The sequence below is a fragment of the Burkholderia sp. Bp9016 genome (genome assembly GCF_003857765.1).
Lineage (GTDB): Bacteria > Pseudomonadota > Gammaproteobacteria > Burkholderiales > Burkholderiaceae > Burkholderia.
Genome location: NZ_QTPY01000015.1, coordinates 112,025 through 166,445, shown reverse-complemented (window position 1 = coordinate 166,445; position 54,421 = coordinate 112,025). Strand labels below are relative to the sequence as shown.

Genomic DNA, 54,421 nt, shown 5'->3' with positions numbered 1-54,421 from the left:
GCAAGATGCTCTATGAAATGGACGGCGTAACCGAAGAACTGGCACGCGAAGCGTTCCGTCTGGCTGCAGCCAAGCTGCCGCTGAAGACGGCATTCATCGTGCGCCAGCTCGGCGCCTAAGGAGAAAACATGAAGGCTTCCGAACTTCTCCAGAAAGACCAGGCCGCGCTCAACAAGGAGCTGGCGGACCTGCTGAAGGCGCAATTCGGCCTGCGCATGCAACTCGCGACCCAGCAGCTCACGAACACGAGCCAGCTGAAGAAGGTTCGTCGCGACATCGCACGTGTGCGGACCGTCATGACTCAGAAGGCGAACCAGAAATGAACGATAGCGTGAAAACCTCGCTGAAGCGGACGCTGGTCGGTCGGGTCGTCAGCAACAAGATGGACAAGACCGTCACCGTGCTGATCGAGCACCGCGTCAAGCATCCGATCTACGGCAAGTATGTCGTGCGCTCGAAGAAGTACCACGCGCATGATGAAGCGAACACCTACAACGAGGGTGACCTCGTTGAAATCCAGGAAACTCGTCCGCTGTCGAAGACGAAGGCCTGGACGGTGTCGCGCCTCGTCGAAGCAGCTCGCGTCATCTAAGCGGGCAGCGCAGTAGGCAGTAACAGGCACTTCGCCACGAAGTGCTTGAATCGCAAAGTTTTTGCTTGCGTGACCAGGGTTATTTGTTATAATCCTGGTCTTCCCTCTTTATGGGAGCCCCGTCGCGGGCGAAGTTGGTGGGGGAAGCGGACTGGCGCCAGCCTGTCCGAAAGATTCACCGAATTGCGATGGCGGGTTTCGTTTGCCGTCGCTGCTGTTCCAACCCAAGCAGCCGATTGGCTGACGGGACCAAGACTGACCGAATGCATCATGGTGGTGCATCCGGATTAAGTTGGGAAAGACAAACCATGATCCAGACCGAATCTCGGCTCGAAGTAGCCGACAACACGGGTGCGCGTGAAGTCATGTGCATCAAGGTGCTCGGCGGCTCGAAGCGTCGTTATGCCGGCATTGGCGACATCATCAAGGTGACCGTCAAAGAAGCAACGCCGCGCGGGCGCGTGAAGAAAGGCGAAATTTACAACGCCGTGGTGGTCCGCACCGCCAAGGGCGTTCGCCGTCAAGACGGCTCGCTGATCAAGTTCGACGGCAACGCCGCTGTGCTTTTGAATAACAAGCTCGAGCCGATCGGCACCCGTATCTTCGGGCCGGTGACGCGTGAGCTGCGTAGCGAACGATTCATGAAGATCGTTTCGCTGGCGCCGGAAGTGCTGTAAGGAGTCGCGATGAACAAGATTCGCAAGGGTGACGAAGTTATCGTCGTCACCGGCAAAGACAAGGGCAAGCGCGGCGTCGTGCTGGCTGTCGGTGCAGAACATGTGACGGTTGAAGGTATCAACCTCGTCAAGAAGCATGTGAAGCCGAACCCGATGAAGGGTACGACGGGCGGCGTGGAAGCGAAGACGATGCCCCTGCATATTTCGAACGTCGCACTGGTCGACGCGAATGGCAAGGCGTCGCGTGTTGGCATCAAGGTCGAGGAAGGCAAGAAGGTTCGCTTCCTGAAGACGACCGGTGCCGTACTGAGCGCCTGACGCAGCGGAGTAAAAAATGGCTCGTTTTCAAGAGTTTTACAAAGAAAAGGTTGTGCCCGGCCTGATCGAGAAGTTCGGTTACAAGTCGGTCATGGAAGTGCCGCGCATCACCAAGATCACGCTGAACATGGGTCTTGGCGAAGCGATCGCTGACAAGAAGATCATCGAGAACGCCGTTGGCGATCTCACGAAGATCGCTGGTCAGAAGCCGGTCGTCACGAAGGCGCGCAAGGCAATCGCAGGCTTCAAGATCCGCCAGGGTTACCCGATCGGTGCGATGGTGACGCTGCGTGGTCAAGCGATGTACGAATTCCTCGACCGTTTCGTGACCGTTGCCCTGCCCCGCGTGCGTGACTTCCGCGGCGTGTCGGGTCGTGCCTTCGATGGCCGCGGCAACTACAACATCGGTGTGAAAGAGCAGATCATTTTCCCCGAAATCGACTACGACAAGATCGACGCACTGCGTGGGCTGAACATCAGCATCACGACGACTGCGAAGACCGACGACGAAGCAAAGGCTCTGCTCGCCAGCTTCAAGTTCCCGTTCAGAAACTGAGGTTACCGTGGCTAAACTGGCACTGATCGAACGTGAAAAGAAGCGCGCCCGCCTGGTCGCGAAGTTCGCAGCAAAGCGCGAAGCGCTGAAGGCGATCGTCGAAGACCAAAGCAAGTCGGAAGAAGAGCGCTACGAAGCACGCCTGGAGCTGCAGCAACTGCCCCGCAACGCAAACCCGACCCGCCAGCGTAACCGCTGCGCGATCACGGGCCGTCCGCGTGGCACGTTCCGTAAATTCGGCCTCGCGCGTAACAAGATTCGTGAAATCGCATTCCGTGGCGAGATTCCTGGCCTGACCAAGGCGAGCTGGTAATAGGAGAAACGTAAATGAGCATGAGTGATCCTATCGCCGATATGCTGACTCGCATCCGCAACGCGCAGATGGTCGAGAAGGTATCGGTCGCGATGCCCTCGTCGAAGGTCAAGGTTGCAATCGCGCAAGTCCTGAAGGACGAAGGTTATATCGACGATTTCGCCGTCAAGGCGGAAGGTGCGAAGTCCGAACTGAATATCGCGCTGAAGTACTACGCAGGTCGCCCGGTCATCGAACGCCTCGAGCGCGTTTCGAAGCCTGGTCTGCGCGTGTACCGCGGCCGTAACGACATTCCGCAGGTCATGAACGGCCTGGGTGTGGCAATCGTGTCGACGCCGAAGGGCGTGATGACCGACCGCAAGGCGCGCGCTACCGGCGTCGGCGGCGAAGTCATCTGCTACGTTGCTTAAAGCCGAGGAGAGAGAAACATGTCTCGAGTAGGTAAAAGCCCGATCGCGCTGCAAGGCGCGGAAGTCAAGCTGGCCGACGGTGCAATCACCGTCAAAGGCCCGCTGGGCACCATCACGCAAGCGATCAATCCGCTCGTGAACGTGGCGAACAACGACGGCACGCTGAATCTGTCGCCGGTCGACGAAAGCCGCGAAGCAAATGCACTGTCGGGTACGATGCGCGCGATCATCGCGAATGCCGTGCACGGCGTGACCAAGGGTTTCGAGCGCAAGCTGACGCTGGTTGGCGTCGGTTATCGTGCGCAAGCGCAAGGCGACAAGCTGAACCTGTCGCTGGGTTTCTCGCACCCGGTGGTGCACCAGATGCCGGAAGGCGTCAAGGCTGAAACCCCGACGCAAACCGAAATCGTGATCAAGGGGATCAACAAGCAACAAGTCGGTCAAGTAGCTGCGGAAGTTCGCGGTTACCGTCCGCCGGAGCCCTACAAGGGCAAGGGCGTGCGCTATTCCGACGAGGTTGTGATCCTCAAAGAAACGAAGAAGAAGTAAGGGTGCGCAATCATGGATAAGACTCAATCTCGCCTGCGCCGCGCTCGCCAGACGCGTATCAAGATCGCTGAGCTGCAGGTCGCGCGTCTCGCCGTGCATCGCACGAACACGCACATCTACGCTCAAGTGTTCTCGCCCTGCGGCACCAAGGTGCTCGCAAGCGCGTCGACGCTCGAAGCAGAAGTGCGCGCTGAACTGGCCGACAAGTCGGGCAAGGGCGGCAACGTTAATGCCGCGACGCTGATCGGCAAGCGTATTGCCGAGAAGGCAAAGGCTGCCGGCATCGAATCCGTCGCCTTCGACCGCTCGGGCTTCCGCTACCATGGCCGCGTCAAGGCGCTGGCTGAGGCAGCTCGCGAAGCTGGGCTCAAGTTCTAAGGAAGGAATTCGTCATGGCAAAGATGCAAGCGAAAGTTCAGGCTGACGAGCGCGACGACGGCCTTCGCGAAAAGATGATTTCGGTCAACCGCGTGACCAAGGTCGTGAAGGGTGGCCGTATTCTCGGCTTCGCCGCACTGACCGTGGTTGGCGACGGCGATGGCCGCATCGGTATGGGCAAGGGCAAGGCGAAGGAAGTGCCGGTCGCTGTCCAGAAGGCAATGGAACAAGCTCGCCGCAACATGTTCAAGGTGCCGCTCAAGAACGGCACGCTGCAGCACGAAGTGCACGGCAAGCATGGCGCATCCGCTGTCCTCCTCGCTCCGGCGAAGGCAGGTACGGGCGTGATCGCCGGCGGCCCGATGCGCGCAGTGTTCGACGTGATGGGCGTTCAGAACGTCGTGGCCAAGAGCCACGGTTCGACGAACCCGTACAACCTCGTTCGCGCCACGCTGGACGGTCTGCGCAAGCAGTCGACCCCGGCAGACATCGCGGCGAAGCGCGGCAAGTCCGTCGAAGATATTTTGGGCTAAGCCCGGGTGGTCACCATGTCTGAAAAAACTGTCAAGGTTCAGCTCGTGAAGAGCCTGATCGGGACCCGCGAATCGCACCGTGCGACCGTGCGTGGCCTCGGCCTGCGCCGACTCAACTCGGTTAGCGAGCTGCAGGATACGCCGGCGGTCCGCGGCATGATCAACAAGGTCTCGTACCTCGTTAAGGTCATCGCGTAAGCGGCCCTACGGATCAAGGAGTTGATATGGAATTGAATAACCTGAAGCCGGCCGCTGGTGCCAAGCACGCCAAGCGTCGCGTCGGCCGCGGCATCGGTTCGGGCCTCGGCAAGACGGCTGGCCGTGGTCACAAGGGTCAGAAATCGCGTTCGGGCGGCTTCCACAAAGTCGGTTTCGAAGGCGGTCAGATGCCGCTGCAACGTCGTCTGCCGAAGCGCGGCTTCACGTCGCTGACGAAGGAATTCGTCGGTGAAGTGCGCCTCTCCGACCTCGAGAAGCTGCCGGTCGATGAAGTCGATCTGCTCGCACTGAAGCAAGCCGGCCTGGTCGGCGAGCTGACGAAGAGCGCAAAGATCATCGCGACGGGCGAACTGAAGCGCAAGATCGTCGTGAAGGGTCTGGGTGCCACCAAGGGTGCGCGCGCTGCGATCGAAGCGGCTGGCGGTTCGTTCGCCGAGTGACACGCGTAGCGCGTCGTTACTTGCATTCATCGGAGAAGGTACTTGGCTAACAGCCCGAGTCTTGCAAAACCCGGTCGAAGCACGGCGAAATTCGGCGATCTGCGCCGGCGAGCGATGTTCCTGCTCCTGGCGCTGATCGTCTATCGCATCGGCGCGCACATCCCCGTGCCGGGCATCGATCCGGATCAACTGGCGAAGCTGTTCCAGAGCCAGGCGGGCGGCATCCTGGGCATGTTCAACATGTTTTCGGGTGGCGCGCTTTCCCGCTTCACGATCTTTGCGCTGGGGATCATGCCGTACATCTCGGCGTCGATCATCATGCAGCTGTTGGCGATCGTCTCGCCGCAGCTCGAGGCGCTGAAGAAGGAAGGGCAGGCAGGGCAACGGAAGATCACGCAGTACACGCGGTATTTCACCGTGGTGCTCGCGACCTTCCAGGCGTTCGGTATCGCGGCTGCGCTGGAAAACCAGCCGGGCCTCGTCATCGACCCCGGCATGCTGTTCCGTCTGACGACGGTCGTGACGCTGGTGACCGGTACGATGTTCCTGATGTGGCTGGGTGAGCAGATCACCGAGCGTGGTCTGGGCAACGGTATCTCGATCATCATCTTCGGCGGGATCGCAGCAGGGTTCCCGAATGCCGTGGGTGGGTTGCTCGAACTGGTGAAAACGGGTTCGATGGGGCCGTTCTCGGCGATCATCATCGTCGTTCTGATTGCCGCGGTGACTTACCTGGTCGTGTTCATCGAACGCGGTCAGCGCAAGATCCTCGTGAACTACGCGAAGCGTCAGGTTGGCAACAAGATCTACGGTGGGCAGTCGTCGCACTTGCCGCTGAAGCTGAACATGTCGGGCGTGATTCCGCCGATCTTTGCGTCGTCGATCATCCTGTTTCCGGCCACGATTCTTGGCTGGTTCAGCACGGGTCAACCGACGGGAGGCTGGCTCTCCAACACGTTGCATGACGTCGCGGAGGCACTGAAGCCGGGTCAGCCGGTCTATGTGCTGCTGTACACGCTGGCAATCGTGTTTTTCTGCTTCTTCTACACCGCGCTGGTGTTCAACAGCAGGGAAACCGCAGACAACTTGAAGAAGAGCGGCGCGTTTGTTCCGGGCATCCGTCCGGGCGACCAGACCGCACGATATATCGACCGCATCCTCACGCGTCTGACGCTGGCCGGTGCGATCTACATCGTCTTCGTGTGTCTGCTGCCGGAATTCCTGGTGCTGCGCTGGAACGTGCCGTTTTATTTTGGTGGAACGTCGCTGCTGATCATTGTCGTCGTCACGATGGACTTCATGGCGCAGGTGCAGTCGTACGTTATGTCGCAACAGTATGAGTCGCTGCTCAAGAAGGCAAACTTCAAGGGCGGCAACATCCCAATGCGTTAATTCAGGACTATGGCCAAAGACGATGTAATCCAGATGCAGGGTGAGGTGATCGAAAACCTCCCGAATGCGACCTTCCGTGTGAAGCTGGAAAACGGCCATGTCGTGTTGGGGCATATCTCCGGGAAGATGCGGATGCACTACATCCGCATCCTGCCGGGCGACAAGGTGACGGTTGAATTGACGCCTTACGATCTGTCTCGTGCGCGGATCGTGTTCCGGGCGAAGTGATTTGAAAAAAGGGTATTATCATGAAAGTGATGGCATCGGTTAAGCGCATTTGCCGCAATTGCAAGATCATCAAGCGCAAAGGCGTCGTTCGCGTGATCTGCAGCTCGGATCCGCGCCACAAGCAGCGCCAAGGCTGACCGCGCGTTTGTTTGCGCTTTTTGTTTGAGGAAAAACAATGGCTCGTATCGCAGGGGTTAACATCCCGAATCACCAGCATACCGAGATCGGCCTGACGGCAATCTTCGGTATCGGCCGCACGCGCTCGCGCAGCATCTGCGTGGCGTCTGGCGTGGAATTCTCGAAGAAGGTCAAGGACCTGACCGACGCAGACCTCGAAAAGCTGCGTGAAGAAGTGGGCAAGTTCATCGTCGAAGGCGATCTGCGCCGTGAAGTGACGATGAACATCAAGCGCCTGATGGACCTCGGTTGCTACCGCGGCGTTCGTCATCGCAAGGGCCTGCCGATGCGCGGTCAGCGTACGCGTACGAACGCACGTACCCGCAAGGGTCCGCGTCGTGCAGCGCAAGCGCTGAAGAAGTAAGCGGAACTGACAGTTACAGGAAAACGTAATGGCTAAGGCTTCGAACACCGCGGCGCAACGCGTTCGCAAGAAGGTTAAGAAGAACGTCGCTGAAGGGGTGGTTCACGTTCACGCGTCGTTCAACAACACGATCATCACGATCACCGATCGCCAGGGCAATGCACTGGCATGGGCGACGTCGGGCGGCCAGGGCTTCAAGGGCTCGCGCAAGTCGACGCCGTTCGCTGCTCAGGTTGCTGCTGAGTCGGCCGGTCGCGTCGCGATGGAATACGGCGTGAAGAATCTGGAAGTGCGGATCAAGGGCCCGGGCCCGGGTCGTGAGTCGGCAGTGCGTGCACTGCATGGCCTCGGCATCAAGATCACCGCGATTTCGGACGTCACCCCGATTCCGCACAACGGCTGCCGCCCGCCGAAGCGCCGTCGTATCTAAGAATGCTGCTGGCACGTTCGTGCTGGCACATTTGCCTGTCGCCGCGTAGCGTCGACGGGCGTTGCTTTTTTGATTGACTAAGCCCACCGTTCGCCCCAAAGGGCGCGAACTAGCGCGGATTTTGCTCCGCGTGACTGATTGATAAAGGAATGCAAAGTGGCACGTTATATCGGCCCTAAGGCCAAGCTGTCCCGTCGTGAAGGCACCGACCTGTTCCTGAAGAGCGCGCGTCGCTCGCTCGCCGACAAGTGCAAGCTCGACAGCAAGCCGGGCCAGCATGGCCGTACCTCGGGCGCACGTACGTCCGACTATGGTACGCAGCTGCGCGAAAAGCAGAAGGTCAAGCGTATTTACGGCGTCCTGGAGCGTCAGTTCCGCCGTTACTTCGCCGAAGCCGACCGCCGCAAGGGCAACACGGGTGAAAACCTGCTGCAACTGCTCGAGTCGCGTCTCGACAACGTTGTGTATCGCATGGGCTTCGGCTCGACTCGCGCTGAAGCGCGTCAGCTGGTGAGCCACAAGTCGATCACCGTGAACGGCGTCGTCGCGAACGTGCCGTCGCAGCAAGTGAAGGCTGGTGACGTCGTCGCGATCCGCGAAAAGGCGAAGAAGCAGGCGCGTATCGTCGAAGCGCTGTCGCTGGCCGAGCAAGGCGGCATGCCGAGCTGGGTTGCAGTCGATGCGAAGAAGTTCGAAGGCACGTTCAAGCAAATGCCGGAACGCGCTGACATCGCAGGCGACATCAACGAAAGCCTGATCGTCGAATTGTATTCGCGTTAATCCGATTGACGGCCGAGGTACCCCGATTGCGTTGCGCAAGGAGGGGCCTCGGCTGTTTATTTTCTGGTTGTTACCGGTCAGCCTTATCGGTGTAACGAGCCGAGGGTATTGAAAAGGAAAGCCCATGCAAACCAGTTTGCTGAAACCCAAGATCATCGCCGTGGAATCGCTGGGCGAGAACCACGCGAGGGTGGTCATGGAACCGTTCGAACGCGGTTACGGCCACACCTTGGGCAACGCGCTTCGCCGCGTGCTGCTGTCGTCGATGGTTGGCTACGCGCCGACCGAAGTGACGATCGCAGGCGTGGTGCACGAGTACTCGACGCTTGATGGCGTGCAAGAGGACGTCGTCAACCTGCTGCTGAACCTGAAGGGTGTGGTGTTCAAGCTGCACAACCGTGACGAAGTGACGGTGACCCTGCGCAAGGAAGGCGAAGGCGTCGTCACGGCCGGCGATATCGAGCTGGCTCACGATTGCGAAGTCATCAACCCGAATCACGTGATCGCACACCTGTCGAAGGGCGGCAAGCTCGACGTTCAGATCAAGATCGAAAAGGGTCGCGGCTATGTGCCCGGCAACGTCCGTCGCTATGGCGAAGACACGGCCAAGATCATCGGCCGCATCGTCCTCGACGCATCGTTCTCGCCGGTCCGCCGCGTGAGCTATGCCGTTGAAAGCGCACGCGTCGAGCAGCGTACCGACCTCGACAAGCTCGTGATGAACATCGAGACGAGCGGCGTGATCACCCCGGAAGAGGCGATCCGTCAATCGGCGCGCATCCTGGTCGACCAACTGTCCGTGTTCGCGGCACTGGAAGGCACGGAAACGGCTGCCGAAGCGCCGTCGCGCGCACCGCAGATCGATCCGATCCTGCTGCGTCCGGTGGACGATCTCGAGCTGACGGTTCGTTCGGCGAACTGCCTGAAGGCCGAGAACATCTACTACATCGGCGACCTCATCCAGCGCACGGAAAACGAGCTGCTGAAGACGCCGAACCTCGGTCGCAAGTCGCTGAACGAGATCAAGGAAGTGCTCGCTTCGCGCGGTCTCACGCTGGGCATGAAGCTCGAAAACTGGCCGCCGGCTGGTCTCGACAAGTAAGCCCGCTTGTAGCCTGGCTATAGCTGTAGTTGGCAAAGATGCGGATTTTCCTTTAAAATCCGCATCTTGCTTTTTTCTCTACCGGCCCGTGCACCCATAGAGGTGCGATAGAAGAGCTGGATCAAAACTTTGAATCAAGGAAACTGAAATGCGCCATCGTCATGGTCTGCGGAAACTGAACCGCACGAGCAGCCACCGTCTGGCTATGCTCCGTAACATGTCCAACTCGCTGATCGAGCACGAAGTCATCAAGACGACGCTGCCGAAGGCGAAGGAACTCCGTAAAGTCGTCGAGCCGCTGATCACGCTCGGCAAGAAGCCGTCGCTGGCAAACCGTCGCCTGGCGTTCAACCGCCTGCGCGATCGTGACTCGGTGGCGAAGCTGTTCGACGTGCTCGGTCCGCGTTTCGCGAACCGTCCGGGCGGCTACCTGCGCGTGCTGAAGTTCGGCTTCCGCGTCGGCGACAACGCACCGATGGCACTGGTCGAGCTGCTCGATCGTCCGGAAGTCGACGAAACGGAAAACGTGCAAGAAGCTGAGTAAGCTTCCGGTACGCAGCAGTATCTGAAAGGGGCCGAGCGATTGCTTGGCCCTTTTTGTTTTTGACGCGTGCCTGCGATCGATTGCCGCAGGCCGGTGCCGGCAGTGTTGCGCGGGCTGAGCTACGATACGGGACTGCCGATGCGGGCCCCGGACGGAAGGTCCGCGTCCCGCAGGCCGGTCAACCAGCCTGGAGGGTGCGTATGGTGGTGGTGTTGATGCTGACGACGGTGCCCGATGCGGCGACGGCTGCAGCGCTTGCCGGCGGGGCACTCGACGCACGGCTGGCCGCGTGCGTGTCCGAGCTCGGCACGATCAGGTCGCGCTATCACTGGCAGGGCAAGGTCGAAACGGCCGACGAGATCCAGTTGCTGTTCAAGACGAGCCCGGTGCGCTCGCTCGAACTGGAGCGGTTTATTCTCGCGCATCATCCATACGAGACTCCCGAAATCGTCTCGTGGCAAGCGACGGCTTCGGCCGGGTACGGTCAGTGGGTGACCAGCGAAACTCAACGTCTATTTCATGTTTAACGGTATGGCACTTTCCGCGCGGGTGCGCGCGCTGCGGTTCCTTGCAGTCCTGTTGTCGCTGGTGTTCGTGCTGGGCGGCCTGTCGGTCGCGCGTGCGGCCGACGATTTCCTCGATCCGTCGGTCGCGTTCAAGTTCAGCGCGAGCGAATCGCCGGGGCAGGTGGACGTCAGCTTCAAGGTAGCCAAAGGCTATTACCTGTACCGCGAGCGATTCGCGTTCGCGGTGAAGAGCGGGCAGGCGACGCTCGGCGAGCCGCAATTCCCGGCCGGTCACGTGAAGTTCGACCAGACGTTCCAGAAGGAAGTCGAGACTTATCGTGACGAGGTCGTGATTCACGTGCCCGTCAAGCAGGCGGCAGGGCCGTTCAAGCTCGCGGTGACATCCCAGGGCTGCGCCGACGAGGGTATCTGCTATCCGCCTGCCGAGCACATCGTGAAAGTCGATGGAGCCGCGCTGGGCGCGGCAGCGTCGGCTGATGGTGCAACGGCTTCGGGCAACTGGTTCGACAAGGTGACGAGCGCCGATTTCGCACAGTCGCTGCTCGAGGGGCACGGCTTCTTCACGATCGTCGCGCTGTATTTCGTCGCGGGCGTCGTGCTGAGCCTGCTGCCGTGTTCGTACCCGATGATACCGATCGTGTCCGCGATCATCATCGGGCAGGGCACGCGCGCGACGCACACGCGTGGCTTTGCGCTGTCGCTGACCTACGTGGTCGGCATGGCGCTCGTCTATACCGTGCTCGGCATTGCCGCGGCGCTGGTCGGCCAGAGCCTTGGCGCATGGTTGCAGAACCCGTGGGTGCTCGGCGCGTTCGGCCTCTTGCTCACCGCGTTTGCCGTGTCGCTGATTTCAGGCAAGGACATCGCGTTGCCCGCGCGTTGGCAGAATGGCGCGGCAGAGGCATCGAGCGCGCGCCGGGGCGGCCATTTTGCCGCGGTCGCTGCGATGGGTGCGTTGTCGGCGCTGGTCGTTGGTGCTTGCATGACGGCACCGCTGTTTGCGGTGCTCGCCTTCATCGCGCATACCGGCAACGCGCTGCTCGGCGGTGCCGCGCTTTTCGCGATGGGGCTGGGGCTCGGCGTGCCGCTGCTCATCGTCGGCATCGGCGCCGGGACGGTGCTGCCGCGCGCCGGTGCATGGATGGACGGCGTGAAGGTGTTTTTCGGCATCGTCCTGCTCGCAGCTGCGCTGTGGATCGTGTGGCCGGTGCTGGCGGGCGGCCTGAAGATGGTGCTCTCGGCATTGTGGCTGCTTGTCGCTGCCGCGGCGCTCGGCCTGTTCACGCCGAATCTGGGGGCGGCCTCGATCTGGCGCCGTCTCGGCCGCGGACTCGGCGCAGCACTCGCGATCTGGGCGGCGACGTTGCTCGTCGGTCTCGCTGCCGGCTCGAACGATCCCGTGAAGCCGCTGGCCGTGCTCGCGTCGCGCACCGTCGCATCGGGCGACGCGTCGGCGGCCGGTGCTGCCTCCGGACAGGTTGGCCCGGCATTCGCATCGGTGCGCTCCAGCGCGGAGCTCGACACGCTGCTGAAGGCGTCAGACCGGCCCGTTATGCTCGATTTTTATGCCGACTGGTGCGTGAGCTGCAAGGAGATGGAGCATCTGACGTTCACCGACGCACGCGTGCAGGCGCGCCTCGGACAACTGCACCTGGTGCGCGCCGATGTCACGGCGAACAATCCGGACGACCAGGCGCTGCTCAAGCGCTTCAACCTGTTCGGGCCGCCGGGGATCATCTTCTTCGATCGCAGCGGCAACGAAATCGGTCGCGTGGTCGGCTATCAGGCTGCCGAAACATTCCTGCGCAGCCTCGATCGGGCTGCGGTTCCGACGGTGTGACGCGCGCTCGCCGGCACGCACCGGCGGCCTCTGTCCCCTCGATTGATCGACACGAATAAAAAACGGCGGAACACAGAAGTGTTCCGCCGTTTTCTTTGCGCTGGTACGACGTGCGGCTTAGCGCTGTGATTTCAGCAGGCGCGCGGCGTCGAGCGCGAAGTACGTGAGCACGCCGTCGGCTCCCGCGCGCTTGAATGCGAGCAACGATTCGAGCACGACCTTGTCGTGGTCGAGCCAGCCGTTCATCGCGGCGGCCTTCAGCATCGCGTATTCACCGCTCACCTGATACACGTACGTCGGGAAGCGGAACTCGTCCTTCACGCGGCGCACGATATCGAGATACGGCATGCCGGGCTTGACCATCACCATGTCGGCGCCTTCGTCGATGTCGAGGCGCACTTCGCGCAGCGCTTCGTCGCTGTTCGCCGGATCCATCTGGTAGGTCATCTTGTTGCCCTTGCCCAGATTTGATGCCGAACCGACTGCATCGCGAAACGGACCGTAGAACGCCGACGCGAACTTGGCCGAATAGGCCATGATGCGCGTATGGATATGGCCGTCGCTTTCCAGCATTTCGCGCACCGCGCCGATCCGGCCGTCCATCATGTCCGACGGCGCGACGATGTCGACGCCGGCCTCGGCCTGCGCACGCGCCTGGTCGACCAGGATCTCGATCGTCTCGTCGTTGATCACATAGCCGTTTTCGTCGAGCACGCCGTCTTGGCCGTGGCTCGTGTACGGGTCGAGCGCAACGTCGGTCAGCACGCCCAGCTCGGGGAAGCGCTTTTTCAGCTCGCGCACCGCGCGCGGGATCAGGCCTTCCGGATTGGCTGCCTCGCGGCCGTCAGGCGTCTTCAGCGACGGCTCGATGGCTGGGAACAGCGACAGCACGGGCACGCCGAGTTCGACGCACTGCTCGGCGACATGCATCAGCAGATCGACCGACACGCGCTCGACGCCGGGCATCGACGGCACGGGCTGCCGTTCGTTGGTGCCTTCGACGACGAACACCGGGTAGATCAGGTCGTCGGTGGTCAGGCGGTTTTCGCGCATCAGGCGCCGGGAGAAGTCGTCGCGGCGCATCCGGCGCGGACGATGAAGCGGATGGAAGCTCATGGCGATTTGGCAGAAATCAGGGCAAGAAAGACCTTACGGAACCCTTAGGTCATTTTCGAGACCGTTGGTATATGATAGCGATCGAGCGGCACGCGTCGCGCGCTGCTCCCCGCTTCTCCTCCCTGAGCGGGTGCCTGTCGTTATTCGATTAGGCTGTTTGACCCGCCGTTCAACGGCGGGTTTTTTTATGAGCCGGCCGAATTCGCAGGCGCCGTCAGGTGCGCACGCCGAATCCGGCCGCGCGTTGTCCGATCATTTTGCTACAGGCTCGCTTTTTTCGTCGGCGACGGACGGCCGCACCCAGCTTTCGATCAGTTCGTGCGCCTCGTCGAGCCCGACGCGCTTCATCGCCGAGAACAGCTGGACGGTCAGCTTCCCCTTCACGCCCTGGTCGCGATACGCGTCGAGCCCCTTTTGCGTGGTTCGCAACGCGTTGATGCTCTCTTGCCGCGTCAATTTGTCGCACTTCGTTAGCAGCGTGTGGATCGGCTTGCCGGTCGGCGTGAACCACTCGATCATTCGGCGATCGAGATCGGTCAGCGGACGACGCGAATCCATCATCAGGATCAGGCCGCAAAGTTGCGACCGGGTCGCGAGATAGGACGACAGCAGCATTTCCCAGTGGGCCTTCGCGGCCCCCGGTACTTCCGCGTAGCCGTAGCCGGGCAGGTCGACGAGGTTCGCGACGGGTTCGTCGGCCGGCCCGACGGAGAAGTAGTTGATGTGCTGTGTACGGCCGGGCGTCTTCGACGCGAACGCGAGCCGCTTCTGGTTGCACAGCACGTTGATCGCCGTCGATTTGCCGGCATTCGAGCGGCCGGCGAATGCGATTTCCGGTTGTACCGTCGGCGGCAGGTCGCGCAGATGGTTGACGGTCGTGTAGAAGCGGGCTTGATGGAGCAAAAAGGCCATGGGGGGAACCGGTGGGACGGGCGGCACGAGCCGCTTGGTGGAGGCGGGGTAGCCCCGATAGGCGCGGGAGCTTTCAGCGCGATATTGTACAATACGCCGGTTTTGCCGAAGGGTTGCGGGCGCCTGCCTCGCGCTTTTATGCAGCTTCTGCGGTAGACTGGTCGACGTCGTTTTTTGCAGAACCTCTAATTCCCACAAGACGAAACAGGGTGTGCGAATGAATCGACTGTGCAAGTCTCTGATGGTGCTTCAGGTTGCAGCAGGGTTCGTAGGTTTCGTGGTGGAGGCAAAAGCGGCGGATGCGGCAAAGCCGGATCTGGACCGCGGCAAGGCGATTGCCGGACAGGTCTGTGCGTCGTGTCATGGCGCCGACGGCAATAGCGCGTCGGGCAGTTTTCCGAAGCTCGCCGGTCAGCATCCCGAATATCTGGTCAAGCAGTTGAACGACTTCAAGACCCAGCCGGGCGCGAAGGGGCCGGCGCGGACCAACGCAGTGATGGTCGGGTTCGCGAGCGCATTGAGCGCGGCCGACATGCGCAATGTTGCCGCGTATTACGGGTCGCAGACGATGAAGGTCGGGGCCGCGCGCGATGCGGCGACCGTGCCGATCGGCCAGAAGATATACCGCGGCGGCATCGCGGAAAAGGGTGTGCCCGCCTGCGCGAGCTGTCACGGGCCGACGGGGCAGGGGATTCCGGTCCAGTACCCGCGGCTGTCGGGGCAATGGGCGGATTACACCGTTGCCCAGTTGACCGCGTTCCAGCAGGGTGCCGGCGCGCGCAACAACAACGAGGCGATGCATCAGATCGCGTCGCGTCTGTCGGATACCGAGATCAAGGCCGTCGCGGATTACATCGCCGGCCTGCATTGAACGGACAGTCGCGAATGGAATGACCGGGCGTCCGAAGGGCGGCCGGAGTCAGAACAAGAAAAGGGTGGGGCGCCGCGCTTGCGGCCGCCTTGCCCTTTTTTGTTGTCAGTCGGAGTTTGAATGAGCGTTACCACGTCGGGGTTGCAGTCGAAGTCGGGTCAGAGTGCGTCCAGGCGCGCGGTCGAGCTGCTGAGCTCGATGCGCTTCGCGATTGCGCTGCTGGTGGTGCTGTCGATTGCCAGCATCATCGGCACGGTCCTGACCCAGGACGACCCGTATCCGAACTACGTGAACCAGTTCGGGCCATTCTGGGCGGACATCTTCCGCTCGCTCGGCCTGTACAACGTGTACAGCGCGTGGTGGTTCATGCTGATCCTGATCTTCCTCGTCGCGTCGATCTCGCTGTGCGTGATCCGCAACGCGCCGAAGATGCTCGCCGATGCGAAGAGCTGGAAGGACAAGGTCCGTGAAGGCAGCCTGCGCGCGTTCCATCACAAGGCCGAATACACGGCGTCGGGCACGCGTGCGACCGTGGCCGCCACGCTCGCCGCGTTCGTCACCAAGGCCGGTTACAAGCACGTCGTGCGCGAAACCGACGGCGCGACGCTGATCTCCGCGAAGCGCGGTGCGCTGACGAAATGGGGCTATATCTCCGCGCACCTCGCAATCATCGTGATCTGTATCGGCGGCCTGCTCGACAGCAACCTGCCGATCAAATTCCAGATGTGGATGTTCGGCAAGAGCCCCGTCAACACCAGCGCGACGATCAGCGATATCCCGGCCGACCATCGCCTGTCCGCGTCGAACCCGACGTTCCGCGGCTACGCTTGGGTGCCGGAAGGGCAGTTCGTGTCGACGGCGATCCTGAACCAGCCGAACGGGTCGCTGATCCAGGACCTGCCGTTCTCGATCCAGCTCAACAAGTTCATCGTCGACTACTACACGACCGGCATGCCGAAGCTCTTCGCGAGCGACATCGTCGTGATCGATCGCGAGACGGGCAAGAAGATCCCGGCGCGTGTCGAGGTCAACAAGCCGTTCACCTACAAGGGCGTGTCGATCTACCAGTCGAGCTTCCAGGACGGCGGCTCGCAGATGCAGATGACGGCCTACCCGATGACGGGCGATAACGCGAAGACGTTCGCGGTGAAGGGCACGATCGGCAGTTCGACCCCGCTGCAGATGTCGGGCAGCGACGGCGACACGATCGAGTTCTCCGACTTCCGAGCGATCAACGTCGAGAACATGGCCGACGCGAGCGGCAAGCCGGACGTGCGCGGCGTCGCGAAGACGGAGACGCTGAAGGAAGTGTTCGACGATCGGCTCGGCTCGGGCGCGAAGACGTCGAAACCGATGCAGCTCCACAACATTGGCCCGTCGGTGCAGTACAAGATTCGCGGCAAGGACGGCCAGGCGCGCGAGTTCAACAACTACATGCTGCCGGTCGACATGGGCGGCGCGCGCGTGTTCCTCGCCGGTGTGCGCGCGAGCCCGAACGATCCGTTCCGTTACATGCGCATTCCGGCCGACAGCGAGGATTCGATCGGCGAGTGGATGCGTCTGCGCGCCGCGCTCGAGGATCCGGCCGTGCGCGCCGAAGCCGCCGCGCGTTTCGCGCAGCGTTCGCTGCCGGGTACCGATGCATCGCTGCGGACCCGCCTGCAGGACAGTGCATCGAAGGTGCTGACCCTTTTTGCTGCAAGCGACGACAGCGTCGGCCGCGGCGCCGACGGCCAGCCGATCGGCGGCTTCCAGGCGGTCGCCACGTTTATCGACCGTTCGGTGCCGAAGGCCGAGCAGGAAAAGGCCGCGAGCCTGCTGTTGCGCATGCTCGAGGGCTCGATGTGGGAAGTCTGGCAGATCGCCCGCGAGCGTGCCGGCGAGCCGCCGGCGCAACAGGGCAACGACACGGTACGCTTCGTGCAGAACGCGATCAATGCGCTATCCGACAGCTTTTTGTATGGATCGCCGGTCTATTTACAGCTTGATTCATTCAAGCAGGTGCAAGCTTCGGTATTTCAGTTGACGCGCGCACCGGGCAAGAATCTGGTGTATCTTGGCAGCCTGCTGTTGGTCGCCGGCATCTTCTCGATGTTCTACGTGCGCGAGCGGCGCCTCTGGTTCTGGCTCAAGGATGGCGGCTCCGGCGTCGATGTGGTGATGGCGATGTCGACGGCCCGCAAGACCTTCGATTTCGAGAAAGAATTCGTGCAGACGCGCGACGCGGCCGGCGCCGCCTTGCGCGCCGCACCCCGCGATGCCGCGCCCGCCGGTGCGACCGCGACTGCCCGTCCGCCCGCCGGCGACGGTTCCGATTCCGAGAATTCCACCCGGTAACATCATGGATCTCACTCAAGTTTCCTCTTCCCGTTCAGGGCCCGCCCAGGCCTCGATTTCGGCACCGTTGTTCGACGACCGCCCGTTCCTCGCCCGCCTGTCGCTGGTCGACTGGCTGTTCGCTCTGGCACTCGTGGTGGGCGCGGGCTATGCGTTCGTGCACTACAACGAGCACATGAATTACTACGACAAGGCGGTGATGATCGGCACCGTGCCGGCGCTTGTCGTGCTCGGCTGGCGCTGGAAGCCCGCGCGGCTGCTGATGGCGTCGATCGCCGTGCTGTCGTTGCTGTCGATCCAGATCTATCAGGGCGACCTCACGCGTGCCGATTCGGCGTTCTTCCTCAAGTATTTCCTGTCGAGCCAGTCCGCGATCCTGTGGATGAGCGCGTTGTTCGTGCTCGCGACGATCTTCTACTGGATCGGCTTGCTCGCGCGTTCGGAGTCGGGCTCGGCGATCGGTCAGAAGCTCACGTGGTTCGCGGTGCTGATGGGCTTTACCGGGCTGATGGTGCGCTGGTACGAGTCCTACCTTATCGGTGCCGACGTCGGGCACATCCCGGTGTCGAACCTGTATGAAGTGTTCGTGTTGTTCAGCCTGATTACCGCACTGCTGTATCTGTACTACGAAGGCCACTACGGCACGCGTGCGCTGGGCGCGTTCGTGCTGCTGGTCATCAGCGCCGCCGTCGGCTTCCTGATGTGGTACTCGGTCGCGCGCGATGCGCAGCAGATCCAGCCGCTCGTGCCGGCGCTGCAGAGCTGGTGGATGAAGATCCACGTGCCGGCGAACTTCATCGGTTACGGCAGCTTCGCGCTGTCGGCGATGGTGTCGGTCGCGTACCTGATGAAGGAGCGTGGCGTGCTCGCCGATCGTCTGCCGACGCTCGAGGTGCTCGACGACGTGATGTACAAGTCGATCGCGGTCGGTTTCGCGTTCTTCACGATCGCGACGATTCTCGGCGCGCTGTGGGCTGCTGAAGCATGGGGCGGCTACTGGAGCTGGGACCCGAAGGAAACCTGGGCGCTGATCGTGTGGCTCAATTACGCGGCATGGCTGCACATGCGTCTGATGAAGGGCCTGCGTGGCACGGTCGCCGCGTGGTGGGCGCTCACGGGCCTGCTCGTGACGACGTTCGCGTTCCTCGGCGTCAACATGTTCCTGTCCGGGCTGCACAGCTACGGCAAGCTGTAAGATTTCCGACGCTGGTCCGACAAAAGACCGCCGGTGCACTGCGTGCCCGGCGGTTTTTCTTTTGTAACGGGCGGGCGGCCCACGCGTCGAACGGCGCATGATGGGTCGGGTCGAACGCTCATGAAGCATGCGCGCCGCGCATGCACGAGGAGCCGCACGATGTGGATCAAACACCCTTTGCGCACCCTGCTGACCGGCAGCGATATCGCGCAAAGCGACATTACGCCGCGCACGATATTCGAGAACCGGCGGCGCGTCCTGCAGGCCGCCGGCGTGGCGGCCGCGGGGGGACTGCTCGGCGGCAGCGGTGCGGCGTTCGCTGCCTATGCGTCACCCGACGCCCGGGCGACGAAGCTCGCGGCGAAAACCAACACGAAGTTCGTCGCGGCCGACAAGGTGACGCCGTTCAAGGACATCACGTCCTACAACAACTTCTATGAATTCGGCACCGACAAGGGCGACCCGGCGCAGAACGCGGGCACGCTCAGGTCGCGTCCGTGGCGCGTGAGCGTCGAAGGCGAGGTGCTGCACCCGAAGGTGTTCGATCTCGACGAACTGCTGAAGCTCGCGCCGCTCGAGGAGCGCGTGTACCGGCTGCGCTGCGTCGAGGGCTGGTCGATGGTGATTCCGTGGATCGGCGTGCCGCTGTCCGAGCTGATCAAGCGCGTGCAGCCGACCGGCAACGCGAAATACGTGCAGTTCGTCACGCTGGCCGATCCGTCGCAGATGCCGGGCCTGTCGACGCCGGTGCTCGACTGGCCGTACTCGGAAGGGCTGCGGATGGACGAGGCGATGAATCCGCTGACGCTGCTGACGATGGGCGTCTATGGCCAGGTGTTGCCGAACCAGAACGGCGCGCCGGTGCGGATCGTCGTGCCTTGGAAGTACGGCTTCAAGAGCGCGAAGTCGCTCGTGAAGATCCGCTTCGTCGACAAGCAGCCGAAGACGAGCTGGAACACGTATGCGCCGAACGAATACGGCTTTTATTCGAACGTGAACCCGAACGTCGATCACCCGCGCTGGAGCCAGGCGACCGAGCGGCGGATCGGAGAGGACGGCTTCTTCACGCCGAAGCGCAAGACGCTGATGTTCAATGGCTACGGAGACCTCGTCGCGTCGATGTATCAGGGCATGGACCTGAAGAAGAACTTCTGAGCGCGATGGCGACAAACGACATGCCTCCTTCGACGCTGACGCCGGCGCGCGCAACCGGCACGAGCGCGGCCGCAGCAGGCACTTCCCGGGCGGGCGCAGCGGGTCCGGCGCGCACGGCTGCGCCGCGCTGGCTCGCGCCGGCCAAGGTGCTGCTATTCGCGGCCGGCCTTTATCCGCTCGCGCGTCTCGTGCTGTTCGGGCTGACCGACCGGCTCGGCGCGAACCCGATCGAATTCATCACGCGCTCGACCGGCCTGTGGACGCTGGTCATGCTGTGCGTCACGCTCGCCGTCACGCCGCTTCGCCGCGTGACGGGCGTTCCCGCGTTGCTGCGTTTTCGCCGGATGATCGGCCTGTTCGCGTTTTTCTACGCGGCGATGCATTTCACGACGTATCTGTGGTTCGACAAATGGTTCGACGTCGTCGCGATCCTGAAGGACGTCGGCAAGCGCCCGTTCATCACGGTCGGCTTTGTGGCGTTCGTACTGCTGATTCCGCTCGCGGCGACGTCACCGCGCGCGATGGTGCGCCGGCTCGGCCGACACTGGGCGACGCTGCATCGCGCGATCTATGCGATCGCGCTGTTCGGCGTGCTGCACTTCTGGTGGATGAGGGCTGGCAAGCACGATCTCGCGCAGCCGAAGCTCTACGCGACGATCGTCGCGGCGCTGCTCGGCTGGCGGTTGCTCGTGTGGGGATGGCGGCGCATCCGCGTATGACGAGGCTGGCCTGAAAAAAACGAAAGGCGATGACCGGGAAGTCATCGCCTTCGCGTCGCCAAACCGCGTGAGCGGCGGCGCGGGATTATTGCGTGGCGGCCGGGCCGGATGCCGGCGCAGCGGTTTTCGATGCGCTGTTCGACAGTTCGGGCGACAGCGTGAGCGGCGTGCCCGAAGAGTCGGGAATACTGTCGGACGACGCGTTTTCATCGGTCGGGGTGACATCCGACGGCGGCGTGTCCTGCTGCTGGATGGGCTTTGCCGGCAACGGGGGCACGGTGGGCAGATAGAGCGCGCCGCTTTGACCGCAGCCGGCAAGAATCGCCAAAGCCGCTACAATCGCGCTCATCCGGAAAACGACTCGCATGATCGTCCCTGAACAATTGAACCGATAGAGTTTAGCATGCCCGATACTGATTACCTGACCCGCGCCGAGGCCGTGCTGGCGGCCGTCGAGCGTACCGTCGACGCCGCAAATGACGGCGACCATGACATCGATCTCGAGCGCAACGGCAGCGTCCTGACGCTGACGTTCGAGAACGGCTCGAAGATCATCATCAACCTGCAGCCGCCGATGAAGGAAGTGTGGATCGCCGCGAAGGCGGGCGGTTTCCATTACCGCTTCCTGGACGGCGAATGGCGCGATACGCGCACCAGCACCGAGTTCTTCTCGGCGCTCTCTGAATACGCGACGCAGCAGGCCGGCCTGCCGATCACGTTTAGCGCGTAACGATCGACGGCCATCGGCGCCCGCAGGCCGGGCCTGAAACGTCGTACCAAAGAAAAAAGCGCCCCGCGGGCGCTTTTTTCATGCGCGGGCCGCTGGGTCAGTGGCCGCGGAACAGGTTCATGATGTCCTGCTTTTCCTGTTCGTCGACGTGCGGCACCGAATCGTCGGCGCTCTGCGCCGCCGGCGCTTGCGGCACGCCGACCGTCGACACGAAGCCGTGCCCCGGCGTGAACTCGGTGAAGTACAACTCGCCGCCAAGCGACTGGACGTCGTCCGGCATCGTCGGCTTGAATTCCGGCACGCCCTTGAGCGCGGCACCCATGTAGTCGATCCAGACCGGCAGCGACAGGCCGCCGCCGGTTTCGCGATCGCCGAGGCTGCGCGGATTGTCGTAGCCGATCCATGCGATCGCGGCGAGCGTGTGCTGGTAGCCGGCGAACCATGCATCGTGCGAGTCGTTCGTCGTGCCGGTCTTGCCTGCGAGGTCGCCGCGTTTCAGCACGTTGGTCCGCGCCCCCGTGCCGCGCTGCGCGACGCTCTGCAGCAGGCTGTTCATCACGTACGCGTTGCGTGCGTCGATCGCGCGCGGCGCGTTCTCCTCGGCGACGAGCGGCTGCGCGCGCACGACGATCGCGCCGTTCGGATCGGTGACTTCCGCGATCAGGTACGGATTGATGCGGTAGCCGCCGTTCGCGAACACCGAGTACGCGCCGGCCATCTGCAGCGGTGTGACCTGGCCCGCGCCGAGCGCCATCGGCAGATAGGCCGGATGGCGATCGGCATCGAAGCCGAAGCGAGTGATGTACTGCTGCGCGTACTTCGTGCCGATGTGGTTCAGGATCCGGATCGACACGAGGTTGCGGGAGCGCTGCAGCGCGGTGCGCATCGACATCGGGCCCTCGAAGCCGCCGCCATAGTTTTTCGGCTCCCACGGCTGGCCGCCGGTTTCTGCGGCGCTGAAGTACAGCGGGCCGTCGTTGATGATCGTTGCCGGCCCGAGGCCCTTGTCGAGCGACGCCGAGTAAATGAACGGCTTGAACGACGAACCCGGCTGCCGCCACGCCTGCGTGACGTGGTTGAACTTGTTCTTGTTGTAGTCGAAGCCGCCGACGAGCGAGCGGATCGCGCCATCCTGCGGCACGATCGAGATGAATGCGCCCTCGACCTGCGGCAACTGCGTGATCGACCACTTGCCGGCGTCGTTCTTCATGACACGGACGATCGCGCCCGGGCGGATGCGGCGATTCGGCTGCGCATTGGCTGACAGCGCGCTCGATGCGAAGCGCAGGTTGTCGCCTTCGACCGTCGCGCTGCTGCCGTCGATGAAGGCGACCGTGATCTGGCGCGGGGTTGCCGCGGTCACGACCGCCGCGATCAGTTCGCCGTTGTCGGGATGTTCGAGCAGCGCATCGTCGATCGCCTGCTCGCGGTCGTCCGCGGCGGCCGGCAACTGGATGAAGCCTTCCGGCCCGCGATAGCCGTGGCGGCGCTCGTAGTCCATGATGCCCTTGCGCAGCGCGGTGTACGCCAACTGCTGGTCGGCGGAATCGATCGTCGTGACGACGTTGAAGCCGCGCGTGTAGGTTTCCTCGCGGTACTGCGCGTACATCATCTGCCGGACCATTTCCGCGACGTACTCGGCGTGCACGCTGAACTCGCGACCCGCGCCCTTGACGACGAGCGGCTGCGCGACGGCTTCGTCGTACTGCTCGCGCGTGATGAAGTTCAGCTCGAGCATGCGCTGCAGGATGTACTCCTGGCGCACCTTCGCACGCTTCGGATTGACGACCGGGTTATACGCGGACGGCGCCTTCGGCAGTCCGGCGAGCATTGCGGCTTCCGCGAGCGTGATGTCCTTCAGGTCCTTGCCGAAGTAGACCCGCGCGGCGCTCGCGAAGCCGTACGCGCGCTGGCCGAGATAGATCTGATTCATGTAGACCTCGAGAATCTGATCCTTCGTCAGCGCACGCTCGATCCGGTACGCGAGCAGCATCTCGTAGATCTTGCGCGTGTAGGTCTTTTCGCTCGACAGGAAGAAGTTGCGCGCGACCTGCATCGTGATCGTGCTCGCGCCCTGCGACGCGTGGCCGTTCGTCAGCGCGACGACGCCGGCGCGGACGATCCCGGTGAGGTCGACGCCGCCGTGATCGTAGAAGCGCGCGTCCTCGATTGCGAGGATCGCCTTCTTGAGCGAATCGGGCACATCCTTGAAATGGACGATGTCGCGGCGCTCTTCGCCGAATTCGCCGATCAGCACGTGATCGGACGTATAGATGCGCAGCGGAACCTTCGGACGATAGTCGGTCAGCGCGTCGAGCGACGGCATGTTCGGCCACGCGACGACGAGCGCATAGCCGAGCACGAGGCCGCCGGCCACGACGAGCGCCACGCACATTGCGACGAGGCCGAGCACGGCCTTCTGCCACCAGGGCCGTTTCTTCGGCTCCGGGGCGGGAGGCGGGGACGTAGGAGACGTGGATTGCATAGGCATACCGGAAAACAGTCCCGCGATTATAGCTGCCCGGTATGACCGGCCCTGACGCGGGGGGCTCCCGCCGGAAAGCCGCGGGTCGCCGTGCGGACAGCATAGCGTCTGCGCGGCCGTCACGAGCAGGGGCTGGCCGTCCGGCCGACTGTCCGGGCAGCGCGCCGCTTTGCAGAATCAGGCCTCGGAAACGCGGCATGAGCCGCAACGATCGCGGGAGGCTGGGATGGCGGGACGATGGGTGGCGCGGTACGTGCCGGGCAGACACCGTTCGACGGGAATCGACGTCGGGGCGGACGAGGTGAGGGTGGCCGTGCTGAGCCGGCTCGGCCGGGCTGCGGATGTGCGCGTCGAAGGACTCGAGCGGGAGCCGGTGGGGTTGGCGGGCGGCCCGGACGATGCGCGCTGGGCCGCGGTGTCGCGCGCGTTGGCCGCGGCGGTGGCGCGGCTGTCGGCGGCCGGTGTGCGCTGCGATACGCGCGGCGTGATGGCGTTGCGCGACGACGAGATGCGGACCGCGACGCTTGATCTGGCCGGGCGCGACGACGTCGCGGACGCCGCACGGCAGGCGGCCGAGCGCATCTCGGGGCTGGCGCCGGACAGCTTCGCATTCGACTGGCGGCAGGACGGCGGCGCGCACGCCGGCGAGATCGCGGTCGCAGTCGCTCCGCAGGCGTTGCTGGAGCGGCGCGTCGACGTGGCCGCGCAGGCTGGCGTCGACCTGACGGCCGTCGACGCCGAGTCGGCCGCTGCGTTGCGCGGGTTGCGCTATGCCGCGCAGTTCGAACTCGACGCGCATGGCCCTTATGCGGCGTTCTGGTTCTGCGACACGGGCGTGCATGGCTGGCGGGTCGACGGCGAGCTTGCCGCGCCGGTGCTCGCGCTGTCCGGCGGAGATCGCACGACATTCTGCGATGCATTGCGCCAGTGCGCGCTCGAGCCGGTGCGCAGCGTGCTCGTGGCTGGCGGCGAGCGATGCATCGCCCGTTTTCAGACGTCGGTGGCGGACATCGGCGATGCGCTCGGCGCGGCCGCCGTGCCGTTCGATTGCACCGGCTGGGACGGTCTGCTGGCCGAACCCGCCGGCTCGTCGGGCGGTCCGGCGTTTGCCGTGGCAGTCGGGCTGGCACTGCGCGGGGTGTGGGAATGATCGCCGATCCTGCATTCGGGCGGGCCGTGGCCGGCCCCGCCGCGCTCGGCGGTTTCAATCTGCTGCCGCACCGTGAGCGGCTGGCGCAGCGGCTGCGCCGTCGTCGGGCCGCGCAGTGCGGGGCGGCGATCGTGCTCGGCGTACTCGGGGCCGTGCTGTGGACGGGGGCGGCGGCAGCGTGGCGATCGCGCGTGGATGCCGAGCGCGCAAGCGTGGACGCGCGGCTGCGGCAATGGCAGCCGCAGGTGGACGCCGCAAAGCGCGCCGCCGGGACGGCCGCCGAACTTGCGCAACGCGATGCGCAGGCGGCCGTGCTCGCAGCGCCTTTCCGGCGTGTTGCCAGGCTGCTCGCGACGCTCGCGCAGGTTCGGGACGATACCGTCCGGCTCGACGCGTTGCGCACGACCCCGTCTGGCGTCGTGCTCGATGCGCGCGCCGTAAGTTACCGGGCGGCCGCGCGATGGCTTGCCCTGATCTCAACCGACGAGCGCAACTGGCGAATCGACATCGGCGAGCTGAGCTCGGCTTCGGCTGCAGGTATGCCGTTCCGGTTCTCCGTGCAGGTGCGCTGGCAGGACCGCGAGCCTCGACGGAAAGCCGCGGGAGGCGGTGCATGACGGCGATCGCGCATGGATCCATGTCGAGAGACGCCGGCTGGCCTGGCCGCATGCGGCGCGTGCGGTCGGGCACGGCGCACGCCGTGGGCTGCGTGCTCGCATGCGTGGCCGTGATGGCGGGTGGCGTTCATTTTGCCGATAGCGCCGACTGGAGCGGGCTGGCGCACAGCCGTGCGTTGCTGGCAGCTTCGCGAATGCGCGCCGCCGATGCGCAGCGCGTGCTCGCGGCCGCGGCGCAGCCGGGTGATACCGGTCCGGCGGCCGGGACGAACGCTCGCGTGGCACGTCCGCCTGCGTGGCCCGTACTGATGCTGGAACTTGCCGATCTCGCCGGCGCGAGCGGGTTGCGGGTCGTGTCGATCGAGCCGCGGCACGCGGACGGCGCAGCGCCGGATGGACGGCGCACGGTGCGCATCGTCGCGGACGGCGGATACCCGGCACTGCTGCGCATGGTCGGCGGGCTGGCGAGCTTCTCTGCGCTGGCAGTGCCGTCGGTGTTGCATATCGAGCGAAAACCGCCGGGGTTGCGGGTGGACATGTCCGTCGACGTGTTTCCGGCGCTGTCTTGGGGCGGTGCCGGGGACGAGGCGGCGCGCGTTCTTGCCTCGGGTGGCCCGGGCGACGATCCGTTCGGCGGCGCCGGCCAGCCCACGGCAGTTGACGATCAAGCGCCGCGTCTGGCCGGTACGATTCGCGACGTGCGGGCCGGCCTCGCGCTGTTCGACGCCGGCGACGGCGCGTTCGTGGCCGTCGCACCGGGGGAAGCGCTCGGGGCGTCCCGTGTGATGCGCGTCGATGCCGGTGCCGTGATGCTTGCGACGGCCGATGGCGCGCGCCGGTTCGTCGTCGGCAACGGAGGTCGCCCATGACGACGTGCCGGTGGTGGGCAATCGTATTCTGGATCGGGGCGAGCGCTACCGCGGCGACCATGGCGCGTGCGGCATTGCCGCCTCTGCCGCCGCCCGGGTGGCCGTTTGCATCTATGCATGCGCAGGCCGAGGACACGCCGCTGCCGGCAGGCAGCGTGCCCGACGGGGAGGTCGGCGCCGCTTCGGCCCAGGCTGATCCGCGGCCGTTCAGCGACGCGGCGCGCGCGGCGGTTCAGGCAGAACCCGTCGTGCCGGCGCCGTTGCTGGAGGGGCCGCCGATTCCATTGCCGCCGCCTGCGCGCATGAGCGATGCTGCGGCACGGCACGCCGGCGATGCCGACGATGCGCGCCGGATCTCGCTGAACCTGCAGGGTGTCGGACTCGCGGCCGCGTTCGATGCGCTTGCGCGGTTTACCGGGCTGAACATCGTCGTCGGCGAGCAGGTGCACGGTACCGTGACGTTACGTCTGAACAATGTCCGCTGGCGCGATGCATTCGATACGTTGCTCGACACGCACGGACTCGCGATGTCCCGACGCGGCAACGTGGTCTGGGTCACGCCGGCGGCCGAGCTGGCGGCGCGGGAGCGCGAGCGCTTCGAAGTGCACGCACGGGCGGCCGAACTGGAGCCGCTGGCGAGCCGGACCTTCGCATTGCACTATCCGCGTGCGCAGGACGTACAGCGGCTGCTCGCCGGTGCGACCGGCCAGCGCCTGCTGTCGAAACGCGGCGCCGCGGCGGCCGATCCGCGCACGAACCTGCTGTTCGTCACCGATCTCGCGCCGCGCATCGCGCAGATCGCGGGCCTGATCGACGCGATCGACCGGCCGTCGCGGCAGGTCCGGATCGAGGCGCGCATCGTCGAAGGCGAACAGGGCTTCTCGCGCAACCTCGGTGTACGCGTCGCATTGCGCGCGCAGGGGCGGTCGCCCGCGGCCGACGGCGCGGCGTTCGCGGCGGATGCGCGCAATGCAGCCGACCTTGCCGCGCGGCCGCTGGGCGGCTTCGAGGCGGCGACGGCCGGCTTCACGCTGTTCGCCGCGCCGCTCAGCCGGGTGCTCGATGTCGAACTGAGTGCGCTCGAGGCGCAAGGGCGGGGCCAGATCGTCTCCAGGCCGCGCGTGGTCACGGCCGACCGCGTAAAGGCGATCGTCGAGCAGGGCTCGGAGTTGCCGTATCAGGCCAAGGTGGGCAACGGCGTGAGCGGCGTGCAGTTCCGCCGCGCGACGCTGAAGCTCGAGGTCGAGCCGCAGATCACGCCCGACGGGCGCGTCGTGCTCGATCTGGACGTGACGAAGGACAGCATCGGCGAGCCGACTGCGGCCGGGCCGGCCATTCATACGAAGCACGTGCAGACGCGCGTCGAGGTCGAGGACGGCGGAACGGTTGCGATAGGCGGGATTTACGAGCAGTTGAACCGGGACGATGTGACGCGAGTGCCGCTCTTGGGCAAAATACCGGTACTGGGCGCGCTTTTCCGGCATCGTGCACGGCGCGACCAGCGCAGCGAACTGGTCGTCTTCATCACGCCGACGGTCGTGGGCGCGCGTTGCGAGACGGCCGGCGCAGGCGGCGCGGATGCGGAAAAATCGGGGCCTGAAGCCGGCGGAGCAGGCTCGACAAGGCAGCCGCTTTGCCAGTAAGCTGCGCCACACACCAGCAAGATTCAAGCAGAGGAAGCCGTTGCAAGCGCGGGACCCACATGCAAACGTATTTTTCGTCGGCCTTATGGGAGCGGGTAAGACCACCGTGGGCCGTGCGGTCGCGCGCCGGCTCGACAGGACGTTCTTCGACTCCGACCACGAAATCGAGGCCCGCACGGGTGCGCGCATTCCGGTGATCTTCGAGATGGAGGGCGAGGCCGGGTTTCGCGACCGCGAGTCACAGGTGATCGCCGATCTCACGCAGCGCGAGAACATCGTGCTCGCGACGGGCGGCGGCGCGGTACTGCGGCCTGAAAATCGCGATTGCCTGAAAAGCAGCGGCATCGTCATCTATCTGCGCGCCAATCCGCACGATCTTTGGCTGCGCACGCGCAAGGACAAGAACCGCCCGCTGTTGCAGACCGAAGATCCGAAGGCGCGTCTCGAGGCGCTCTACGAAGTGCGCGACCCGTTGTACCGCGAATGCGCGGACTTCGTCATCGAGACCGGCCGTCCGTCGGTCAACGGTCTCGTCAACATGGTGCTGATGCAACTCGAACTGGCAGGCGTCATCGCCAAGCCGCTACAAGCATGATTACCGTCAACGTCGACCTGGGCGAGCGCGCCTACCCGATTCACATTGGTGCCGGCCTGATCGGCCGCACCGAGCTGTTCGCCCCTCACATCACCGGTTCGTCGGTCACGATCGTCACGAACACGACTGTCGATCCGCTGTACGGCGACACGCTGCGCGCGGCGCTCGCACCGCTCGGCAAGCGCGTGTCGACGGTCGTGCTGCCGGACGGCGAGGCATACAAGAACTGGGACACGCTGAACCTGATCTTCGACGGCCTGCTGACCGACCGCGCGGATCGCAAGACGACGCTCGTCGCACTCGGCGGCGGCGTGGTCGGCGACATGACGGGCTTTGCCGCCGCATGCTACATGCGCGGCGTGCCGTTCATTCAGGTACCGACGACGCTGTTGTCGCAAGTCGATTCGTCGGTCGGCGGCAAGACGGGCATCAACCACCCGCTCGGCAAGAACATGATCGGCGCGTTCTACCAGCCGCAGGCAGTGATCGCCGATATCGGCGCGCTGACGACGCTGCCCGATCGCGAACTGGCGGCGGGCGTTGCCGAAGTCATCAAGACGGGCGCGATCGCCGATGCCGAATTCTTCGACTGGATCGAGGCGAACGTCGACGCGTTGAACCGTCGCGAGCCGGCCGCGCTCGCGCATGCGGTGAAGCGCTCGTGCGAAATCAAGGCGAGCGTGGTCGCCGCCGACGAGCGCGAAGGCGGCCTGCGCGCGATCCTGAACTTCGGCCATACGTTCGGCCATGCGATCGAGGCCGGCCTCGGCTACGGCGAATGGCTGCACGGCGAAGCGGTCGGCTGCGGAATGGTGATGGCAGGCGACCTGTCGGTGCGGCTCGGCCTCTTCGACGAAGCGTCGCGGCAGCGGCTCGATGCCGTGATTGCCGCCGCGCACCTGCCGACTCGCGGGCCGGCGCTTGGCGACGCGCGCTACATGGATCTCATGCGCGTCGACAAGAAAGCCGAAGCCGGCGCGATCAAGTTCATCCTGCTGAAGCGATTCGGCGATACGCTGATCGCGCAGGCACCCGACGAAGCCGTGTTCGCTACACTGGCGCAGACGACCCGGTAACGGTGGCCCGGATGCCCCGGCGCCCCTGACATGGAGGAGACGTGAGCGAGACATCCAGCAGCACATTGCCCGAGACCGGACGCGCATCCGTCGCGGTGCTGGCCGAGCCACCGACGCTGGCGGCGCTGGAAGCCCATCTCGCTCCGTATGCCGCGCACGCGTCGCAGTCGCGCGGCCGCCGCCATCCGGAAACGCCGCCGGCCGCGCGCACCGAATTCCAGCGCGACCGCGACCGCATCGTTCATTCGACCGCGTTCCGCCGGCTCGAATACAAGACGCAGGTCTTCGTCAATCACGAAGGCGACCTCTTCCGCACCCGCCTCACGCACAGCCTCGAAGTCGCGCAGATCGCGCGTTCGATCGCACGCAACCTGCGGCTCAACGAGGATCTCGTCGAAGCGATTTCGCTCGCGCACGATCTCGGCCATACGCCGTTCGGCCATGCCGGGCAGGATGCGCTGAACGCATGCATGCGCGAGCACGGCGGCTTCGAGCACAACCTGCAGAGCCTGGCCGTCGTCGACGAGCTCGAGGAGCACTACGGTGCGTTCAACGGCCTGAACCTGTGCTTCGAAACGCGCGAAGGCATCCTCAAGCACTGCTCGCGCGAGAACGCGCGCAAGCTCGGCGCGCTCGGCGAGCGCTTCCTGCAGGGCCGCCAGCCGTCGCTCGAAGCGCAGCTCGCGAACATCGCGGACGAAATCGCGTACAACAACCATGACGTCGACGACGGTCTGCGCTCCGGCCTGATCACGATCGAGCAGCTCGCCGAAGTCGAGCTGTGGCAACGCCACTACGAAGCGGCGCTCGCCGAATTTCCGCATCTCGAAGGCCGCCGCCTCGTGCACGAGACGGTGCGCCGCATCATCAACACGCTGATCGTCGACCTGATCGACGAGACCACGCGCAATCTCGTGCGCGTTGCACCCGCGTCGCTCGACGACGTGCGCGCCGCGCCGCCGCTCGTGGCACACAGCGCGACGGTCGCCGCGCAGGCGGCAGCGCTCAAGCGCTTTCTGTTCAAGAACCTGTACCGCCACTACAAGGTGATGCGTATGGCGAACAAGGCGCAGCGCGTCGTCACGGGGCTGTTCGACGCGTTCATCGACGATCCGCGCCTCTTGCCGCCGCCATACCAGTCGGACGACGCAGCGCAGCAGCCGCGCCTCGTCGCGCACTACATCGCAGGCATGACCGACCGCTTCGCGTTGAAGGAATACCAGCGACTGTTCGTCATCAACGACAACTGACTGTCACAAACGATCACTAGACTTCGCCGGTTCAATGGCGATGGGAATGTTGCACACGCTGTTGGTAACGTTTTCATAGGAGAGGTGTCGATGAAGAAGAAGCCTGCGGGGACCCTGGTTCGTTCGATCGCGCTCGGCGGCGCGCTGATGTTCGGTGTGCAGCACGCGGCGTTCGCCGTGACGGAGATCCAGTTCTGGCATGCGATGGAGTCGGCGCTCGGCGACCGCGTCAACGAGATCGCCGCGCAGTTCAACGCATCTCAGAGCGATTACAAGATCGTGCCGGTCTTCAAGGGCACTTACGACCAGGCGCTCGCGGCGGGCATCGCCGCATATCGCAGCGGCAACGCGCCGGCGATCCTGCAGGTCTATGAAGTCGGCACCGCGACGATGATGCAGGCGAAGAAGGCCGTCGTGCCCGTCTATGACGTGTTCAAGCAGGCTGGCGTGCCGCTCGACGAAAAGGCGTTCGTGCCGACCATCGCGAGCTACTACAGCGACGCGAAGACGGGCCATCTGGTATCGATGCCGTTCAACAGCTCGACGCCGGTGCTGTACTACAACAAGGACGCGTTCAGGAAGGCCGGGCTCGACCCGAACCGGCCGCCGAAGACTTGGGCCGACGTGAAGGCCGACGCGGAGAAGCTGCGCAAGTCCGGGATGGCCTGCGGCTTCACCACCGGCTGGCAGGGCTGGATCCAGCTCGAGAACTACAGCGCGTGGCATGCGCTGCCGTTTGCGAGCCGCAACAACGGCTTCGACGGTACCGACGCGGTGCTCGAATTCAACAAGCCGCAGCAGATCGCGCACATCGCGTTCCTGCAGCAGATGGTGAAGGACGGCACGTTCACGTACGCGGGCCGCAAGGATGAAGCGTCGGCGAAGTTCTACAGCGGCGATTGCGGGATTCTGACGACGTCGTCGGGCGCGCTCGCCAACGTGCAGAAGTTCGCGAAGTTCAGCTACGGCACCGGGATGATGCCGTACGACGCGAACGTGAAGGGCGCACCGCAGAACGCGATCATCGGCGGCGCGAGCCTGTGGGTGCTGGCGGGCAAGGATCCGGCGACCTACAAGGGTGTCGCGAAATTCCTCGCGTTCCTGGCCTCGCCGGCCGTGGCCGCGAAGTGGCACCAGGATACGGGCTACCTGCCGGTCACGACGGCCGCGTACGAGCTGACGCGCCAGCAGGGCTTCTACGCGAAGAACCCGAGCGCGGAAACCGCGATCAAGCAGATGATGAACAAGCCGCCGCTGCCTTATACGAAGGGGCTGCGTCTGGGCAACATGCCGCAGATCCGCACGGTGGTCGACGAAGAGCTGGAGCAGGTCTGGGCGCAGAAGAAGTCGCCGAAGGACGCACTCGATTCGGCGGCGTCGCGTGGCGACGAGCTGCTGCGCCGCTTCGAGAAGTCGGGTAGCTGAGCGCGCATCGCGTTCGTGCCGCCGGCCGCCGTGTCGCACATGCGCACGGGCGGGCCGGCGGCGCGGTTTCCTTTCCGTTTCGCCTGACCGGATCCCCGCGATGCAATCCCGTTCCCGTTTCGGCGCTAGCCTGCTGCCGTACCTGCTGATCGCGCCGCAGCTCGCGATCACCGCCGTGTTCTTCCTGTGGCCGGCCGGCGTCGCGCTATGGCAGTCGACGCAGATGCAGGATGCGTTCGGCACGTCGAGTGAATTCGTCGGCTTCGCGAATTTCGCGAACCTGTTCACCGACCCGCTGTATCTCGACTCGTTCCGCACGACGCTGGTGTTCAGTTCGCTCGTCACGGTGAGCGGACTCGTCGTGTCGCTGCTGCTCGCCGCGTGCGCCGATCGCGTGATCCGCGGGGCGCGCGTGTATCGCACGCTGCTGATCTGGCCGTACGCGGTCGCGCCGACGATCGCGGCCGTGCTGTGGGCGTTCCTGTTCAATCCGAGCATCGGCCTCGTGACTTATGCGCTCGCGAAGAGCGGCATCGTGTGGAACCACGCGCTGAACGGCGGCCAGGCGATGTTCCTTGTCGTGCTCGCGTCGGTGTGGAAGCAGGTGAGCTACAACTTCCTCTTTTTCTACGCAGGCCTGCAGGCGATCCCGCGCTCGCTGATCGAAGCGGCGGCGATCGACGGCGCAGGCCCGGTCCGGCGTTTCTTCAACATCGTGCTGCCGCTGCTGTCGCCGACGAGCTTCTTCCTGCTGGTCGTGAACCTCGTGTACGCGTTCTTCGACACGTTCCCGGTGATCGACGCGGCCACCGCGGGCGGCCCCGCGCAAAGTACGAAGACGCTGATCTACAAGATCTTCACGGAGGGCTTCCAGGGGCTCGACATCGGCAGTTCGGGCGCACAGTCGGTCGTCCTGATGATCATCGTCGTCGGGCTCACGGTGATCCAGTTCCGCTTCGTCGAACGCAGGGTGCAATACGCATGATCGAAAATCGCAAGGGCTTCGACCTGTTCTGCCACGCGGTGCTGATCGCGGGCGTCGTGCTGATCGTGTTCCCGGTCTACGTCGCGTTCTGCGCGGCGACGATGAACGCGCAGGAAGTGTTCACGATTCCGCTGTCGCTGGTGCCGAGCACGCACCTGCTGGAGAACATCGCGTACATCTGGGGGCACGGCAGCGGCGGCACGACGGCGCCGTTCGGCCGGTTGCTCGTCAACAGCTTCGTGATGGCGCTCGGTATCGCGGTCGGCAAGATCGCGATGTCGATCCTGTCCGCGTACGCGATCGTCTACTTCCGCTTCCCGTTCCGCAACACGGCGTTCTGGCTGATCTTCATCACGCTGATGCTGCCGGTCGAGGTGCGGATCTTCCCGACGGTGCAGGTCGTGTCGACGCTGCACCTGACGAATACCTACGCAGGGCTCACGCTGCCGCTGATCGCATCGGCGACCGCGACGTTCCTGTTCCGCCAGTTCTTCATGACGTTGCCCGACGAACTGATGGATGCAGCACGCATCGACGGCGCTGGGCCGCTGCGCTTCTTCTGGGACGTCGTGCTGCCGCTGTCGAAGACGAGCATCGCGGCGCTGTTCGTGATCACGTTCATCTATGGCTGGAACCAGTATCTGTGGCCGATCCTGATCACGACGGAAGCGTCGCTGTCGACGGCGGTGGTGGGCATCAAGACGATGATCGCGAGCGGCGACGCCGCGACCGAATGGCAATACGTGATGGCGGCGACGCTGCTGGCGATGATTCCGCCGCTCGTCGTCGTGCTGGCGATGCAGCGCTGGTTCGTGCGCGGCCTCGTCGATTCCGAAAAATAGACAACGGACGGCAACCGGGAGAAGGGACCAAGTATGGCTGCGCTGAGCTTGAAGGGCGTCAGGAAATCCTACGACGGCAAGCAGCACGTGCTGCACGGCATCGACGTGGAGATCGCCGACGGTGAATTCATCGTGCTGGTCGGCCCGTCGGGCTGCGGCAAGTCGACGTTGCTGCGGATGATCGCGGGGCTCGAGACGGTGACGGACGGCGAGATCGAGATCGGCGGGCGCGTGGTCAACGCGCTGGAGCCGAAGGATCGCGATATCGCAATGGTGTTCCAGAACTACGCGCTGTATCCGCACATGACGGTCGCGCAAAACATGGGCTACGGGCTGAAGATCCGGGGCCTCGAGCGCGCGACGATCGACGCGCGGGTGGCCGCGGCCGCGAAGATCCTCGAGCTGGAGCCGCTGCTCGCGCGGCGGCCGCGCGAGCTGTCGGGCGGTCAGCGGCAGCGCGTCGCGATGGGGCGCGCGATCGTGCGCGAGCCGTCGGTGTTCCTGTTCGACGAACCGCTGTCGAACCTCGACGCGAAGTTGCGAGTCCAGATGCGTCTCGAAATCCAGCGGCTGCATGCGCGGCTCGCGACGACGAGCGTGTACGTGACGCACGACCAGATCGAGGCGATGACACTCGCGCAGCGCGTGATCGTGATGAACCGCGGCTACGCGGAGCAGATCGGCGCGCCGGTGGACGTGTACGAGAAGCCGGCGACCGTGTTCGTCGCGGGCTTCATCGGATCGCCGGCGATGAACCTGATGCACGGCCGGCTGTCGGAGGATGGCGCGACGTTCACGGTCGCGGGCGGCGGCCCGGCGCTGCCGGTTGCCGGCGCGCCCGGCATCGGCACCGAGATCGCCACCGGGCGCGACTGGGTGCTCGGCGTGCGGCCCGAGCACATGATGCCGCAGCCGGGCGTCGCGCAGGCGGCGCTGCCGGTCGATTCCTGCGAACTGCTCGGCGCGGACAATCTCGCGCACGGCCGCTGGGGCAATCACGACGTCGCGGTGCGGCTGCCGCATGCGGATCGTCCCGCGCGCGGCACGGCGCTGGGTGCCGCGCTGCCGGCGCACCGGCTGCACTTCTTCGATCCCGAGACCGGCCGGCGTGCCGGCTGAACCGACGAACCTGTCGTGAGGCTAACGATGACTTCCCGTACCGACTGGCCCTATCCGCGCGTCGTCGCCCATCGCGGCGGCGGCACGCTTGCGCCGGAGAACACGCTCGCCGCGTTCGACGAGGGCGCGCGACGCGGTCACCGGATGGTCGAGTTCGACGCGAAACTGTCTGCCGACAATGTGACGTTCCTGCTGCACGACGACACGGTCGACCGCACGTCGAACGGCAGCGGAGCCGCAGCGGGCATGCGTTATGCGGCACTCGCCGCGCTCGATGCGGGCTCGTGGTGCGATGCACGCTTTGCCGGCGAGCGGATGCCGACGCTCGAGGCGGCGGCGGCGCGCTGCCTCGCGCACGGGCTGGCCGCGAACGTCGAGATCAAGCCGTGCCCGGGACGCGAGCGCGAGACGGGGCAGCGGGTGGCCGCCGATGCGGCCACCTACTGGCGCGATGCGGCGGTGCCGCCGCTGCTGTCGTCGTTCTCGTTCGATGCGCTGCAGCAGGCGCGCGCGAGCGCGCCGCAACTGCCGCGCGGAATGCTTTACGAGGCGGTGCCGGACGATTGGCATGCGCAGGTCGTCGGCGCGCTCGGTTGCGTATCGCTGCATGCAGACCACGAGCGACTGAACGAACCGCTGGTGCGGGCGATCAAGGCGGCCGGCCTGCGCATCCTCGTCTACACGGTCAACGACCTCGAACGGGCGCGCGAACTGGTGCGCTGGGGCGTCGATGCGGTGTGCACGGACCGGATCGACCTGATCGGCCCCACGGCGCTCGACGACATCGTGTAACGCCGCAGACCCGGCAAAACCCGGCACGGGAACGTGACCGATGCGAAAAAAACGACGCCCCGGCGGGATTCCGACCGGGGCGTTTCGCATGGCGGGGGCGTTACTCGAGGAAAAATCCGCTACAAATTGCAGCAGGATTAACCATTCCCCAAATATTCGACTACGCTTAGAAGCGGTAGCCGACGTTCAGGTACGTGACGATCGGATTGAGCGAGATGTGAGCCTTCGACGTCTCCGTCAGCGTACCGACCTGCGTGCGGCGGGCCGTCGTGAAGGTTGCGGTCACGCTGACCGGGATGTACGAAATCGACAGGCCCGCGAACCAGTGTTTCGTGAAGTTGTACGTGAAGCCGGCGTTGAATACGGGCGCCCACTGGTTGCTGGTCGTTGCGCTGGTCGGGCCGCCGAGCACGCCGTTCTCGAACGCGCTGTTCGTGATCTTCGCGCCGGTGAACCAGATATACGTCGCGCCCACGCCGACATACGGACGGAATTTCGCGTTGGCGTCGTTGAAGTGGTAGCGAAGCAACAGGGCGGGGCTCCACTGGTACGCGCGGCCGAGTACGCCGAAGTTTTCGAACTGACCCTTGCCGGTGATGTCGAACTTCGGCGGTATCCCCATGACGAGTTCGGTGGAGATGTGGTCGGTGACGAAGTAACCCGCTGCAAGCCCAAGGGTGTCGGCATCGCTGATGCCCGCGCCGGTATTGGGAATGGACTGATTGATGGGCGTGCCGCCGACGCCGTAGACGTAAAGCGGATCGCTGCTGTCCTGCGGGGATAGATGGAACCATCCGGTGCTGACGTAGATGTCCCCTGCAGATTGTGCGTGTGCCGTACCGCCCGCAAATGCGAATGCGAGCGCCGCGGCCCCCGAAATGGCCAGTTTTCGTTTCATTGTGTCTCCTCCGATCAAAGGCGTGCTCATTATGACGACTGCGTTTAAAACCAAACAAGCTCGCAAGTTAGAGCTTTCTCCCTAGGATTCGCACGATCGTACGCTTCCGCGCCCCGTAGGGACAGGCATTCTACGCAGGTGCGCACTTTCGGACCTCCGGGTATTTCCTAACGCGTTCAAACGGACATTCAGCATGGCACGGTTAGCACGACTCTATGTTCCCGACCAGCCGCAGCACGTGATACTGCGCGGCCTGGATCAGCAACCCGCGTTCGTCGACGACCAGGACTACGAGCTCTTCATCGATTGTCTGAAGGCCGCGGCACGCGATCATCATCTTTCGGTGCACGCCTATGTGCTGCTCCCGCGTCAGGTGCAACTCCTGGTGACGCCGAGCGACGAGGCGAGCCTGCCGAAGGCGATGCAGGCGGTCGGCCGCCGCTACGTCGCGCATTTCAACCGGCGTTATTCCCGGCGCGGCACCCTGTGGGAGGGCCGCTATCGCGCGACGGTGATCGAAGGCGAGCGCTATTTCCTGCTCGCGAGCCGGGTAGTCGAGATGAGCCCGGTACGTTCGCAACTCGTCGCGACGCCCGAGGCGTATCGTTGGTCGAGCTACCGGCATCACGTCGGGCTCACCGTCGACAGCCTGATCACCGACCATCCGCTCTACTGGGCGCTCGGCAACACGCCGTTCGACCGGCAGCGCGCGTACAAGGAGCTCTGCGAGCAGCCGCTCGACGAACGGCAGGCCGATCAGCTCCAGCAAGCGACGTTGAAGGGCTGGGTGCTTGGCGGCGAAAACTACCGCGAGTGGGCGGCGCGTACGGCGAATCGGCGCGTGTCGCCGCTGCCGCGCGGACGCCCCAGAAAGGTGCGTGAAAACACGCCGCCGATCCAGCAGTAGCACGGGGAAGGCGGACTGCGAGGCGGCGCCACGGGCGCCGCTTCTTTTTGCACCAAAACGTTGCGTCCCCAATAAAACAGCACCATATCGGGGCGATCGTTTAATTGGGGTTCGATCAATAGGTTTTTGTTGCTATTCCTTTGATTCGTCGCGTATATTCCGAATTCCGGTGGCCCGGGCACAGCTTGCCCAACCACTGTCGGCCGTGCCGTCTCCCGTCGGGAGCGGGAGCGACGGCAACAAAAAAATGGTTCAACGGCCCTCGAGGCCCCCTTTACGACGGTGTCCCCATGAACGACCACCAGCAGCCGCTCGCCGCGGTGCCCGCCGCACAAGGTCTGTACGACCCGCAAAACGAACACGACGCCTGTGGCGTCGGCTTCGTCGCTCACATCAAGGGCAAGAAGAGCCACGAGATCATTCAACAGGGTCTGAAGATCCTCGAAAACCTCGATCACCGCGGCGCGGTCGGTGCCGATCCGCTGATGGGCGACGGCGCGGGCATCCTGATCCAGATTCCGGACGCGTTCTATCGCGAGGAGATGTCGAAGCAGGGCGTGACGCTGCCGCCTGCCGGCGAATATGGGGTCGGCATGATCTTCCTGCCGAAGGAGAACGCGTCGCGTCTCGCTTGCGAGCAGGAGCTCGAGCGGACGGTGCGGGCAGAGGGGCAGGTCGTGCTGGGCTGGCGTGACGTGCCGGTCGACCATACGATGCCGATCTCGCCGACGGTGAAGGCGAGCGAGCCGCTGATCCGCCAGATCTTCATCGGTCGCGGCAAGGACATCATGGTGACGGACGCGCTCGAGCGGAAGCTGTATGTGATCCGCAAGACCGCGAGCCACCGCATCCAGGCGCTGAAGCTCAAGCACGGCAAGGAATACTTCGTGCCGTCGATGTCGGCGCGCACGGTCGTCTACAAGGGGCTGCTGCTGGCAGGCCAGGTCGGCGTGTACTACCGCGACCTGCAGGACGCGCGCGTCGTTTCGGCGCTCGCGCTCGTGCACCAGCGCTTCTCGACCAACACGTTCCCGGCGTGGGAACTGGCTCACCCGTACCGGATGATCGCGCACAACGGCGAGATCAACACCGTGAAGGGCAACGTCAACTGGCTGAATGCGCGTACCGGCGCGATCGCGTCGCACGTGCTCGCCGACGACCTGCCGAAGCTGTGGCCGCTGATCTATCCGGGCCAGTCCGACACGGCATCGTTCGACAACTGTCTCGAACTGCTGGTAATGGCCGGCTATCCGCTCGTGCACGCGGTGATGATGATGATCCCGGAAGCGTGGGAACAGCACACGCTGATGGACGAGAACCGCCGCGCGTTCTACGAATACCACGCTGCAATGATGGAGCCGTGGGACGGCCCGGCCGCGATCGCGTTCACCGACGGCCGTCAGATCGGCGCGACGCTTGACCGTAACGGCCTGCGGCCGGCGCGCTACATCGTGACCGACGACGACCTCGTCATCATGGCGTCCGAAGCCGGCACGCTGCCGATTCCCGAATCGAAGATCGTAAAAAAGTGGCGCCTGCAGCCGGGCAAGATGTTCCTGATCGACATGGAACACGGCCGCATCATCGACGACAAGGAACTCAAGGACAACCTCGCAAACGCGAAGCCGTACAAGAGCTGGATCGACGCCGTGCGCATCAAGCTCGACGAGATCGAGCCGAAGGCCGAGGACGTCGCGGCCGGCCGTTCGCAGGGCGCCGCGCTGCTCGACCGCCAGCAGGCGTTCGGCTATACGCAGGAAGACCTGAAGTTCCTGATGGCGCCGATGGCGCAGCAGGGCGAAGAGGCCGTCGGTTCGATGGGCAACGACTCGCCGCTCGCGGTGATGTCGAACAAGAACAAGACGCTCTATCACTACTTCAAGCAGCTGTTCGCACAGGTCACGAACCCGCCGATCGACCCGATCCGCGAGAACATGGTGATGTCGCTCGTGTCGTTCATCGGCCCGAAGCCGAACCTGCTCGACACGAACAACATCAACCCGCCGATGCGTCTCGAAGTGTCGCAGCCGGTGCTCGACTTCAAGGACATCGCGAAGATCCGCGCGATCGACCAGTACACGGGCGGCAAGTTCAGCGCATACGAGCTGAACATCTGCTATCCGGTCGCATGGGGCAAGGAAGGCATCGAGGCACGCCTCGCGTCGCTGTGCGCGGAAGCCGTCGACGCGGTGAAGTCCGGCTACAACATGCTGATCGTGTCGGACCGCAAGACGGACGCCGAGCACGTCGCGATTCCGGCGCTGCTCGCCACGTCGGCGATCCACACGCACCTCGTCCAGCAAGGGCTGCGCACGAGCACGGGTCTTGTCGTCGAGACGGGCTCCGCACGTGAGACGCACCACTTCGCGCTGCTCGCGGGCTACGGCGCGGAAGCCGTGCACCCGTACCTCGCGATGGAAACGCTCGCGAAGATGGCAGAGGGCCTGTCGGGCGACCTGTCGCCGGAGAAGGCCGTCTACAACTTCACGAAGGCGGTCGGCAAGGGCCTGCAGAAGGTGATGTCGAAGATGGGCATCTCGACGTACATGTCGTACACGGGCGCGCAGATCTTCGAAGCGCTTGGCCTGTCGAGCGACCTCGTCGAGAAGTATTTCAAGGGCACGGCATCGAAAGTCGGCGGCATCGGCCTGTTCGAAGTGGCTGAAGAAGCGATCCGCCTGCACCGCGACGCATTCGGCGACAACCCGGTCCTGCGCGACATGCTCGACGCGGGCGGCGAGTACGCCTACCGCGTGCGTGGCGAAGACCACATGTGGACCCCGGATTCGATCGCGAAGCTCCAGCACGCGACGCGCAGCAACTCGTACCAGACGTACAAGGAATACGCGCACCTGATCAACGATCAGACTAAGCGTCACATGACGTTCCGCGGTCTGTTCGAGTTCAAGGTCGAGCCGACCAGGGCGATCCCGATCGACGACGTCGAACCGGCGAAGGAGATCGTGAAGCGCTTCGCGACGGGCGCGATGTCGCTCGGTTCGATCAGCACCGAAGCGCACGCGACGCTCGCGATCGCGATGAACCGGATCGGCGGCAAGTCGAACACCGGTGAAGGCGGCGAGGACCAGAAGCGTTACCGCAACGAACTGCGCGGCATTCCGATCAAGTCGGGCGAGACGCTGAAGTCGGTGATCGGCGACGAGATCGTCAGCGATATTCCGCTGAAGGACGGCGATTCTCTGCGCTCGAAGATCAAGCAGGTCGCGTCGGGCCGCTTCGGCGTCACCGCCGAGTACCTGGCATCGGCCGACCAGATCCAGATCAAGATGGCGCAGGGCGCGAAGCCGGGCGAAGGCGGCCAGCTGCCGGGCCACAAGGTGTCCGAATACATCGGCAAGCTGCGTTACTCGGTGCCGGGCGTCGGCCTGATCTCGCCGCCGCCGCACCACGACATCTACTCGATCGAGGATCTGGCGCAACTGATCCACGACCTGAAGAACGTGAACCCGAGCTCGAGCATCTCGGTGAAGCTGGTATCGGAAGTGGGCGTCGGCACTGTCGCGGCCGGTGTTGCGAAGGCGAAGGCCGATCACGTCGTGATCGCGGGCCACGACGGCGGCACGGGGGCTTCGCCGCTGTCGTCGGTCAAGCATGCGGGCACGCCGTGGGAACTCGGCCTTGCCGAAACGCAGCAGACGCTGGTGCTGAACCGTCTGCGCGGCCGGATCCGCGTGCAGGCCGACGGCCAGATGAAGACGGGCCGCGACGTCGTGATCGGCGCGCTGCTCGGTGCGGACGAATTCGGCTTCGCGACGGCGCCGCTCGTCGTCGAGGGCTGCATCATGATGCGCAAGTGCCACCTGAACACGTGCCCGGTTGGCGTCGCGACGCAGGATCCGGTGCTGCGCGCGAAGTTCAAGGGCCAGCCCGAACACGTGGTGAACTACTTCTTCTTCGTCGCCGAGGAAGTGCGTGAAATCATGGCGCAGCTCGGCGTCGCGAAGTTCGACGACCTGATCGGTCGCGCCGATCTGCTCGATACGCGCAAGGGCATCGAGCACTGGAAGGCGAAGGGCCTCGACTTCTCGCGCGTGTTCTACCAGCCGGAAGAGTGCGAGGACGTCGCGCCGCGTCACGTCGACGTGCAGGATCACGGCCTCGAGCGTGCGCTCGACCACGTGCTGATCGAGAAGGCGAAGGCCGCGATCGAGAACGGCGAGCATGTGTCGTTCATCCAGCCGGTGCGCAACGTGAACCGTACCGTCGGCGCGATGCTGTCGGGCGTGATCGCGAAGAAGCACGGTCACGACGGCCTGGCGGACGACGCGGTGCACATCCAGCTGAAGGGCACGGCCGGCCAGAGCTTCGGTGCGTTCCTCGCGAAGGGCGTGACGCTCGACCTCGTCGGCGACGGCAACGACTACGTCGGCAAGGGCCTGTCGGGCGGCCGGATCATCATCCGTCCGACCAACGACTTCCGCGGCAAGTCCGAGGAAAACATCATCTGCGGCAACACGGTGATGTACGGCGCGATCGAAGGGGAAGCCTTCTTCCGCGGCGTGGCGGGCGAGCGTTTCTGCGTGCGCAATTCGGGCGCGACGGCGGTCGTCGAAGGCACGGGCGACCATGGCTGCGAATACATGACGGGCGGCACGGTCGTCGTGCTCGGCGAAACCGGGCGCAACTTCGCGGCCGGCATGTCGGGCGGTCTGGCATACATCTACGATCCGGAAGGCACGTTCGCTGCGAAGTGCAACAAGTCGATGGTCGCGCTGGATCCGGTGCTGCAGCAGGCCGAGCAGGAGCGCACGGTCGATCGCGCACTCTGGCACGCGGGCACGACGGACGAAGTGCTGCTCAAGGGGCTCGTCGAGCGTCATTTCCAGTTCACGGGTTCGCCGCGCGCGAAGTCGCTGCTGGAAAACTGGGACGCGGCGCGCCGCCAGTTCGTGAAGGTGTTCCCGCACGAATACAAGCGCGCGCTGGGCGAGATCGGTGCGAAGAAGGCGGCGAAGGAAGTGCTGGCCGCCTGAGCGACGAACGACATAGCGAACGCCGCGCGCGCATGACTGCCGCGCGCGGCTCCCCCACCCGATACACCGAACAGAAGAGCACCTTATGGGCAAGGCAACCGGTTTTCTGGAGTTCGAACGCCGCCACGAGGCGTACGAAGCACCGCTCACGCGCGTGAAGCATTACAAGGAATTCGTCGCGGCGCTGACCGACTCGGACGCGAAGGTCCAGGGCGCGCGCTGCATGGATTGCGGCATCCCGTTCTGCAACAACGGCTGCCCGGTCAACAACGTCATTCCTGACTTCAACGATCTCGTCTACCGTCAGGACTGGCAGCAGGCGATCGAAGTCCTGCATTCGACCAACAACTTCCCCGAGTTCACGGGCCGTATCTGCCCGGCGCCGTGCGAGGCAGCATGCACGCTCGGGATCAACGACGATCCGGTCGGCATCAAGTCGATCGAGCACGCGATCATCGACAAGGCCTGGGCGGAGGGCTGGGTGAAGCCGCTGCCGGCCGAGCACAAGACCGGCAAGAAGGTCGCCGTCGTCGGTTCGGGCCCCGCGGGGCTTGCCGCCGCGCAGCAACTCGCGCGCGCCGGTCACGACGTGACGGTGTTCGAGAAGAACGATCGCGTCGGCGGCTTGCTGCGTTACGGGATCCCCGACTTCAAGCTCGAGAAGTGGCTGATCGATCGCCGCATGCGCCAGATGGAAGCGGAAGGCGTGACGTTCCGCACCAGCGTGTTCATCGGCAAGGATCCGCTGCCCGAGTCGATCGGCAACCTCGCGAAGGAAACCATGTCGCCGGAGAAGCTGAAGGAAGAGTTCGATGCGGTCGTGATCGCGGGCGGCTCGGAAACGCCGCGCGATCTGCCGGTGCCGGGCCGCGAGCTCGCCGGCGTGCATTTCGCGATGGACTTCCTGCCGCAGCAGAACCGCGTGAACGCGGGCGACAAGCTGGTCGACCAGCTCGTCGCAAAGGGCAAGCACGTGATCGTGATCGGCGGCGGCGATACGGGCTCGGACTGCGTCGGCACGTCCAACCGCCACGGCGCGAAGCACGTCACGCAGTTCGAGCTGCTGCCGCAGCCGCCGGAAGAGGAAAACAAGGCGCTCGTGTGGCCGTACTGGCCGATCAAGCTGCGCACGTCGTCGTCGCATGAAGAAGGCTGCGAGCGCGACTGGGCGGTGGCGACGAAGCGTCTCGAAGGCAAGAACGGTAAGGTCGAGAAGCTGATCGCCGTGCGCGTCGAGTGGAAGGACGGCAAGATGCAGGAAGTGCCGGGCTCCGAGTTCGAGATGAAGGCCGACCTCGTGCTGCTCGCGATGGGCTTCACGCAACCGGCCGCCACCGTGCTCGAGGCATTCGGCGTCGCGAAGGACGCACGCGGCAACGCGCGTGCGGCGACCGAAGGCGATCGCTCGTACTACACGTCGGTGGACAAGGTGTTCGCCGCAGGCGACATGCGTCGCGGCCAGTCGCTCGTCGTCTGGGCGATCCGCGAAGGCCGCCAGTGCGCGCGTTCGGTCGATGCATACCTGATGGGGCATTCGGAACTGCCGCGCTAAGCTGCATTGCGCGAGCGGGTTTCGACGAAAGCCGGGCGTCCGAAAGGGCGCCCGGTTTTTTTATGCCCGGCGCGGCCGCCTGCTGTTGCTGACCCTCGTCGTTTCCGCCGGGCGTCGCCTAACCTGATCACATCAGGCGTTGATTTTCCGTGATTCCGTTTCCTTTCGTTTTGTAATAATCCTTGAAAACTGTCATATCATGTCGCCCCTCCGGCCGCGTTTGCATGGCGGCTGCATATGACTGACCCCATTTACAAGGACTCTGGATGGAAGCATTCGTGCATGGGCTGATCGACGCCGTCAACGGCGTGCTGTGGAACTACGTGCTGATCGCGCTGCTGCTCGGCGCCGGCGCGTGGTTCACGTTGCGGTTCCGGATGATCCAGCTGAAGGCGTTGTTCCTCAGCATGAAACTGGTCGGCAGCAAGGGCGAGCCGGGCAGCATCTCGTCGTTCCAGGCGTTCGCGACGGGCCTCGCGAGCCGCGTCGGCACCGGCAACATCGCCGGCGTCGCGGTCGCGCTGACGGTCGGCGGCCCGGGTGCGATCTTCTGGATGTGGATGACGGCGCTCGTCGGGATGTCGTCCGCGTTCGTCGAGGCGACGCTCGCGCAGATCTTCAAGGTGTCGCACCCGGACGGCAGCTATCGCGGCGGCCCCGCGTACTACATCCAGACGGGCCTGCGTTCGCGTGCGTTCGGCGTGCTGTTCTCGCTGTCGCTGATTCTCGCGTTCGGCTTCGTGTTCAACGCGGTGCAGGCCAATGCGATTGCCGACGCGTTCCACACGTCGTTCGGCTGGCGCCGCGAGACGGTCGGCCTCGGACTCGTGCTGCTGAGCGCGCCGATCATCTTCGGCGGCATCCGCCGGATCGCGACGGTCGCGCAGGTGATCGTGCCGCTGATGGCGATCGGCTATCTCGCGCTCGCGGTCTATGCGGTCGCGACGCACATCGCACTGGTGCCGGGCGTGATCGCGCTGATCGTGAAGAGCGCGTTCGGCATCGAGCAGGCGGCCGGCGGCCTGACCGGCTATGCGGTCAGCCAGGCGATCGCGATCGGCGTGAAGCGCGGGCTGTTCTCGAACGAGGCGGGGATGGGCAGCGCGCCGAACGCGGCCGCGACCGCGAGCACGCGGCACCCGGTCACGCAGGGGCTGATCCAGATGCTCGGCGTGTTCGTCGACACGATCGTGATCTGCAGCGCGACCGCGTTCGTGATCCTGCTGTCGGGCCAGTACGAACTCGGCACCGGCATGGAAGGCGCGGCGCTCACGCAGCGCGCGATCTCGAGCCACGTCGGCGACTGGGGCGGCATCTACATGGCCGTCGCGATCTTCTTCCTCGCATTTTCGTCGGTGATCGGCAACTACGCGTATGCGGAAGGCAACGTCGAGTTCATCACGAAGCGGCGCGGCGTGCTGCCGCTGTTCCGTATCGCGGTGCTCGGCATGGTGATGTTCGGCAGCGTCGGGCAACTGCCGCTCGTGTGGGCGATGGCCGATACGAGCATGGGGCTGATGGCGATCATCAACCTGATCGCGATCCTCGCGCTCGGCAAGTATGCGCATGCGGCGTGGCGAGACTATCGCCGTCAGCGCGCGCAAGGCATTGTCGATCCGGTATTCACGCGTAACACGATTCCCGAACTCGCACGCGTGCTGCCCGGCGACGTATGGGGCGAGCACGGTCCGCTGCCGCGTGCCGAGGCCGTGCGTGCAACGCCCTTGGCGGTGCGCGGGTCATGAACGGCGACCGGCTCCGTGCGTTCGTCGCGCTGATGCCCGACACGGCATCGCGCGATGCGCTGCACGCGTTGCCGGTCACCCGCGGCGCGCGGCGCACGCTGCCCGCCCAGTTGCACGTGACGCTCGCGTTCATCGGTGCGATCGAACGCGCACGGTGCGATGCGCTGGCCGAGCGACTGCCGGTGCTCGCGGCCGGGCACGCGCTGCCGTTGCAGCCGGTCGAGCGGATCGCGTGGTGGCCGAGCCTGCCGCGCGCGAGGCTGATCGTTGCGGAACTTGCGGCCGATCCGGCCTGTGCGGCGTTGAATGCCGATGTGTGCGCGCTGCTGCGCGAACTCGGTGTGCCGGCCGACCGCCGGCCGTTCCGGCCGCACGTGACGCTCGCACGGTTGCCGCGCGATGCGGACGGGCAGCCTGCACACGGCGGTGCGACTCGCCGGCCCGTCGCGTTGCGTTTCGTCGCGCTGACGCTGTTCGAAAGCCGGTTGTCGCACGCAGGTGTGTCGCACCTGCCGATCGTATCGGTGCCGGTCGTGCCGGCGCCGGGTGACGTCGGCGCCTAGCGGCCGTAGCGCGCGAGCGTCAGGCCCGACAGGTCGATCTCCGGCGCGCGCCCCGTGACGAGATCGGCCAGCACCTTTCCCGAACCCATCGACATCGCCCATCCCGTCGAGCCGTGCCCGACGTTCAGCCACAAGCCGTCGATCCCGCTCGCGCCGAGGAGCGGCGGCCCGTCGGGCGTCATCGGCCGGCGGCCGGCCCAGAAACGCACGGATGCGCGATCGGCCGCGTGCGGGAACCAGTCGTCGAGCACTTTCATCAGCGTATCGAGCGCCTGCTGGCGCAGCGTCGCATGCCGGTTGCCGAGTTCGGCGGTGCCCGCGACGCGCAGCGTCGGGCCGAAGCGCGTGATCGCCGTCTTCAGCGATTCGTCCATCAGCGCCGCGCGGGGCGCCTTTTCGTCGTCGACGACGGCGAGCGTCGCCGAATAGCCCTTCACCGGATACAGCGGCACGTCGATGCCGTGCGGCTGAAGCAGGCCGGCGCTGTCGACGCCGAGTGCGACGACGATCGCATCGGCGGCGAGCGCCGTATCGCGTGCGGTGCCGCTACTTTCGGCGCGCTCACCCGTCGCGGCAATCCGCACGCCACGTGCCTTGCCGCCCGCGACATCGAGTGCACGAATCTCGGTGTGAAAGCGGAACGTCACGCCGTTCGCTTCGCACAGCGCCCGCAATTCGCGCGTGAAGCGAGCGCAGTCGCCGGCTTCGTCGTCGGGCAGGTAGATGCCGCCGACGGGAGCCTGCCGTGCCCAGCGCAGGCCCGGTTCGATCGCGGTGCAGCCGGCCGCGTCGAGCTCGCGAAACGCGATGCCGGCATCGCGCAGCACCTTCAGCGCGGGCTGCACCATCTCGACGTCGAACGCGCCGCGCAGCAACTGCAGATAGCCGCGGCTCGCGCCATAGTCGAACGGGTGGCGATCACGAAACGCATGCAGGCACGCGCGGCTGTAGTACGCGATGCGCTGCATCCGCTGCTTGTTCACGCGGAACCGTTCGAACTCGCATTCGCGCAGCCAGTGCGCGATCCAGCGCCACTGCGCGGCATCGAGCGTCGGCCGGAAGATCAGCGGCGAAGCGGGCTTGAACAGGTACTTGAGGATCTTGCCGGGCATCCCGGGCGCAGCCCACGGCGTCACGTAGCCGGGCGCGATCACGCCGGCGTTGCCGAGGCTCGTCGCCTGCGCGACATCGGCCTCGCGTTCGATCACGGTGACGTCGCAGCCTGCTTCGCGCAGGTGCCAGGCGGTGGCGACGCCGATCACGCCGGCGCCGAGAACGATCACGTGCATGCGGCTTCCGGTGCGAGTGCGTTTACGACGCGACGGCCGGATCGTCGGCGAGCGACTTGCCGCGCGTTTCCGGCAGCACGAGCGCGGCGACGATCACGAGCAGGTAGCCGGCGCCCGCGACGAGGCCGATCGCCTTCACGAGCGACATCGTCTGCGACAGCGAGCCGACGAGGATCGGGAAGAACGACCCGAGCCCGCGGCCGAGGTTGTAGCAGAAGCCCTGGCCCGAGCCGCGGATTGCGCCCGGATACAGCTCCGACAGGTACGCGCCGACACCCGCGAAGATCCCTTGCACGACGATGCCGAGCGGGAAGCCGAGGATCAGCATCGCGGTGTCGGTGATCGGCAGCATCGTGTACGCCATCCCGAGCGTGAACGAGCCGACCGCGAACAGGATGAACGACGCGCGGCGGCCGAGCCGGTCGGACAGGATCGCACCGACCACGTAGCCGACGAACGAGCCGACGATCAGCACGACCAGATAGCCGCTCGTGTTGAACACGGACAGGTGGCGAACGGTTTTCAGGTAGGTGGGCAGCCACGTCGTGATCGCGTAGTAGCCGCCAAGCATGCCGGTGCACAGCGCGCTGCCGAACAGCGTCGCGCGCAGGTGGGGCGGCGAGAAGATCTCGAGGAAGTGGCCCGTTACGCGGCCTTCGTCGCGAGCGCGGCGCGTGGCCGTATAGATGTCGGGGTCGCTGACGTTGCGGCGGATGTAGAGGATCCACAGCGCGGGCACGATGCCGATCCAGAAGCACGCGCGCCACGCGAGCTGCTCGGGCAGCAGCGCGAAGAACGCCCAGTAGAGGATCGCGGCCGCGGCCCAACCGAACGACCAGCTGCTCTGCACGGTGCCGACCGCCTTCGCGCGGTGCTCGGGCGAGCGGATCGTCTCCGCCATCATGATCGTCACGACCGACCATTCGCCGCCGAAGCCGAAGCCCTGCAGCGTGCGCGTCGCGAGCAGCTGCCAGAACGAATGCGTGAAGCCGGACAGGCACGTGAACAGCGCGAAGGTCGCGATCGTCCACTGCAGCACGCGCACGCGGCCATAGCGATCGGCGAGGATGCCGGCGGCCCAGCCCCCGATCGCCGACGAAATCAGCGAGCTTGTCGCGATCATCCCGGCCTCGCTCTTCGTCATCCCCCACGAGGCAATCAGTGTGGGGATCAGGAACGAGTAGATCATGAAGTCGAACGCGTCGACCGCATAGCCCCCGAAGCCCGCGTACAGCGTTCTGCGCTCGCGCGTCGACAGCTCGTGAAACCACTGGATTGCCTGCATCTCGCCGTCTCCGTGTCGATTCGTGGCGTGCCGCCCGTTGTGCAGCAGTGTGGCGGCTATTTTACGGGCGCGATACGGGACGCCAAAAAGGTCGACGCAGGTTCGGGCGGCGGAGGGCGGTGATCGATGGCGGCGGCGCGACGGGAAGGGCGTGTTGCCGCGTCAGAGCGTCAGTCCGCCGTCGACATGCACGACCTGGCCGGTGATCTGCCGCGCCGCGTCCGACAGCAGGAACGCGATCAGCGTGGCGACGTCGTCGGGTTCGGCGATCCGGCCGAGCGGCGTCGCCAGTTCGGCCTGCGACCATGCGGCGGCGTTGTCCGCGCTCGGGCCGTGGTCCTTGCGCGTGAAGCCCGGCGCGACCGCGTTGACGGTGATGCCGTGCGCTGCGAATTCGGCCGCGGCGGTGCGCACGAGCGATTCGAGCGCCGCCTTCGCGGCGGCGGTTGCCGCGAACGGCGCATCGGCACGGTAACGGTGCGCGACGAACGAGCTGACCGCGACGATGCGCGGTGCGGCCGACGCCTCGAGCAGTGGCCGCGCGCGACCCGCGAGCGCGGAGAACGCGCCGGGCATCGCCGCGAAGGCGGACGCGAGCGCGTCCGGTGAGAGATCGGAAAACGTCTGCCGCGCGGCGAAACCGGCGTTCGCGACTAGCTGATCGAGCCCGCCGAAACGTGCGACGGTCGCATCGACGAGCGACGTTGCGACGCCCGGCTCGGCGAGATCGCCGGTAAGCGTCACGCATTCGGCGCCCGCCGCGGTGCAGCCGGCGGCGACTTCGGCAAGCCGCTTGCGCGCTGCTTCGTCGGCGCCGCGCGCATGCAGCGCGAGCGCGATGCCCGGCGCCGCGAGCCGCCGCGCGAGTGCCGCGCCGATCCCCGAACCCGCGCCGGTGATCAGCGCGATCCGGGCGAGGTGCGCGGCGCGTGCGCTCACGCTGCGACCTTGTCGTCGTCGTTTACGCGCTCGACGTTGATCGTGCCGAGGTGGAACGCGGCCAGCGACTCGCGGTGCGCGATGCTGACGATCGCGGCCTTCGGCAACCGTTCGGCGAACAGGTGATAGAGCCGCGCTTCGTTGTCGGCGTCGAGCGCGCTCGTGGCTTCGTCGAGGAACAGGAAGTCCGGTTTGTGCAGCAGCACGCGCGCACCGGCCAGACGCTGCTGTTCGCCCGGCGACAGCACGCGTGTCCAGTGCCCGCTTTCGGCGAGGCGCTCGACGTAGTCTTCGAGGCGGCACGCGCGCAGCGCGTCGCGGCATGCGTCGTCGGTGAACGCATCGGGCGCGGACGGATACGTGAGCGCGGCCTTCAGCGTGCCGATCGGCAAGTAGCTGGTTTGCGGCACGAACATCATCCGCGCGCCGACGGGCGCGTCGATCGCGCCGTCGCCGAACGGCCACAGGCCCGCGAGCGCGCGCATGAACGTGCTCTTGCCGGAACCCGATTTGCCGATCACGAGCCAGCGCGAGCCGGGCTCGATCGTCACGTTGCCGATGTTCGCGAGCGCGTTGCCGTTCGGCAGCGCGAGCTTCAGCGACGACGTCGACAGCTTCGCGGCATCGACGTAGTGCAGGTTGATGCCGCCGTGCTCGGTCGCGGGCGACAGGCTTTCCTTCAGGTGTGACGTGCCCATCACGCGCTTGAATTCACGCAGACGGTTGACGGTTGCGCGCCATTCGACGAGGGTCGAGTAACTGTTGATGAACCACGAGAACGAGTCGCTGACGGTGCCGAACGCGGACGAGATCTGCATCAGCACGCCGAACGAGAACGCCCCAGCGAAATAGCGCGGTGCGGCGACGACGAGCGGGAAGATGATTGCGATCTGCCCGTAGAAGCTCAGCACGAATGTGAGGCGCTTCGTGTACTTCATCACGCGCCACCAGTTGTCGCGGATACGCATGAAGAGGCTCTGCGCGTTGCTCGTCTCGGTTTTCTCGCCGTCGTAGAACGCGATCTGCTCGGCGTTCTCGCGCACGCGAATCAGCCCGAAGCGGAAATCGGCCTCGACGCGCTGTTGCTGGTAGTTGATCGACACGAGCGGATGGCCCACCTTCTGGATGATGAGCGAACCGATCACCGCGTACAGCGCGGCCGCCCACACCATGTAGCCGGGAATCGTGATCGGCGTCGCGCCGAGCGAGAGCGTCAGCGCACCGGCGAGCGACCACAGGATCGTGATGAACGACACCAGCGTGACGACCGTCGACAGCAGGTCGAGCGACAGCGCGAGCGTCGTCGTCGCGAACGACTGGAGGTCGTCGGTGATCCGCTGGTCGGGGTTGTCGGCAAGGCGGTCGCGTTCGATCCGGTAGAACGCGCGATCGCCGAGCCACTGGCCGAGGAAGCGGTCGGTGAGCCACTGGCGCCAGCGGAAGCCGAGCATCTGCCGCAGGTAGCGGCCGTACACCGCGAGGATGATGAAGCCGAACGCGAGTGCCGAGAACTGCATCAGCAGGTTCGGGAAGTCGTGGACGTTCTTCGACTGCAGCGCGTTGTAGAACTGCGCGTTCCACTTGTTCAGCTTGACGTTGATCCAGACCACGCAGAGGTTGATCGCGATGATCGTGATCAGCAAGCCCCACGCGATTTTCCATTCGGATGACACCCAGTAGGGCTTGATGAGGCTCCACGCGGATATCGGGCGCTCGTCCTGCGGCGCGTCGGAGGCGGAGCGGACGGGATCGATCGATTGGGTCATGTGCTTCCTGATGAGTAGCCGGCGCGCGGGCCGGGCGAAGCCGGGCGCGCGCCGCGATACGGCATGCCGGACGAGGTGCCGACTGACGGCGGGCGCCCGGATGTTCGCCCGCGCGTCTTAAACGGCACTTAAGGCCGGCGGTGACGCGGCAACCGGCCGCTCGCGCGGCCGGCCTGCAGGCATTGTGCCAGAGCGGCCCGGCGCGACGGCGAATTTGCCGCAAGGGGGACAGTTTGCGGCGCTTTCCGCTTTTATGGTCTAATGGCCGACGACGAAACAGGGGTGCTTCGAGCGCGGCCGACGGGTAGTTCCGGGCGACGCGGCGAGGCTGAGAAAGACCCTTCGCACCCGATCCGGGTAATACCGGCGAGGGAAGTTTCTGATCCCGCCGGGCCGCGCTGGCTGCCATCCCACATGGTCAGCGCCCGAGTCCCGCCCGGCCGGCCTTTGCTGCCGGTTTCGTCCTTTTGGGTACGCGCATCGCGCGTTACGGAAGGAATGATGACCGCTCAATCTTCAGTCTTTTGCGCTGTTCCTGAATCACCGTCGTGTGCGCTGGCACGGGACGGTGTGCGTGCATTGGCGCTCGTCTCGCGCGCCCGCGCGGAGGGCGCACGATGAACACCCACGCTTCGAACGTTCACGATCGCCGGCCGGATTTCGCGGTGCTCGGCGGCGGCCTGGTCGGTCGCCTGATCGCGTGGCGGCTCGCGGGCGACGGGCATCGCGTCGCGCTGTACGAACGCGGCGGCCCGGACGGCGAGCAGTCGGCCGCGTGGATCGCGGCCGCGATGCTCGCACCGCTCGCCGAGGCGGCGAGCGCCGAACTGCTGATCACCGAGCTCGGCGCCGCGTCGCTCCCCCGCTGGCCGCAGTGGCTCGCGGAACTGCCCGAACCCGTGTTCTTCCAGCGTCACGGCACGCTCGTCGTCTGGCACCACGCCGATCGCGCGGAGGCGCCGCTGTTCGAACGGCGCGTGCGCGCGAACGCACCGGCCGAACTGTTCGACGGCGGCGTCATCGCGCTGGCGGGTGCGCAGGTGGACGCGGCCGAACCCGCGCTGGCGGGCCGATTCGCGCGCGGTCTGATGCTGCCGCGCGAAGGGCAGCTCGACAACCGGCAGGCGCTGCGCGCGCTGGCGGCGGGCCTCGCGCAGCGCGGCGTCGAGCTGCACTGGCACGTCGCGATCGACGACGCGAACCGGCCCGACGCACATTTCACGATCGATTGCCGCGGGCTCGGCGCGAAGCCGGTGCTGCCTGCGCTGCGCGGCATCCGCGGCGAAGTCGCGCGCGTGCGTGCGCCCGGCATCGGGCTCACGCGGCCGGTGAGGCTGCTGCACCCGCGCTATCCGCTGTACATCGCGCCGAAGCAGGACGACCTGTACGTGATCGGCGCGACCGAAGTGGAGGGCGAGGACATGTCGCCCGTGAGCGTGCGCTCCGCGCTCGAATTGCTGAGCGCGGCATTCTCCGTGCACCCGGCATTCGGCGAGGCGCGCATCCTCGAACTGAATGCGCAATGCCGTCCGACGCTGCCAGATCACCGCCCGGCGTTGATCTGGGACGGCGCGACGACGCTCGCCGTCAACGGCTTGTACCGGCACGGCTTCATGATCGCGCCGGAAGTCGCGCACGCGGCCGTCGGGTTCGCGCAAGCTGCGCTGGGCGGCGCGTTCGGCGATGCCGACGCGTTTGCCGCGTGGCGCGATGCCGCGCGCTGGCCGGCGCTCCTTCATCACCGCGACGACGCGCGTCAGCCCGCCTGACGCGCATCGCCCATCGAATTCGACCCGAGTCTCATGGATATCCAGATCAACCAACAGACCCTGACGCTGCCCGACGGTGCGACGGTGGCCGACGCGCTCACAGCGTTCGGCGCGCGTCCGCCGTACGCGGTCGCGCTGAACGGCAATTTCGTCGCGCGCACGCAGCATGCGGCGCGTGCGCTCGCGGCGGGCGACAAGCTCGACGTGGTGCATCCCGTCGCGGGCGGCTGAGCGCCGCCGGTCCGTCCCCGCTCTTCCAGGAAAACGACATGACGTCCCATACTTCCGCCGACGCGCTGACGCTGTACGGCGAAACCTTCGCAAGCCGCGTGCTGCTCGGCACGTCGCGCTATCCGTCGCTGCAGTCGCTGTCCGATTCGATCGCCGCGTCGCGGCCCGGGATGGTGACGGTCGCGCTGCGCCGCCAGATGACGGGCGGTACGGCCGAGGCCGGCTTCTTCG

58 protein-coding genes and 1 riboswitch (2 of these 59 cut by a window edge) are annotated in these 54,421 nt (G+C 65.2%); of the genes, 49 read left to right on the top strand and 9 right to left on the bottom strand.

What is annotated here, in order from left to right:
- The 23 genes from rplP to dsbD form a co-directional block, all read left to right on the top strand.
- A protein-coding gene (rplP, locus tag DIE13_RS19895; protein ID WP_006482873.1) for a 50S ribosomal protein L16 crosses the window boundary here: on the top strand, nucleotides 1–119 show its final stretch. Its footprint begins 298 nt before the window's first position; the window shows 119 of its 417 coding nt (coding positions 299–417); its start codon lies beyond the left edge, outside the window; its stop codon occupies nucleotides 117–119.
- A gap of 9 nt (nucleotides 120–128) precedes the next feature.
- The gene (rpmC, locus tag DIE13_RS19890; RefSeq protein ID WP_006400652.1) at nucleotides 129–323 is read left to right on the top strand and encodes a 50S ribosomal protein L29; all 195 of its coding nucleotides are present in this window, start codon (nucleotides 129–131) and stop codon (nucleotides 321–323) included.
- Nucleotides 320–592 carry a 30S ribosomal protein S17 gene (rpsQ, locus tag DIE13_RS19885; protein WP_043191859.1) on the top strand — a complete coding sequence of 91 codons (273 nt, stop codon included), beginning with the start codon at nucleotides 320–322 and terminating at the stop codon, nucleotides 590–592. Before rpmC ends, rpsQ begins: the two co-directional genes overlap by 4 nt.
- Before the next feature lie 308 nt (nucleotides 593–900).
- Nucleotides 901–1,269, top strand: coding sequence for a 50S ribosomal protein L14 (gene rplN, locus DIE13_RS19880; RefSeq protein WP_006752929.1), 369 nt, complete (start codon nucleotides 901–903; stop codon nucleotides 1,267–1,269).
- Between the two features lie 9 nt (nucleotides 1,270–1,278).
- Entirely contained in the window at nucleotides 1,279–1,587 is a 309-nt protein-coding gene (gene rplX / locus DIE13_RS19875) for a 50S ribosomal protein L24 (protein WP_006477187.1), read from the top strand.
- A 16-nt stretch (nucleotides 1,588–1,603) separates the two neighbouring features.
- Entirely contained in the window at nucleotides 1,604–2,143 is a 540-nt protein-coding gene (rplE, locus tag DIE13_RS19870; RefSeq protein ID WP_006477186.1) for a 50S ribosomal protein L5, read from the top strand.
- A 7-nt stretch (nucleotides 2,144–2,150) separates the two neighbouring features.
- Entirely contained in the window at nucleotides 2,151–2,456 is a 306-nt protein-coding gene (rpsN, locus tag DIE13_RS19865; RefSeq protein ID WP_006482884.1) for a 30S ribosomal protein S14, read from the top strand.
- A 14-nt stretch (nucleotides 2,457–2,470) separates the two neighbouring features.
- Nucleotides 2,471–2,866, top strand: a complete 396-nt coding sequence (rpsH, locus tag DIE13_RS19860) for a 30S ribosomal protein S8 (RefSeq protein ID WP_006477185.1) — start codon at nucleotides 2,471–2,473, stop codon at nucleotides 2,864–2,866.
- An 18-nt stretch (nucleotides 2,867–2,884) separates the two neighbouring features.
- Nucleotides 2,885–3,415, top strand: a complete 531-nt coding sequence (gene rplF, locus DIE13_RS19855; protein WP_006758786.1) for a 50S ribosomal protein L6 — start codon at nucleotides 2,885–2,887, stop codon at nucleotides 3,413–3,415.
- A gap of 12 nt (nucleotides 3,416–3,427) precedes the next feature.
- Nucleotides 3,428–3,793, top strand: a complete 366-nt coding sequence (gene rplR / locus DIE13_RS19850) for a 50S ribosomal protein L18 (protein ID WP_006477183.1) — start codon at nucleotides 3,428–3,430, stop codon at nucleotides 3,791–3,793.
- Between the two features lie 14 nt (nucleotides 3,794–3,807).
- Nucleotides 3,808–4,326 (top strand): 30S ribosomal protein S5, encoded by a 519-nt coding sequence (gene rpsE, locus DIE13_RS19845; protein ID WP_006752931.1) that lies wholly within the window; start codon nucleotides 3,808–3,810, stop codon nucleotides 4,324–4,326.
- A gap of 15 nt (nucleotides 4,327–4,341) precedes the next feature.
- Complete coding sequence (rpmD, locus tag DIE13_RS19840) at nucleotides 4,342–4,524, top strand: 50S ribosomal protein L30 (protein ID WP_006400644.1); 183 nt, start codon at nucleotides 4,342–4,344, stop codon at nucleotides 4,522–4,524.
- 26 nt (nucleotides 4,525–4,550) lie between these two features.
- A complete protein-coding gene (gene rplO, locus DIE13_RS19835; protein WP_038749639.1) occupies nucleotides 4,551–4,985 on the top strand; it encodes a 50S ribosomal protein L15 in 435 nt (144 codons plus the stop codon).
- 42 nt (nucleotides 4,986–5,027) lie between these two features.
- The gene (gene secY, locus DIE13_RS19830; RefSeq protein ID WP_096504156.1) at nucleotides 5,028–6,377 is read left to right on the top strand and encodes a preprotein translocase subunit SecY; all 1,350 of its coding nucleotides are present in this window, start codon (nucleotides 5,028–5,030) and stop codon (nucleotides 6,375–6,377) included.
- A gap of 9 nt (nucleotides 6,378–6,386) precedes the next feature.
- Entirely contained in the window at nucleotides 6,387–6,605 is a 219-nt protein-coding gene (gene infA / locus DIE13_RS19825; RefSeq protein ID WP_004521905.1) for a translation initiation factor IF-1, read from the top strand.
- A 20-nt stretch (nucleotides 6,606–6,625) separates the two neighbouring features.
- Nucleotides 6,626–6,742, top strand: a complete 117-nt coding sequence (gene rpmJ, locus DIE13_RS19820) for a 50S ribosomal protein L36 (protein ID WP_004199844.1) — start codon at nucleotides 6,626–6,628, stop codon at nucleotides 6,740–6,742.
- A 38-nt stretch (nucleotides 6,743–6,780) separates the two neighbouring features.
- Entirely contained in the window at nucleotides 6,781–7,146 is a 366-nt protein-coding gene (rpsM, locus tag DIE13_RS19815) for a 30S ribosomal protein S13 (RefSeq protein WP_014898353.1), read from the top strand.
- A 28-nt stretch (nucleotides 7,147–7,174) separates the two neighbouring features.
- A complete protein-coding gene (gene rpsK, locus DIE13_RS19810; protein ID WP_004197937.1) occupies nucleotides 7,175–7,576 on the top strand; it encodes a 30S ribosomal protein S11 in 402 nt (133 codons plus the stop codon).
- A gap of 156 nt (nucleotides 7,577–7,732) precedes the next feature.
- On the top strand, nucleotides 7,733–8,356 hold the full coding sequence (rpsD, locus tag DIE13_RS19805; RefSeq protein WP_012362893.1) for a 30S ribosomal protein S4: 624 nt from the start codon (nucleotides 7,733–7,735) through the stop codon (nucleotides 8,354–8,356).
- Nucleotides 8,357–8,480: 124 nt separating this feature from the next.
- On the top strand, nucleotides 8,481–9,458 hold the full coding sequence (locus tag DIE13_RS19800) for a DNA-directed RNA polymerase subunit alpha (RefSeq protein ID WP_006477176.1): 978 nt from the start codon (nucleotides 8,481–8,483) through the stop codon (nucleotides 9,456–9,458).
- A gap of 148 nt (nucleotides 9,459–9,606) precedes the next feature.
- A complete protein-coding gene (gene rplQ / locus DIE13_RS19795) occupies nucleotides 9,607–10,002 on the top strand; it encodes a 50S ribosomal protein L17 (RefSeq protein WP_006477175.1) in 396 nt (131 codons plus the stop codon).
- Nucleotides 10,003–10,202: 200 nt separating this feature from the next.
- Nucleotides 10,203–10,529 carry a divalent-cation tolerance protein CutA gene (cutA, locus tag DIE13_RS19790; RefSeq protein ID WP_124828703.1) on the top strand — a complete coding sequence of 109 codons (327 nt, stop codon included), beginning with the start codon at nucleotides 10,203–10,205 and terminating at the stop codon, nucleotides 10,527–10,529.
- The gene (gene dsbD / locus DIE13_RS19785) at nucleotides 10,522–12,369 is read left to right on the top strand and encodes a protein-disulfide reductase DsbD (RefSeq protein WP_124828702.1); all 1,848 of its coding nucleotides are present in this window, start codon (nucleotides 10,522–10,524) and stop codon (nucleotides 12,367–12,369) included. The genes cutA and dsbD overlap by 8 nt, the downstream gene beginning before the upstream one ends.
- A 117-nt stretch (nucleotides 12,370–12,486) precedes the next feature.
- Here dsbD and hemB read toward each other — a convergent pair whose 3' ends face one another.
- Together hemB and yihA are read right to left on the bottom strand one after the other, a co-directional pair.
- The gene (gene hemB / locus DIE13_RS19780) at nucleotides 12,487–13,485 is read right to left on the bottom strand and encodes a porphobilinogen synthase (protein WP_124828701.1); all 999 of its coding nucleotides are present in this window, start codon (nucleotides 13,483–13,485) and stop codon (nucleotides 12,487–12,489) included.
- Nucleotides 13,486–13,737: 252 nt separating this feature from the next.
- A complete protein-coding gene (gene yihA, locus DIE13_RS19775) occupies nucleotides 13,738–14,397 on the bottom strand; it encodes a ribosome biogenesis GTP-binding protein YihA/YsxC (RefSeq protein ID WP_124828700.1) in 660 nt (219 codons plus the stop codon).
- A 217-nt stretch (nucleotides 14,398–14,614) separates the two neighbouring features.
- On the opposite strand from yihA, the gene DIE13_RS19770 reads away from it, so the two are divergent.
- The 5 genes from DIE13_RS19770 (at nucleotide 14,615) to msrQ (ending at nucleotide 20,674) form a co-directional block, all read left to right on the top strand.
- Entirely contained in the window at nucleotides 14,615–15,268 is a 654-nt protein-coding gene (locus tag DIE13_RS19770) for a c-type cytochrome (RefSeq protein WP_124828699.1), read from the top strand.
- Nucleotides 15,269–15,388: 120 nt separating this feature from the next.
- On the top strand, nucleotides 15,389–17,605 hold the full coding sequence (locus DIE13_RS19765; protein WP_124828698.1) for a cytochrome c biogenesis protein ResB: 2,217 nt from the start codon (nucleotides 15,389–15,391) through the stop codon (nucleotides 17,603–17,605).
- A 4-nt stretch (nucleotides 17,606–17,609) separates the two neighbouring features.
- The gene (gene ccsB, locus DIE13_RS19760; RefSeq protein WP_124828697.1) at nucleotides 17,610–18,800 is read left to right on the top strand and encodes a c-type cytochrome biogenesis protein CcsB; all 1,191 of its coding nucleotides are present in this window, start codon (nucleotides 17,610–17,612) and stop codon (nucleotides 18,798–18,800) included.
- 159 nt (nucleotides 18,801–18,959) lie between these two features.
- Nucleotides 18,960–19,955 (top strand): protein-methionine-sulfoxide reductase catalytic subunit MsrP, encoded by a 996-nt coding sequence (gene msrP / locus DIE13_RS19755; protein WP_124828696.1) that lies wholly within the window; start codon nucleotides 18,960–18,962, stop codon nucleotides 19,953–19,955.
- 20 nt (nucleotides 19,956–19,975) lie between these two features.
- Complete coding sequence (gene msrQ, locus DIE13_RS19750) at nucleotides 19,976–20,674, top strand: protein-methionine-sulfoxide reductase heme-binding subunit MsrQ (protein WP_124828695.1); 699 nt, start codon at nucleotides 19,976–19,978, stop codon at nucleotides 20,672–20,674.
- Between the two features lie 85 nt (nucleotides 20,675–20,759).
- On the opposite strand, the gene lptM is transcribed toward msrQ, so the two are convergent.
- A complete protein-coding gene (gene lptM / locus DIE13_RS19745) occupies nucleotides 20,760–21,041 on the bottom strand; it encodes an LPS translocon maturation chaperone LptM (protein WP_124828694.1) in 282 nt (93 codons plus the stop codon).
- A gap of 36 nt (nucleotides 21,042–21,077) precedes the next feature.
- Between lptM and cyaY the strand changes: the two genes are divergently transcribed.
- Nucleotides 21,078–21,404 carry an iron donor protein CyaY gene (gene cyaY / locus DIE13_RS19740; protein WP_124828693.1) on the top strand — a complete coding sequence of 109 codons (327 nt, stop codon included), beginning with the start codon at nucleotides 21,078–21,080 and terminating at the stop codon, nucleotides 21,402–21,404.
- A 97-nt stretch (nucleotides 21,405–21,501) separates the two neighbouring features.
- Here the strand turns inward: cyaY and DIE13_RS19735 are convergent, their stop codons facing one another.
- The gene (locus DIE13_RS19735; RefSeq protein ID WP_124828692.1) at nucleotides 21,502–23,889 is read right to left on the bottom strand and encodes a penicillin-binding protein 1A; all 2,388 of its coding nucleotides are present in this window, start codon (nucleotides 23,887–23,889) and stop codon (nucleotides 21,502–21,504) included.
- Nucleotides 23,890–24,115: 226 nt separating this feature from the next.
- Here DIE13_RS19735 and DIE13_RS19730 point away from each other — a divergent pair, with 226 nt between their 5' ends.
- The 12 genes from DIE13_RS19730 (at nucleotide 24,116) to ugpQ (ending at nucleotide 36,252) form a co-directional block, all read left to right on the top strand.
- Nucleotides 24,116–25,039: a competence protein ComA gene (locus DIE13_RS19730; RefSeq protein ID WP_124828691.1), complete on the top strand. Its 924-nt coding sequence runs from the start codon at nucleotides 24,116–24,118 to the stop codon at nucleotides 25,037–25,039.
- Nucleotides 25,036–25,656, top strand: coding sequence for a PilN domain-containing protein (locus DIE13_RS19725; protein WP_124828690.1), 621 nt, complete (start codon nucleotides 25,036–25,038; stop codon nucleotides 25,654–25,656). Before DIE13_RS19730 ends, DIE13_RS19725 begins: the two co-directional genes overlap by 4 nt.
- On the top strand, nucleotides 25,653–26,525 hold the full coding sequence (locus DIE13_RS19720) for a pilus assembly protein (RefSeq protein WP_124828689.1): 873 nt from the start codon (nucleotides 25,653–25,655) through the stop codon (nucleotides 26,523–26,525). Before DIE13_RS19725 ends, DIE13_RS19720 begins: the two co-directional genes overlap by 4 nt.
- Nucleotides 26,522–28,168: a type IV pilus secretin PilQ gene (locus DIE13_RS19715; protein ID WP_124828688.1), complete on the top strand. Its 1,647-nt coding sequence runs from the start codon at nucleotides 26,522–26,524 to the stop codon at nucleotides 28,166–28,168. Before DIE13_RS19720 ends, DIE13_RS19715 begins: the two co-directional genes overlap by 4 nt.
- Before the next feature lie 40 nt (nucleotides 28,169–28,208).
- Nucleotides 28,209–28,763, top strand: a complete 555-nt coding sequence (locus tag DIE13_RS19710) for a shikimate kinase (RefSeq protein ID WP_124828714.1) — start codon at nucleotides 28,209–28,211, stop codon at nucleotides 28,761–28,763.
- The gene (gene aroB / locus DIE13_RS19705) at nucleotides 28,760–29,839 is read left to right on the top strand and encodes a 3-dehydroquinate synthase (RefSeq protein ID WP_124828687.1); all 1,080 of its coding nucleotides are present in this window, start codon (nucleotides 28,760–28,762) and stop codon (nucleotides 29,837–29,839) included. Before DIE13_RS19710 ends, aroB begins: the two co-directional genes overlap by 4 nt.
- A 41-nt stretch (nucleotides 29,840–29,880) precedes the next feature.
- A complete protein-coding gene (locus DIE13_RS19700) occupies nucleotides 29,881–31,089 on the top strand; it encodes a deoxyguanosinetriphosphate triphosphohydrolase (protein ID WP_124828686.1) in 1,209 nt (402 codons plus the stop codon).
- A 90-nt stretch (nucleotides 31,090–31,179) separates the two neighbouring features.
- Nucleotides 31,180–32,514: a sn-glycerol-3-phosphate ABC transporter substrate-binding protein UgpB gene (gene ugpB, locus DIE13_RS19695; RefSeq protein WP_124828685.1), complete on the top strand. Its 1,335-nt coding sequence runs from the start codon at nucleotides 31,180–31,182 to the stop codon at nucleotides 32,512–32,514.
- A gap of 100 nt (nucleotides 32,515–32,614) precedes the next feature.
- A complete protein-coding gene (ugpA, locus tag DIE13_RS19690; RefSeq protein ID WP_098552723.1) occupies nucleotides 32,615–33,499 on the top strand; it encodes a sn-glycerol-3-phosphate ABC transporter permease UgpA in 885 nt (294 codons plus the stop codon).
- Complete coding sequence (gene ugpE / locus DIE13_RS19685) at nucleotides 33,496–34,341, top strand: sn-glycerol-3-phosphate ABC transporter permease UgpE (RefSeq protein WP_057924791.1); 846 nt, start codon at nucleotides 33,496–33,498, stop codon at nucleotides 34,339–34,341. The genes ugpA and ugpE overlap by 4 nt, the downstream gene beginning before the upstream one ends.
- A 33-nt stretch (nucleotides 34,342–34,374) precedes the next feature.
- Entirely contained in the window at nucleotides 34,375–35,460 is a 1,086-nt protein-coding gene (locus tag DIE13_RS19680) for a sn-glycerol-3-phosphate import ATP-binding protein UgpC (RefSeq protein WP_124828684.1), read from the top strand.
- A gap of 27 nt (nucleotides 35,461–35,487) precedes the next feature.
- On the top strand, nucleotides 35,488–36,252 hold the full coding sequence (gene ugpQ / locus DIE13_RS19675; protein WP_124828683.1) for a glycerophosphodiester phosphodiesterase: 765 nt from the start codon (nucleotides 35,488–35,490) through the stop codon (nucleotides 36,250–36,252).
- A gap of 166 nt (nucleotides 36,253–36,418) precedes the next feature.
- Here ugpQ and DIE13_RS19670 read toward each other — a convergent pair whose 3' ends face one another.
- Nucleotides 36,419–37,150: an OmpW family protein gene (locus DIE13_RS19670; RefSeq protein WP_124828682.1), complete on the bottom strand. Its 732-nt coding sequence runs from the start codon at nucleotides 37,148–37,150 to the stop codon at nucleotides 36,419–36,421.
- Nucleotides 37,151–37,343: 193 nt separating this feature from the next.
- Between DIE13_RS19670 and DIE13_RS19665 the strand changes: the two genes are divergently transcribed.
- From DIE13_RS19665 to thpR, 5 genes are all read left to right on the top strand, one after another.
- Nucleotides 37,344–38,057: a transposase gene (locus tag DIE13_RS19665; protein ID WP_027783329.1), complete on the top strand. Its 714-nt coding sequence runs from the start codon at nucleotides 37,344–37,346 to the stop codon at nucleotides 38,055–38,057.
- Between the two features lie 290 nt (nucleotides 38,058–38,347).
- Complete coding sequence (locus DIE13_RS19655) at nucleotides 38,348–43,051, top strand: glutamate synthase-related protein (protein ID WP_124828680.1); 4,704 nt, start codon at nucleotides 38,348–38,350, stop codon at nucleotides 43,049–43,051.
- A gap of 85 nt (nucleotides 43,052–43,136) precedes the next feature.
- Nucleotides 43,137–44,603, top strand: coding sequence for a glutamate synthase subunit beta (locus DIE13_RS19650; RefSeq protein WP_124828679.1), 1,467 nt, complete (start codon nucleotides 43,137–43,139; stop codon nucleotides 44,601–44,603).
- Between the two features lie 266 nt (nucleotides 44,604–44,869).
- Entirely contained in the window at nucleotides 44,870–46,348 is a 1,479-nt protein-coding gene (locus DIE13_RS19645; RefSeq protein ID WP_124828678.1) for a sodium:alanine symporter family protein, read from the top strand.
- The gene (gene thpR, locus DIE13_RS19640) at nucleotides 46,345–46,911 is read left to right on the top strand and encodes an RNA 2',3'-cyclic phosphodiesterase (RefSeq protein WP_124828677.1); all 567 of its coding nucleotides are present in this window, start codon (nucleotides 46,345–46,347) and stop codon (nucleotides 46,909–46,911) included. The genes DIE13_RS19645 and thpR overlap by 4 nt, the downstream gene beginning before the upstream one ends.
- On the opposite strand, the gene DIE13_RS19635 is transcribed toward thpR, so the two are convergent.
- The 4 genes from DIE13_RS19635 to DIE13_RS19620 all read right to left on the bottom strand — a co-directional run bounded on the left by DIE13_RS19635 (nucleotide 46,908) and on the right by DIE13_RS19620 (nucleotide 52,190).
- On the bottom strand, nucleotides 46,908–48,200 hold the full coding sequence (locus DIE13_RS19635) for a D-amino acid dehydrogenase (RefSeq protein ID WP_124828676.1): 1,293 nt from the start codon (nucleotides 48,198–48,200) through the stop codon (nucleotides 46,908–46,910). The two genes, thpR and DIE13_RS19635, sit on opposite strands and share 4 nt — an antisense overlap.
- Before the next feature lie 22 nt (nucleotides 48,201–48,222).
- Nucleotides 48,223–49,485, bottom strand: a complete 1,263-nt coding sequence (locus DIE13_RS19630; RefSeq protein ID WP_124828675.1) for an MFS transporter — start codon at nucleotides 49,483–49,485, stop codon at nucleotides 48,223–48,225.
- 162 nt (nucleotides 49,486–49,647) lie between these two features.
- On the bottom strand, nucleotides 49,648–50,424 hold the full coding sequence (locus tag DIE13_RS19625) for an SDR family NAD(P)-dependent oxidoreductase (protein WP_124828674.1): 777 nt from the start codon (nucleotides 50,422–50,424) through the stop codon (nucleotides 49,648–49,650).
- A complete protein-coding gene (locus tag DIE13_RS19620; RefSeq protein WP_124828673.1) occupies nucleotides 50,421–52,190 on the bottom strand; it encodes an ABC transporter ATP-binding protein/permease in 1,770 nt (589 codons plus the stop codon). Before DIE13_RS19620 ends, DIE13_RS19625 begins: the two co-directional genes overlap by 4 nt.
- 268 nt (nucleotides 52,191–52,458) lie before the next feature.
- Nucleotides 52,459–52,582: riboswitch (TPP riboswitch) on the top strand.
- Nucleotides 52,583–52,807: 225 nt separating this feature from the next.
- Between DIE13_RS19620 and DIE13_RS19615 the strand changes: the two genes are divergently transcribed.
- The 3 genes in view from DIE13_RS19615 to DIE13_RS19605 are tightly spaced (at most 38 nt apart) and all read left to right on the top strand, a layout consistent with a single transcriptional unit that may run on beyond the window.
- The gene (locus tag DIE13_RS19615; protein WP_124828672.1) at nucleotides 52,808–53,959 is read left to right on the top strand and encodes an FAD-dependent oxidoreductase; all 1,152 of its coding nucleotides are present in this window, start codon (nucleotides 52,808–52,810) and stop codon (nucleotides 53,957–53,959) included.
- 33 nt (nucleotides 53,960–53,992) lie between these two features.
- Nucleotides 53,993–54,190 (top strand): sulfur carrier protein ThiS, encoded by a 198-nt coding sequence (gene thiS / locus DIE13_RS19610; RefSeq protein ID WP_124828671.1) that lies wholly within the window; start codon nucleotides 53,993–53,995, stop codon nucleotides 54,188–54,190.
- 38 nt (nucleotides 54,191–54,228) lie between these two features.
- Nucleotides 54,229–54,421: the 5' end (the start) of a thiazole synthase gene (locus DIE13_RS19605; RefSeq protein WP_096504231.1), read on the top strand. The gene runs 623 nt beyond the window's last position; the window shows 193 of its 816 coding nt (coding positions 1–193); its start codon is at nucleotides 54,229–54,231; its stop codon lies off the right edge, out of view.

What these genes read in the sequence shown, in the direction of transcription:
- cyaY (WP_124828693.1), top strand. Translation starts at nt 21,078, where the DNA reads ATGCCCGATACTGATTACCTGACCCGCGCCGAGGCCGTGCTGGCGGCC.
- rplF (WP_006758786.1), top strand. Translation starts at nt 2,885, where the DNA reads ATGTCTCGAGTAGGTAAAAGCCCGATCGCGCTGCAAGGCGCGGAAGTC.
- DIE13_RS19725 (WP_124828690.1), top strand. Translation starts at nt 25,036, where the DNA reads ATGATCGCCGATCCTGCATTCGGGCGGGCCGTGGCCGGCCCCGCCGCG.
- DIE13_RS19680 (WP_124828684.1), top strand. Translation starts at nt 34,375, where the DNA reads ATGGCTGCGCTGAGCTTGAAGGGCGTCAGGAAATCCTACGACGGCAAG.
- dsbD (WP_124828702.1), top strand. Translation starts at nt 10,522, where the DNA reads ATGTTTAACGGTATGGCACTTTCCGCGCGGGTGCGCGCGCTGCGGTTC.
- aroB (WP_124828687.1), top strand. Translation starts at nt 28,760, where the DNA reads ATGATTACCGTCAACGTCGACCTGGGCGAGCGCGCCTACCCGATTCAC.
- DIE13_RS19630 (WP_124828675.1), bottom strand. Translation starts at nt 49,485, where the DNA reads ATGCAGGCAATCCAGTGGTTTCACGAGCTGTCGACGCGCGAGCGCAGA.
- msrP (WP_124828696.1), top strand. Translation starts at nt 18,960, where the DNA reads ATGTGGATCAAACACCCTTTGCGCACCCTGCTGACCGGCAGCGATATC.
- DIE13_RS19730 (WP_124828691.1), top strand. Translation starts at nt 24,116, where the DNA reads ATGGCGGGACGATGGGTGGCGCGGTACGTGCCGGGCAGACACCGTTCG.
- DIE13_RS19655 (WP_124828680.1), top strand. Translation starts at nt 38,348, where the DNA reads ATGAACGACCACCAGCAGCCGCTCGCCGCGGTGCCCGCCGCACAAGGT.
- rpsH (WP_006477185.1), top strand. Translation starts at nt 2,471, where the DNA reads ATGAGCATGAGTGATCCTATCGCCGATATGCTGACTCGCATCCGCAAC.
- cutA (WP_124828703.1), top strand. Translation starts at nt 10,203, where the DNA reads ATGGTGGTGGTGTTGATGCTGACGACGGTGCCCGATGCGGCGACGGCT.
- ugpA (WP_098552723.1), top strand. Translation starts at nt 32,615, where the DNA reads ATGCAATCCCGTTCCCGTTTCGGCGCTAGCCTGCTGCCGTACCTGCTG.
- thiS (WP_124828671.1), top strand. Translation starts at nt 53,993, where the DNA reads ATGGATATCCAGATCAACCAACAGACCCTGACGCTGCCCGACGGTGCG.
- DIE13_RS19620 (WP_124828673.1), bottom strand. Translation starts at nt 52,190, where the DNA reads ATGACCCAATCGATCGATCCCGTCCGCTCCGCCTCCGACGCGCCGCAG.
- rplE (WP_006477186.1), top strand. Translation starts at nt 1,604, where the DNA reads ATGGCTCGTTTTCAAGAGTTTTACAAAGAAAAGGTTGTGCCCGGCCTG.
- rplO (WP_038749639.1), top strand. Translation starts at nt 4,551, where the DNA reads ATGGAATTGAATAACCTGAAGCCGGCCGCTGGTGCCAAGCACGCCAAG.
- yihA (WP_124828700.1), bottom strand. Translation starts at nt 14,397, where the DNA reads ATGGCCTTTTTGCTCCATCAAGCCCGCTTCTACACGACCGTCAACCAT.
- DIE13_RS19770 (WP_124828699.1), top strand. Translation starts at nt 14,615, where the DNA reads ATGAATCGACTGTGCAAGTCTCTGATGGTGCTTCAGGTTGCAGCAGGG.
- DIE13_RS19615 (WP_124828672.1), top strand. Translation starts at nt 52,808, where the DNA reads ATGAACACCCACGCTTCGAACGTTCACGATCGCCGGCCGGATTTCGCG.
- rpsM (WP_014898353.1), top strand. Translation starts at nt 6,781, where the DNA reads ATGGCTCGTATCGCAGGGGTTAACATCCCGAATCACCAGCATACCGAG.
- rpsK (WP_004197937.1), top strand. Translation starts at nt 7,175, where the DNA reads ATGGCTAAGGCTTCGAACACCGCGGCGCAACGCGTTCGCAAGAAGGTT.
- lptM (WP_124828694.1), bottom strand. Translation starts at nt 21,041, where the DNA reads ATGCGAGTCGTTTTCCGGATGAGCGCGATTGTAGCGGCTTTGGCGATT.
- ugpE (WP_057924791.1), top strand. Translation starts at nt 33,496, where the DNA reads ATGATCGAAAATCGCAAGGGCTTCGACCTGTTCTGCCACGCGGTGCTG.
- infA (WP_004521905.1), top strand. Translation starts at nt 6,387, where the DNA reads ATGGCCAAAGACGATGTAATCCAGATGCAGGGTGAGGTGATCGAAAAC.
- DIE13_RS19670 (WP_124828682.1), bottom strand. Translation starts at nt 37,150, where the DNA reads ATGAAACGAAAACTGGCCATTTCGGGGGCCGCGGCGCTCGCATTCGCA.
- DIE13_RS19635 (WP_124828676.1), bottom strand. Translation starts at nt 48,200, where the DNA reads ATGCACGTGATCGTTCTCGGCGCCGGCGTGATCGGCGTCGCCACCGCC.
- DIE13_RS19715 (WP_124828688.1), top strand. Translation starts at nt 26,522, where the DNA reads ATGACGACGTGCCGGTGGTGGGCAATCGTATTCTGGATCGGGGCGAGC.
- DIE13_RS19650 (WP_124828679.1), top strand. Translation starts at nt 43,137, where the DNA reads ATGGGCAAGGCAACCGGTTTTCTGGAGTTCGAACGCCGCCACGAGGCG.
- rplQ (WP_006477175.1), top strand. Translation starts at nt 9,607, where the DNA reads ATGCGCCATCGTCATGGTCTGCGGAAACTGAACCGCACGAGCAGCCAC.
- DIE13_RS19800 (WP_006477176.1), top strand. Translation starts at nt 8,481, where the DNA reads ATGCAAACCAGTTTGCTGAAACCCAAGATCATCGCCGTGGAATCGCTG.
- rpmJ (WP_004199844.1), top strand. Translation starts at nt 6,626, where the DNA reads ATGAAAGTGATGGCATCGGTTAAGCGCATTTGCCGCAATTGCAAGATC.
- DIE13_RS19765 (WP_124828698.1), top strand. Translation starts at nt 15,389, where the DNA reads ATGAGCGTTACCACGTCGGGGTTGCAGTCGAAGTCGGGTCAGAGTGCG.
- thpR (WP_124828677.1), top strand. Translation starts at nt 46,345, where the DNA reads ATGAACGGCGACCGGCTCCGTGCGTTCGTCGCGCTGATGCCCGACACG.
- msrQ (WP_124828695.1), top strand. Translation starts at nt 19,976, where the DNA reads ATGCCTCCTTCGACGCTGACGCCGGCGCGCGCAACCGGCACGAGCGCG.
- rplR (WP_006477183.1), top strand. Translation starts at nt 3,428, where the DNA reads ATGGATAAGACTCAATCTCGCCTGCGCCGCGCTCGCCAGACGCGTATC.
- DIE13_RS19665 (WP_027783329.1), top strand. Translation starts at nt 37,344, where the DNA reads ATGGCACGGTTAGCACGACTCTATGTTCCCGACCAGCCGCAGCACGTG.
- rplN (WP_006752929.1), top strand. Translation starts at nt 901, where the DNA reads ATGATCCAGACCGAATCTCGGCTCGAAGTAGCCGACAACACGGGTGCG.
- DIE13_RS19735 (WP_124828692.1), bottom strand. Translation starts at nt 23,889, where the DNA reads ATGCAATCCACGTCTCCTACGTCCCCGCCTCCCGCCCCGGAGCCGAAG.
- hemB (WP_124828701.1), bottom strand. Translation starts at nt 13,485, where the DNA reads ATGAGCTTCCATCCGCTTCATCGTCCGCGCCGGATGCGCCGCGACGAC.
- rpsQ (WP_043191859.1), top strand. Translation starts at nt 320, where the DNA reads ATGAACGATAGCGTGAAAACCTCGCTGAAGCGGACGCTGGTCGGTCGG.
- ugpQ (WP_124828683.1), top strand. Translation starts at nt 35,488, where the DNA reads ATGACTTCCCGTACCGACTGGCCCTATCCGCGCGTCGTCGCCCATCGC.
- rpsE (WP_006752931.1), top strand. Translation starts at nt 3,808, where the DNA reads ATGGCAAAGATGCAAGCGAAAGTTCAGGCTGACGAGCGCGACGACGGC.
- DIE13_RS19720 (WP_124828689.1), top strand. Translation starts at nt 25,653, where the DNA reads ATGACGGCGATCGCGCATGGATCCATGTCGAGAGACGCCGGCTGGCCT.
- rpmC (WP_006400652.1), top strand. Translation starts at nt 129, where the DNA reads ATGAAGGCTTCCGAACTTCTCCAGAAAGACCAGGCCGCGCTCAACAAG.
- ugpB (WP_124828685.1), top strand. Translation starts at nt 31,180, where the DNA reads ATGAAGAAGAAGCCTGCGGGGACCCTGGTTCGTTCGATCGCGCTCGGC.
- DIE13_RS19645 (WP_124828678.1), top strand. Translation starts at nt 44,870, where the DNA reads ATGGAAGCATTCGTGCATGGGCTGATCGACGCCGTCAACGGCGTGCTG.
- rplX (WP_006477187.1), top strand. Translation starts at nt 1,279, where the DNA reads ATGAACAAGATTCGCAAGGGTGACGAAGTTATCGTCGTCACCGGCAAA.
- rpmD (WP_006400644.1), top strand. Translation starts at nt 4,342, where the DNA reads ATGTCTGAAAAAACTGTCAAGGTTCAGCTCGTGAAGAGCCTGATCGGG.
- ccsB (WP_124828697.1), top strand. Translation starts at nt 17,610, where the DNA reads ATGGATCTCACTCAAGTTTCCTCTTCCCGTTCAGGGCCCGCCCAGGCC.